Source organism: Limimaricola variabilis, assembly GCF_014195545.1.
GTDB classification, from domain to species: Bacteria; Pseudomonadota; Alphaproteobacteria; order Rhodobacterales; family Rhodobacteraceae; genus Limimaricola; species Limimaricola variabilis.
In genome coordinates this window covers 112099-166577 of the sequence record NZ_JACIBX010000007.1, presented here as the reverse complement: position 1 = coordinate 166577, position 54479 = coordinate 112099, and the positions used below count along the sequence as shown (strand labels likewise).

General features: G+C 69.1%; 56 protein-coding genes and 1 tRNA gene (2 of these 57 only partly in view). 28 read left to right on the top strand and 29 right to left on the bottom strand.

Annotation, left to right across the window (positions count from 1 at the left end):
- A protein-coding gene (locus tag FHS00_RS10885) for a dihydrodipicolinate synthase family protein (RefSeq protein ID WP_183473062.1) crosses the window boundary here: on the top strand, positions 1-874 show its 3' portion. It extends 5 nt beyond the left edge of the window; only the last 874 of its 879 coding nucleotides appear in the window; the start codon falls outside the window, past its left edge; the stop codon is at positions 872-874.
- Between the two features lie 3 nt (positions 875-877).
- Here FHS00_RS10885 and queE read toward each other — a convergent pair whose 3' ends face one another.
- The 10 genes from queE to pdxH form a co-directional block, all read right to left on the bottom strand.
- Positions 878-1597, bottom strand: a complete 720-nt coding sequence (gene queE, locus FHS00_RS10880) for a 7-carboxy-7-deazaguanine synthase QueE (RefSeq protein WP_183473059.1) — start codon at positions 1595-1597, stop codon at positions 878-880.
- Positions 1594-1950 carry a 6-pyruvoyl trahydropterin synthase family protein gene (locus FHS00_RS10875; protein WP_183473056.1) on the bottom strand — a complete coding sequence of 119 codons (357 nt, stop codon included), beginning with the start codon at positions 1948-1950 and terminating at the stop codon, positions 1594-1596. The genes queE and FHS00_RS10875 overlap by 4 nt, the downstream gene beginning before the upstream one ends.
- Positions 1950-2648, bottom strand: a complete 699-nt coding sequence (queC, locus tag FHS00_RS10870) for a 7-cyano-7-deazaguanine synthase QueC (RefSeq protein ID WP_183473053.1) — start codon at positions 2646-2648, stop codon at positions 1950-1952. Before queC ends, FHS00_RS10875 begins: the two co-directional genes overlap by 1 nt.
- 94 nt (positions 2649-2742) lie before the next feature.
- Positions 2743-4806, bottom strand: a complete 2064-nt coding sequence (locus FHS00_RS10865; RefSeq protein WP_183473037.1) for an NAD(+) synthase — start codon at positions 4804-4806, stop codon at positions 2743-2745.
- A gap of 69 nt (positions 4807-4875) precedes the next feature.
- Complete coding sequence (locus tag FHS00_RS10860) at positions 4876-5472, bottom strand: exopolysaccharide biosynthesis protein (RefSeq protein WP_183473034.1); 597 nt, start codon at positions 5470-5472, stop codon at positions 4876-4878.
- Between the two features lie 21 nt (positions 5473-5493).
- Positions 5494-7293, bottom strand: a complete 1800-nt coding sequence (locus FHS00_RS10855) for a hypothetical protein (RefSeq protein WP_183473031.1) — start codon at positions 7291-7293, stop codon at positions 5494-5496.
- 493 nt (positions 7294-7786) lie between these two features.
- A tRNA-Pro gene (locus FHS00_RS10850) sits at positions 7787-7863 on the bottom strand.
- A gap of 51 nt (positions 7864-7914) precedes the next feature.
- The gene (locus tag FHS00_RS10845) at positions 7915-8349 is read right to left on the bottom strand and encodes a DUF192 domain-containing protein (RefSeq protein WP_183473180.1); all 435 of its coding nucleotides are present in this window, start codon (positions 8347-8349) and stop codon (positions 7915-7917) included.
- Positions 8350-8390: 41 nt separating this feature from the next.
- Entirely contained in the window at positions 8391-8951 is a 561-nt protein-coding gene (locus FHS00_RS10840; protein WP_183473028.1) for a cold-shock protein, read from the bottom strand.
- A gap of 99 nt (positions 8952-9050) precedes the next feature.
- Positions 9051-9656 carry a pyridoxamine 5'-phosphate oxidase gene (gene pdxH / locus FHS00_RS10835; RefSeq protein WP_183473025.1) on the bottom strand — a complete coding sequence of 202 codons (606 nt, stop codon included), beginning with the start codon at positions 9654-9656 and terminating at the stop codon, positions 9051-9053.
- Positions 9657-9823: 167 nt separating this feature from the next.
- On the opposite strand from pdxH, the gene fabI reads away from it, so the two are divergent.
- The 6 genes from fabI to trpE all read left to right on the top strand — a co-directional run bounded on the left by fabI (position 9824) and on the right by trpE (position 16340).
- On the top strand, positions 9824-10630 hold the full coding sequence (fabI, locus tag FHS00_RS10830; RefSeq protein WP_183473022.1) for an enoyl-ACP reductase FabI: 807 nt from the start codon (positions 9824-9826) through the stop codon (positions 10628-10630).
- A 6-nt stretch (positions 10631-10636) separates the two neighbouring features.
- A complete protein-coding gene (gpt, locus tag FHS00_RS10825; protein WP_183473019.1) occupies positions 10637-11143 on the top strand; it encodes a xanthine phosphoribosyltransferase in 507 nt (168 codons plus the stop codon).
- Complete coding sequence (locus FHS00_RS10820; RefSeq protein ID WP_183473016.1) at positions 11115-11645, top strand: DUF2127 domain-containing protein; 531 nt, start codon at positions 11115-11117, stop codon at positions 11643-11645. The genes gpt and FHS00_RS10820 overlap by 29 nt, the downstream gene beginning before the upstream one ends.
- Positions 11646-11672: 27 nt before the next feature.
- The gene (locus FHS00_RS10815) at positions 11673-12848 is read left to right on the top strand and encodes an aminotransferase (protein WP_183473013.1); all 1176 of its coding nucleotides are present in this window, start codon (positions 11673-11675) and stop codon (positions 12846-12848) included.
- Positions 12849-12926: 78 nt separating this feature from the next.
- The gene (locus FHS00_RS10810) at positions 12927-14825 is read left to right on the top strand and encodes a peptidyl-prolyl cis-trans isomerase (protein WP_183473010.1); all 1899 of its coding nucleotides are present in this window, start codon (positions 12927-12929) and stop codon (positions 14823-14825) included.
- A gap of 6 nt (positions 14826-14831) precedes the next feature.
- Positions 14832-16340 (top strand): anthranilate synthase component I, encoded by a 1509-nt coding sequence (trpE, locus tag FHS00_RS10805; protein WP_183473007.1) that lies wholly within the window; start codon positions 14832-14834, stop codon positions 16338-16340.
- Positions 16341-16391: 51 nt separating this feature from the next.
- On the opposite strand, the gene FHS00_RS10800 is transcribed toward trpE, so the two are convergent.
- Together FHS00_RS10800 and FHS00_RS17910 are read right to left on the bottom strand one after the other, a co-directional pair.
- Positions 16392-16796, bottom strand: coding sequence for a DoxX family protein (locus FHS00_RS10800; RefSeq protein ID WP_183473005.1), 405 nt, complete (start codon positions 16794-16796; stop codon positions 16392-16394).
- 96 nt (positions 16797-16892) lie between these two features.
- Positions 16893-18581 (bottom strand): divergent polysaccharide deacetylase family protein, encoded by a 1689-nt coding sequence (locus tag FHS00_RS17910; RefSeq protein WP_183473002.1) that lies wholly within the window; start codon positions 18579-18581, stop codon positions 16893-16895.
- A 158-nt stretch (positions 18582-18739) separates the two neighbouring features.
- Here FHS00_RS17910 and FHS00_RS10790 point away from each other — a divergent pair, with 158 nt between their 5' ends.
- The 7 genes from FHS00_RS10790 (at position 18740) to lexA (ending at position 24237) form a co-directional block, all read left to right on the top strand.
- Positions 18740-19342, top strand: a complete 603-nt coding sequence (locus FHS00_RS10790; RefSeq protein ID WP_183473000.1) for an anthranilate synthase component II — start codon at positions 18740-18742, stop codon at positions 19340-19342.
- Positions 19339-20358 (top strand): anthranilate phosphoribosyltransferase, encoded by a 1020-nt coding sequence (gene trpD / locus FHS00_RS10785; protein ID WP_183472997.1) that lies wholly within the window; start codon positions 19339-19341, stop codon positions 20356-20358. The genes FHS00_RS10790 and trpD overlap by 4 nt, the downstream gene beginning before the upstream one ends.
- Entirely contained in the window at positions 20355-21002 is a 648-nt protein-coding gene (locus FHS00_RS10780; RefSeq protein WP_183472994.1) for a uracil-DNA glycosylase, read from the top strand. The genes trpD and FHS00_RS10780 overlap by 4 nt, the downstream gene beginning before the upstream one ends.
- A gap of 39 nt (positions 21003-21041) precedes the next feature.
- A complete protein-coding gene (gene trpC, locus FHS00_RS10775; RefSeq protein WP_183472991.1) occupies positions 21042-21848 on the top strand; it encodes an indole-3-glycerol phosphate synthase TrpC in 807 nt (268 codons plus the stop codon).
- Positions 21848-22318, top strand: a complete 471-nt coding sequence (moaC, locus tag FHS00_RS10770; protein ID WP_183472988.1) for a cyclic pyranopterin monophosphate synthase MoaC — start codon at positions 21848-21850, stop codon at positions 22316-22318. Before trpC ends, moaC begins: the two co-directional genes overlap by 1 nt.
- On the top strand, positions 22315-23487 hold the full coding sequence (locus tag FHS00_RS10765; protein WP_183472985.1) for a molybdopterin-binding protein: 1173 nt from the start codon (positions 22315-22317) through the stop codon (positions 23485-23487). Before moaC ends, FHS00_RS10765 begins: the two co-directional genes overlap by 4 nt.
- A gap of 69 nt (positions 23488-23556) precedes the next feature.
- Positions 23557-24237, top strand: a complete 681-nt coding sequence (gene lexA / locus FHS00_RS10760; RefSeq protein ID WP_183472982.1) for a transcriptional repressor LexA — start codon at positions 23557-23559, stop codon at positions 24235-24237.
- On the opposite strand, the gene FHS00_RS10755 is transcribed toward lexA, so the two are convergent.
- The gene (locus FHS00_RS10755; protein WP_183472979.1) at positions 24231-26273 is read right to left on the bottom strand and encodes a ComEC/Rec2 family competence protein; all 2043 of its coding nucleotides are present in this window, start codon (positions 26271-26273) and stop codon (positions 24231-24233) included. The genes lexA and FHS00_RS10755 overlap by 7 nt on opposite strands.
- Before the next feature lie 92 nt (positions 26274-26365).
- Here FHS00_RS10755 and gltX point away from each other — a divergent pair, with 92 nt between their 5' ends.
- The 3 genes from gltX (at position 26366) to FHS00_RS10740 (ending at position 30236) form a co-directional block, all read left to right on the top strand.
- Entirely contained in the window at positions 26366-27772 is a 1407-nt protein-coding gene (gene gltX / locus FHS00_RS10750) for a glutamate--tRNA ligase (RefSeq protein ID WP_183472977.1), read from the top strand.
- Between the two features lie 101 nt (positions 27773-27873).
- Complete coding sequence (locus FHS00_RS10745) at positions 27874-29169, top strand: citrate synthase (RefSeq protein WP_183472974.1); 1296 nt, start codon at positions 27874-27876, stop codon at positions 29167-29169.
- A gap of 458 nt (positions 29170-29627) precedes the next feature.
- On the top strand, positions 29628-30236 hold the full coding sequence (locus FHS00_RS10740) for a hypothetical protein (RefSeq protein ID WP_183472956.1): 609 nt from the start codon (positions 29628-29630) through the stop codon (positions 30234-30236).
- Positions 30237-30240: 4 nt separating this feature from the next.
- On the opposite strand, the gene FHS00_RS10735 is transcribed toward FHS00_RS10740, so the two are convergent.
- The 8 genes from FHS00_RS10735 to FHS00_RS10700 all read right to left on the bottom strand — a co-directional run bounded on the left by FHS00_RS10735 (position 30241) and on the right by FHS00_RS10700 (position 37121).
- The gene (locus FHS00_RS10735) at positions 30241-31017 is read right to left on the bottom strand and encodes an enoyl-CoA hydratase-related protein (RefSeq protein WP_183472953.1); all 777 of its coding nucleotides are present in this window, start codon (positions 31015-31017) and stop codon (positions 30241-30243) included.
- Between the two features lie 70 nt (positions 31018-31087).
- Positions 31088-31531 carry a cytochrome c-type biogenesis protein gene (locus FHS00_RS10730; RefSeq protein WP_183472950.1) on the bottom strand — a complete coding sequence of 148 codons (444 nt, stop codon included), beginning with the start codon at positions 31529-31531 and terminating at the stop codon, positions 31088-31090.
- Entirely contained in the window at positions 31528-33498 is a 1971-nt protein-coding gene (locus tag FHS00_RS10725; protein WP_183472946.1) for a heme lyase CcmF/NrfE family subunit, read from the bottom strand. The genes FHS00_RS10730 and FHS00_RS10725 overlap by 4 nt, the downstream gene beginning before the upstream one ends.
- A 79-nt stretch (positions 33499-33577) precedes the next feature.
- Positions 33578-34132, bottom strand: a complete 555-nt coding sequence (locus FHS00_RS10720) for a holin family protein (RefSeq protein ID WP_183472944.1) — start codon at positions 34130-34132, stop codon at positions 33578-33580.
- Positions 34123-34734 carry a holin-associated N-acetylmuramidase gene (locus FHS00_RS10715; RefSeq protein WP_183472943.1) on the bottom strand — a complete coding sequence of 204 codons (612 nt, stop codon included), beginning with the start codon at positions 34732-34734 and terminating at the stop codon, positions 34123-34125. Before FHS00_RS10715 ends, FHS00_RS10720 begins: the two co-directional genes overlap by 10 nt.
- Positions 34735-34779: 45 nt before the next feature.
- Positions 34780-35238 (bottom strand): cytochrome c maturation protein CcmE, encoded by a 459-nt coding sequence (ccmE, locus tag FHS00_RS10710; protein ID WP_183472941.1) that lies wholly within the window; start codon positions 35236-35238, stop codon positions 34780-34782.
- Positions 35238-36266, bottom strand: a complete 1029-nt coding sequence (gene argC, locus FHS00_RS10705) for an N-acetyl-gamma-glutamyl-phosphate reductase (protein ID WP_183472939.1) — start codon at positions 36264-36266, stop codon at positions 35238-35240. Before argC ends, ccmE begins: the two co-directional genes overlap by 1 nt.
- 42 nt (positions 36267-36308) lie before the next feature.
- Positions 36309-37121, bottom strand: a complete 813-nt coding sequence (locus tag FHS00_RS10700; protein WP_183472937.1) for a glutamate racemase — start codon at positions 37119-37121, stop codon at positions 36309-36311.
- A gap of 310 nt (positions 37122-37431) precedes the next feature.
- Here FHS00_RS10700 and FHS00_RS10695 point away from each other — a divergent pair, with 310 nt between their 5' ends.
- The 5 genes from FHS00_RS10695 (at position 37432) to FHS00_RS10675 (ending at position 42260) form a co-directional block, all read left to right on the top strand.
- Positions 37432-38337 carry a LysR family transcriptional regulator gene (locus FHS00_RS10695; RefSeq protein ID WP_183472935.1) on the top strand — a complete coding sequence of 302 codons (906 nt, stop codon included), beginning with the start codon at positions 37432-37434 and terminating at the stop codon, positions 38335-38337.
- A gap of 299 nt (positions 38338-38636) precedes the next feature.
- Entirely contained in the window at positions 38637-40826 is a 2190-nt protein-coding gene (gene purL / locus FHS00_RS10690) for a phosphoribosylformylglycinamidine synthase subunit PurL (RefSeq protein WP_183472932.1), read from the top strand.
- Between the two features lie 92 nt (positions 40827-40918).
- On the top strand, positions 40919-41161 hold the full coding sequence (locus tag FHS00_RS10685; protein ID WP_183472930.1) for a BolA/IbaG family iron-sulfur metabolism protein: 243 nt from the start codon (positions 40919-40921) through the stop codon (positions 41159-41161).
- Between the two features lie 78 nt (positions 41162-41239).
- A complete protein-coding gene (gene grxD / locus FHS00_RS10680; RefSeq protein WP_183472927.1) occupies positions 41240-41614 on the top strand; it encodes a Grx4 family monothiol glutaredoxin in 375 nt (124 codons plus the stop codon).
- 127 nt (positions 41615-41741) lie between these two features.
- Positions 41742-42260, top strand: coding sequence for a GNAT family N-acetyltransferase (locus FHS00_RS10675; protein WP_183472924.1), 519 nt, complete (start codon positions 41742-41744; stop codon positions 42258-42260).
- A 79-nt stretch (positions 42261-42339) separates the two neighbouring features.
- On the opposite strand, the gene FHS00_RS10670 is transcribed toward FHS00_RS10675, so the two are convergent.
- Together FHS00_RS10670 and FHS00_RS10665 are read right to left on the bottom strand one after the other, a co-directional pair.
- On the bottom strand, positions 42340-42747 hold the full coding sequence (locus FHS00_RS10670; RefSeq protein ID WP_183472921.1) for a cell division protein ZapA: 408 nt from the start codon (positions 42745-42747) through the stop codon (positions 42340-42342).
- Positions 42747-43211 (bottom strand): hypothetical protein, encoded by a 465-nt coding sequence (locus FHS00_RS10665; protein WP_183472918.1) that lies wholly within the window; start codon positions 43209-43211, stop codon positions 42747-42749. Before FHS00_RS10665 ends, FHS00_RS10670 begins: the two co-directional genes overlap by 1 nt.
- A 226-nt stretch (positions 43212-43437) precedes the next feature.
- Between FHS00_RS10665 and tkt the strand changes: the two genes are divergently transcribed.
- Complete coding sequence (gene tkt / locus FHS00_RS10660; protein ID WP_183472915.1) at positions 43438-45453, top strand: transketolase; 2016 nt, start codon at positions 43438-43440, stop codon at positions 45451-45453.
- Between the two features lie 341 nt (positions 45454-45794).
- Here the strand turns inward: tkt and FHS00_RS10655 are convergent, their stop codons facing one another.
- A complete protein-coding gene (locus FHS00_RS10655) occupies positions 45795-46223 on the bottom strand; it encodes a DoxX family protein (RefSeq protein ID WP_183472912.1) in 429 nt (142 codons plus the stop codon).
- Between FHS00_RS10655 and FHS00_RS10650 the strand changes: the two genes are divergently transcribed.
- The 3 genes from FHS00_RS10650 (at position 46222) to FHS00_RS10640 (ending at position 48258) form a co-directional block, all read left to right on the top strand.
- Positions 46222-46365, top strand: a complete 144-nt coding sequence (locus FHS00_RS10650; protein WP_183472909.1) for a hypothetical protein — start codon at positions 46222-46224, stop codon at positions 46363-46365. The genes FHS00_RS10655 and FHS00_RS10650 overlap by 2 nt on opposite strands.
- Before the next feature lie 123 nt (positions 46366-46488).
- Positions 46489-47490: a type I glyceraldehyde-3-phosphate dehydrogenase gene (gene gap / locus FHS00_RS10645; RefSeq protein WP_183472906.1), complete on the top strand. Its 1002-nt coding sequence runs from the start codon at positions 46489-46491 to the stop codon at positions 47488-47490.
- 240 nt (positions 47491-47730) lie between these two features.
- Positions 47731-48258: a GNAT family N-acetyltransferase gene (locus FHS00_RS10640; protein ID WP_183472888.1), complete on the top strand. Its 528-nt coding sequence runs from the start codon at positions 47731-47733 to the stop codon at positions 48256-48258.
- Positions 48259-48406: 148 nt separating this feature from the next.
- On the opposite strand, the gene FHS00_RS10635 is transcribed toward FHS00_RS10640, so the two are convergent.
- From FHS00_RS10635 to FHS00_RS10615, 5 genes are all read right to left on the bottom strand, one after another.
- Positions 48407-49372, bottom strand: coding sequence for an extensin-like domain-containing protein (locus FHS00_RS10635; RefSeq protein ID WP_183472885.1), 966 nt, complete (start codon positions 49370-49372; stop codon positions 48407-48409).
- Positions 49369-50676 (bottom strand): L,D-transpeptidase family protein, encoded by a 1308-nt coding sequence (locus FHS00_RS10630; RefSeq protein ID WP_183472882.1) that lies wholly within the window; start codon positions 50674-50676, stop codon positions 49369-49371. The genes FHS00_RS10635 and FHS00_RS10630 overlap by 4 nt, the downstream gene beginning before the upstream one ends.
- A gap of 60 nt (positions 50677-50736) precedes the next feature.
- Positions 50737-51231 carry a pantetheine-phosphate adenylyltransferase gene (gene coaD / locus FHS00_RS10625; protein WP_183472879.1) on the bottom strand — a complete coding sequence of 165 codons (495 nt, stop codon included), beginning with the start codon at positions 51229-51231 and terminating at the stop codon, positions 50737-50739.
- A gap of 77 nt (positions 51232-51308) precedes the next feature.
- Positions 51309-51743 carry a CBS domain-containing protein gene (locus tag FHS00_RS10620; RefSeq protein ID WP_183472875.1) on the bottom strand — a complete coding sequence of 145 codons (435 nt, stop codon included), beginning with the start codon at positions 51741-51743 and terminating at the stop codon, positions 51309-51311.
- Between the two features lie 44 nt (positions 51744-51787).
- The gene (locus FHS00_RS10615; protein WP_183472873.1) at positions 51788-52693 is read right to left on the bottom strand and encodes a LysR family transcriptional regulator; all 906 of its coding nucleotides are present in this window, start codon (positions 52691-52693) and stop codon (positions 51788-51790) included.
- Between the two features lie 114 nt (positions 52694-52807).
- Here FHS00_RS10615 and FHS00_RS10610 point away from each other — a divergent pair, with 114 nt between their 5' ends.
- A complete protein-coding gene (locus FHS00_RS10610; protein WP_183472870.1) occupies positions 52808-54307 on the top strand; it encodes a CoA-acylating methylmalonate-semialdehyde dehydrogenase in 1500 nt (499 codons plus the stop codon).
- 82 nt (positions 54308-54389) lie between these two features.
- Positions 54390-54479 carry the 5' end (the start) of a cupredoxin domain-containing protein gene (locus FHS00_RS10605; protein WP_183472867.1) on the top strand. The gene runs 276 nt beyond the window's last position, so the window shows 90 of its 366 coding nt (coding positions 1-90); the start codon lies at positions 54390-54392; its stop codon lies off the right edge, out of view.

The following is a 54479-nucleotide window of genomic DNA, read 5'->3' as shown; positions in this document are numbered from 1 at the left end:
CGACACGCCGTTCCAAGGGCTTATGGCCTTTCCGATCACGCCGACCGATGCGGCGGGCCGGGTGCTCGAGGCGCCGCTGGCGGTGATGCTCGACCGGCTGCGCATGGCGGGGGTCGGCTCGGTCGGGCTGCTCGGCAGCACCGGCGGCTACGCCTATCTGACGCCCGAGACGCGGAGCCGGGTGCTCGCCGTGGCGACCGAGGTGTTGGGCGGCGCGGTGCCACTGGTGGTGAATGTCGGCGCGATCCGGACCGACACGGCCATGGCGCTGGCGCGCGAGGCCGAGGCGGCGGGGGCGCAGGGCCTCCTGATGGCGCCGGTCTCCTACACGCCGCTGACCGAAGCGGAGGTGCAGGTTCATTATGCCTCCGTGGCCGGTACGATCGGGCTGCCGCTTTGCGTCTACAACACGCCTGCGACCACGGGCTTCACCTTCGGCGACGCGCTGTTGGCGCGGCTGGCTGAGGTGCCCAATGTCGCGGCGGTCAAGATGCCGCCGCCCCCGGGTGCCGTGGCAGAGGATCTCGCGCGGCTGCGCGCGGCGCTGCCCGAGGGCTTTGCCATCGGCTACAGCGGCGACTGGATCGGGGCCGAGGCGCTGGCGGCAGGAGCGGATGCGTGGTTCGCGGTGGCGGCCGGGCTGCTGCCCGGCCCGGTGATGGAGCTTGCCGCCGCCGCGCAGGCCGGACGGACAAGGGCCGAGGACCGCTTCGCGCCGCTCTGGGCGCTGTTTCGCGAATATGGCAGCTTCCGCGTCATGTTCGGCATCGCCCGGCTGATGGGGCTGGCGGATTGCGACCCGCCGCGCCCCGTCCTGCCCATCCCCGAGGCCGCCCTGCCCCGGCTGGAAGCGGCGCTCGGCGCCATCGGCTGAGCCTCAGACGCCGCGCTTGTTGCCCCAGATCAGCACGTGCAGCTGCGGCAGCACGCGCGCCTCGAACCAGCCATCTGCGAGCGTCCGGCTCACCAGCCAGTCCATGCGGTCGGTGATGCCGTCCATGTCGATCTCGGCATCCTCGGCCTCGGGCGGCGGCGGGGTGTGGTTGCCGGGCTGCAGGTAGACCGGGAGCTGCGGGTAACGACCGGCCACGTCGCGGGCCCAGAGGTAATCGGTCTCGTCGAACACGACGATCTTCAGGATCGCCTCGGCGTCGCCCGCCGCCGCGAGACACTCGTCGAAGCGTGCCCAGTCGGGCGTCTCGCCCGATGAGGGCGGCTTGGGCGACAGCACCAGTGGCTCCAGCCGCGAAAACCAGTCCCGCGCCACCGAACCTTGGGTTTCCAGCGCGAAGCGGTAGCCCAGGCTGCGCCCCCGCTCGATCAGCGGGCCGCAATCCTGGATCGCCGGGTTGCCGCCCGAGACCGTCACCGTCAGCGGCCGCCCGCCGGACAGCTCGGCGATCCGGTCCCAGACGGCCTCGGTCTCCATCGCCGCCCAGGTGTGGCGGTATTCGCTCTCCACCGCGTGCAGGCTGTCGCACCACGAGCAGCGGTAGTCGCAGCCGCCCAGGCGGACGAACACCGTCGCCTGGCCGATCAGCGCGCCTTCGCCCTGAATGGTCGGGCCGAAGATCTCGGAGACGCGCAGCACGCTCACGGCCGGTATTCCGCCCAGGTCTTGGGCGTCTCCGACACGCGTACCGCGCTGACCTGCGCCCAGCGCGCATGCGCCCAGTCGAAGATCTCGCGCGCCAGCACCTCGGAGGTCACGCCGTCATGGCCGAACACCTCGTTGAGGTGCCGATGGTCGAGCGTGTCGTCGATCCAGCGCTTGAGCGGGTCGAGCGCGCGGTAGTCGAGCACGAAGCCGTTCTCGTCGAGCTTCTCGGCCCGCAGCTCCACCTCAGCGATGTAGTTGTGCCCGTGCAGCCGCGCGCAGGGATGATCGCCCGGCAGGTTGCACAGCTGGTGAGAGGCGGAGAAGTGGAACTCCTTGGTGATCGTGTACATCACTTCGCCCCCCGCTCGACGGCCTCGACCCAGAAATCCGGATCGGCATATTCGGTCGGGTCCTCGACCCCGGCGAGGTGGAACGCCTCGCGGCGTTCGACGCAGGTGCCGCAGCGGCCGCAATGCAGGTCGCCGCCCTTGTAGCAGGACCACGTCTCGGCAAAGGGCGTGCCATGCTTCGCGCCCTCGGTGACGATCGCGGATTTCGGCGCGTGCACGAAGGGGGTGTAGAGGCGCACATCGGCATAGCCGTCGAGCGCCTGTTTCTGCATCGCATCGAAAGCTTTGATGAAGGCCGGGCGGCAATCGGGGTAGATGAAGTGGTCGCCGCCATGCACGGCGGTGGCCACCGCGTCGGCCTTCTGCGCCGCCGCCAGGCCAAAGGCCACGGCGAGCATGATGGCGTTGCGGTTCGGCACGACGGTCGTCTTCATGGTGTCCTCGGCATAATGCCCGTCGGGAACCTCGACATCGTCGGTCAGCGCCGAGCCCGACAGATGCGCGCCGATCGAGCGCATGTCGATCAGGTGGAACGGCACGCCGAGACGGTCGGCCGCGGCCCGCGCGAAGTCCAGCTCCTTGGAATGGCGCTGGCCGTAATCGAAGGAAATCAGTCCCGCGAGCTCGTGCTCGGCGGCGACCTTGTGGGCGAGCGACACGGAGTCGAGCCCGCCCGAGCAGATCACATAGGTTTTCATCTTATCCGTCCTTGTTTTGACCGGGTAGGCTGCGACCGGTGTCCGGACCATTCCGGGCGGCCCCGTCTAACGCATCCGGGCGGGACGGGAAAGATCAGCCTTCGGGCACGTTTTCGCGAAGCTCCTCCAGCCAAACCGCGGCGCTGGCATCCGACGGCGCGCGCCAGTCACCACGCGGGCTGAGCGAGCCTCCGGCCGAGACCTTGGGCCCGTTGGGCATGGCCGAGCGCTTGAACTGCGCGAAGCCGAAGAAGCGGGAGACGAAGACCTCCAGCCATTTGCGGATCTCCGCGAGATCGTAGGCGCGGCGCTTTTCCTCCGGGAAACCGATCGGCCAGAGCCCCTTTTCGGCGTCGTGCCAGGCGTGCCAGGCGAGGAAGGCCACCTTGGAGGGCGGCAGCCCGTAACGCATGGTGTGGAACAGGAAGAAGTCGTGCAACGCGTAGGGCCCGATCCGGTCCTCGGTCGATTGCAGCTCCTCCTCCTCGGATTGCGGCACCAGCTCGGGTGAGATCTCGGTATCGAGGATCGCCTGCAGCACGTCGGTGGTGGCCGCGTCGTCGAACTGCCCGGACTGGATCGACCAGCGGATCAGGTACTGGATCAGCGTCTTGGGCACGCCGGAATTGACGTTGTAATGGCTCATCTGGTCGCCGACGCCATAGGTGCACCAGCCCAGCGCCAGCTCGCTCAGATCCCCCGTCCCCACGACGATGCCGCCATTCTGGTTCGCGAGCCGGAACAGGTAGTCGGTGCGCAGGCCCGCCTGCACGTTCTCGAAGGTGATGTCATAGACCGGATCGCCCCCCGAAAACGGGTGATCCATGTCCTTGAGCATCTGCCGTGCGGCGGGCCGGATGTCGATCTCGGCCGCCTCGATGCCCATCGCGCGCATCAGCTTCCACGCGTTGGACTTGGTGGCGTCGCCGGTGGCGAAGCCGGGCATGGTGTAGCCGAGGATCGTCTCGCGCGACAGGCCCATCCGGTCGCAGGCCTTGGCCGCCACGATCAGCGCGTGGGTGCTGTCGAGCCCGCCCGAGATGCCGATGACCAGCTTCGGGTTGCCGATCGATTCCATCCGGCGGCGCAGCCCCTCGACCTGGATGTTGAAGGCCTCGTAGCAGTCGAGATCGAGATGGCTCTCGCGATTGGGCACGTAGGGATAGCGACGGATCGGACGCAAGAGCCCGGCATCCTCGAAATGCGGCTGATGGTCGAACCGGATGCGGCGGAAGACCGGCGCCTGGCCCTTGCCGGCATCGTCGAAGGTGCCGGTGCGCATCCGCTCGTTGAGCAGGCGCTGCGTGTCGACATCGGCCATGCACAGCTCGGGCTCGACGTCGAAGCGGCCTGATTGCGCGAGAAGATCGCCCATCTCGTAGACCGCGCCCTGCCCGTCCCAGCTCAGATCGGTGGTGCTCTCGCCCGGTCCCGCCGCCGAGTAGGCATAGGCCGCGAAGCTGCGCATGCCGTGGCTGCGGCACAGCACGTGGCGGTCGTCGGATTTGCCGATCACGATGTTCGAGGCCGATAGGTTGGTGAGGATCAGCGCGCCCTCGGTCGCCGCTTGGCTCGAGGGCGGCACCGGGGCCCAGAAATCCTCGCAGATCTCGGTGTGGAAGATCAGCCCCGGCAGATCCTCGGCCTCGAAGATCAGGTCGGTGCCGAAGGGCACCTCTTTCTCGCCGAGCCGCATCGTCCGCCCGGTGACGCCGCGCCCCTCGGCGAACCAGCGCTTTTCATAGAATTCGCGGTAGTTTGGCAGGAAGCTCTTTGGCACCACGCCGAGCAGGCGCCCGCGCGAAATCACCGCCGCGCAATTGTAGAGCCGCCCCTCGTGCCGCAGCGGCGCGCCCACCAACAGCACCGGCGAGAGTTTCGCGCTCGCCTCGACCACGGCCTCCAGCGCTGTCTCCACCGCGTCGTTCAGCGCGGTCTGCATGTGCAAGTCGTCGATCGCGTAGGAGGAGATGCACAGCTCGGGAAACACCACCAGATCGGCGCGAGCGTCATGCGCGCGCCGCGCTTCGGCGATCACCGCGTCGCGGTTGAAGGCGACATCGGCGGGCCGCACCCGCGGCGTTGCGGTGGCGACCCGTACGAAACCGTGGCGGTGCAGGGAATGGAAGGCGCCGGGGCCCTTGCGGTTGCGCGTCACGTCGAAATCTCCTGCGTTGCGGGCGGGGTGACAATGCCGCCCCCGGGCCGGATGCGCCAGCCCGAGGATTCAGCCGCCGTCCCCGCCGATCATGCCAAATCCCACGCCGACCGCGACGAGGCTCAGCACGAAGCCAAGCGCCATCAGCAGCCCGTCGCGCAGCGTCATCGCGAGGCCGAAGGCCGCGATGGCCGCCATCGGCGCGGTCGAGGCGAAGGGGACGAGTTCCAGCGGCGGCACCGTCAGGCAGAGCAACAGCACCGCGATCCCGGCGATCCGGGCGACCTTGTCGGTGGTCAGTGCCTCAAGCCGGCCATGGAACCAGCGGTCGAGCCAGCGGCCCACCCCGCGCAGCTTGTCGGCCGACTTGGCGAGCTTGTCGCCAGAGACCGATCGCCTTTCGAGGAAACCGGGCAACCACATCTCGTCCCGGCCCATGACGATCTGCACGGCGAAGAGCGCGATGATCAGCGCCAGCAGCGTGGGCACACCGGGAACGCCGCCAATGGGCGAGATCTCGATCAGCGCCGGGACGAAGAGGAACGGCCCGAAGCCGCGATCGCCCAGCGCCCCGGTCACGTCGCCGACCGTGGCGCGGTCATCGTCCCGGCCCTCCTGCTCCAGTCGGTCGAGAATATCCTCGACGGCGTGTGACTGCGCGCCCATATAGCTGCTCCCGTCGCGACTCTACGGGTCTGCAACACCTCCAGGGCGAAGCCGTTCCATCCCGCGCACTCCCGTGCGCGATGGTGCTGCGGCGTCCTGCCCGGACCAAGGTTCGGCCAGCAGCCGGGCCCGCAGATCGCGGGCATGGCGGCGGGCATCGGGGCGCGACCGCCCTGCCGCGTCGAGCAGTTCGAGCACCTCGCTCGGCGCCGTGCCGGGGCGGATGCCCTCGGGCAGCATGGCGAGGATCTCGCGCAGCCGCGTGGCGATCTCGCTCCGCGCGTCGAGGCGCTGGGGCAGCAGCGCGGCGATCCCGGCGCGGCGCGCGGCGCGGATGGCGCTATGCACCCTCGCCTCGGTTTCCGTCCCGTCGAAGGCCAGCGGCGCCCGTACCGGCCCGGACAGCACCGATGCCAGCGCCGCCGCCATGGCCAACCGGGGGCGCGGGCCGACGGTCTCGGCGCAGTCGAAATGCGCCGCCGCTTCCGGGGAAAGCCCCGGCGCGCCGCGCAGTGTCCCCGCTCCAAAGACGTGCCGGTTCGCCGCGTCGATCCGCGCGGCGTCGAAGCCGAGCCGCTCCAGAAGGCCCATCCCGTGATCCGACAGCGTCTCGGGATCGATGCCGAGCTGGTCGCGGCAGAAATCCGGTCCGAGACGCCAGGGGGTGACGACCGCGCGCAGGTCGCGCGCCTCGGCCAGCGCCGCCTCGATCCGGGCAATCCGGTCGCCGTCGATACCGCAGGCGCGCAGCGCCGCATGATCGATGCCCGGCGCCGCCGCGAGGGTCCCGTGCCCGGTGGCGTGACGGATCGCCGCGGCGATCCGGTCGGGGTCGTGGCCCTGCGCCGCGAGGCCCGCCTCGAGTTCGGGCACGGGACAGCCGATATGGCCCTCCGGCCGCTCGGCGTCGAGCCGCAGCGATGAGACCGGCGCGAGCGGATCGTCCCCCAGCCCGAGAATCGCGGCCAACGACCCCAGCGGCGCGACCATCAGCATTGGCGCCTTGCCGGTCGCCTCGGGCGCATCCTTCCGCACCGCCGCGAGCGCACGCGCCCGCAGCAGGGCCGGCTGAGCGCCAGCCGGGACGCGATCTGGTACTTGCCGGATGATTGGCGCGGCCCCGGCATCGAGACCCAGCTCAGCCGCCGCGGCCCACCGCGCGGCCTCGGCCAGCGCCGCCATCGCCATCGCCGCCGCGCGGCCCTCGGGCGTCGCGTAGCCGAGCCCGAGCCGCATCAGCGCGCCCCCCAGCCCGGCCAGGATCATCGCCCCCGGCCGGCGCCCCGGCCCTGCCGCGACGATAAGCGCCAGTGTCCAGGTCCGCACTGCCCGCTCCAGCGCGTCGACCGACACCGCGCCCCCTTCTACGAAGCAGCGCAGATCGAGCGCGACGCAGGGACCGCTGGCATCCGGCGCGCCGAACTCCAGAGCCAGCGGCGCACCTGCGACCACCGCCTGGACGAGCGGCATAGGGACTGGCTCAGCCCCCTTGAGGTCCACGGGCAGTGGCAGCGCCGCCTCGGGGGTCCGGCGTCCGGTCCAGAGTGCCGAGTCGACCGCGACCTGCCGCGACAGGATCATGCCCCGGATGTCCGCAGCCCATTCTTCGGCGGCCGCGATCCCCTGCACCCGTGCCCGCGCCTCGAGCCGCGTGGTCAGCGCCTCGGTCGCCGCGACCGGATCTGCACCACCCGGCACCTGCTGCCCGAAGGCGCGCGCCGCGCGTTCGGGCCAGCCGGCAAACCCCACCCCCACGCCCCGCGCGTCGGGACCGATCGCATGATCCGGTCCGGGCTGGGTCTGGTGGCGCTCGAATCGCATGTCTCGGTCTCGTCTCGCTCGGTGATGCGACGGGCTGAGGCGCCGCGGTCGGACGAACCTGTGCAGCATGGCGGATGGGGTCAACGCGCGGTCGGAGCCCGCTCGGCGAATTACGGAGCGATGATTTTCAGCGCCGGATTCGCCCACCGCAGTTCACGGATCTCCCACAGGGTTTTCCACAGGCGCTCGACCATGGCGGCAGATGCGCGATGCCCATGCGACGCTGGGTGATGGGCAGGTGCTCGGGCGCCGGAAACGGGTCTTTTCCACGCCCGGCGAAAATCATCCACAGGGGGTGACAAACCGCCCCGGAACTTGTCCACGAGGGGGCGTGGCAACACGGCCACAGGGGCGATTTCGGGGTATCCGGGCAAGGTGTAGGGCATGCCCCCGGGGCAGGCATGGCGGCGTTGCCCGCGACCCAAGGCGGGATTCGGCCTGCAGCCGCGCGCCACAGGCTGCGGCAGCAGCAGGAATGTCGATGTTGGAAGATTGGTCGGGGCGGCAGGATTCGAACCTGCGACCCTCTGTTCCCAAAACAGATGCGCTACCAGGCTGCGCTACGCCCCGGACCGACGCCCTTCTAGGCCGCGCCGGCCGCGGGCGCAAGCGCCGGCTGGCTCAATCGCAGGGATCTGCCGCCGGAACCTCTTCGCTGCCGATATCCGGATGGCGCAGCGTGTCGCCCGGCGCGATGCCGAGCCGTGCCGCCATGCCGCCATTGATCTCCAGCACGTACTGGATGTCGTCGCCGCCCGGGATCGGCGTCTCGTCGAGCGGCGTGGCGCGGGCATGGATGCTGGCAATCGTGCCATCCGCCTCAGCAAAGATCATGTCGAGCGGAATCAGCGTGTTTCGCATCCAGAACGATACCGGCTGCGGCGTTTCATAGACAAAGAGCATGCCCGCCATGCGCGGCATCTCGGGCACGTTCATCAACCCCTGCGCCCGCTCGGCCGCCTCGTCGGCCACCGCGACCTTGAAGCTGGCTTGCCCCCAGTCGCCGCGCACCGTCAGCCGATCCGGCGCGCAGGCGGCGCTGCCGGCCGCGACCATGCCGGGCGCGAGGGCGATCCCGAGCGCCAGCGCGGCAAGCCTCACTGCGCATCCTCCTGCGGTGCGCGGCGCAGCACGGCATCCCAGGGCAGGATTTCTGTCGCCATGCGGCCCCGCTTGCCCTGAATCACCCGTAAGGCCACCGCCTCGCCGGGCTGCAATTCGGCCAGGCCGGAGCTGCGCAGCACTTCGACATGCAGGAAGATGTCGTCATCGGTGCCAAAGATGTTGGCGAAGCCGAACCCCTTAGCCTTGTCGAACCATTTGATCCGCGCGGGCTCCAGCGGGCGGCTGGCGAGATACTCGGGATCGAACTCGGCAAAGTCGGCCAGCGGCACCGCGGGGGCGTCCGCCGGCGGCTCGAGCGACAGCACCACCGCCGCCTGGATGCCGCGATCGGTCCGCTGCGCGAGGATCCGGATACGAGCGCCGTCGGCGACCGAGTTCTGGCCGAAATTGCGCAGAACATTGGCATGCAGGAGGATGTCGGATCCGCCATCATCGGGTACGATGAAACCAAAGCCCTTGGCCGGATCGAACCATTTGACGTGGCCCGCGAGTTCTATGCGATCCTCCGCCTGCCTATCCAGCATGTCGTTCATCTCCGCCTCCAGCGGCCGTTGCGCGGCCCTATCGATTTTTGCGCCTGTGCAGCACAGTCGGGCCGCCACGACAAGCGTCGATTTTCACCCCGCATGAAATCAGGGCCCCAAACGTAACACGTCGAACGGATCGGCCAGCGAGGCTCGCGACCATTTGTAGCGGTCGTGAAGCCTGTGCGCGCCATCTGCCCAGAATTCGATCTCGAGCGGCCTGATCCTGTAGCCGCCCCAGAAGGGCGGCCGCTCCGGATCCGGCCCCAATTCGGCCGACATGCGCGCGACCTCGGCCTCGAGCGCCGCGCGAGAAGCCACCGGCCGGCTTTGCGGTGACGCCCATGCGCCGATCCGGCTTTCGAGCGGGCGGCTGGCGAAATAGGCGTCGGCCTGGGCGCCATCCTCGCGCTCGACGAGGCCCCGCACGCGGATCTGTCGCCGCAGCGACTTCCAGTGCATCACGAAGGCCGCCTGCCGCGCCTGATCGAGCTGGCGTGCCTTGGCGCTTTCGTAATTGGTATAGAAGACGAAGCCATCGGCTTCGATTTCCTTGAGCAGGACGATTCTGACATCGGGCATGCCGTCCGCGTCGACCGTCGCCAATGCAATGGCGTTCGGGTCGGACGGCTCCAGCCGCGCGGCCTCATCCAACCAGTGCCGGGTGATCTCGAACGGATCCTCCCCGGCGAAAATACCGCCACGCTCATTCATCGTACCGACCCGTCAACTCGTATCGCACCATTATAGCCTATTTCCCGTTTTCAGCCTCATTGTTTCGCGGTCGCCGTTCTGACGTCGCGTCGGCCCCGGCCTTGATGCCTAGGGGCGCATCGCCTACACCGGATCGAAACGGCGCCGGATCGGCAAGAGGGACATTCATGACATCGCAGTTGATGGCGGGAAAGCGCGGGCTCATCATGGGGCTCGCCAACGACAAGTCGATCGCGTGGGGCATCGCCAAAGCCTGCGCCAATGCCGGCGCTGAGCTCGCATTCTCCTACCAGGGCGAGGCTTTGAAGAAGCGGGTCGACCCGCTCGCCGCCGAAGTCGGCTCCGATATCGTGTTGCCCTGCGACGTCGGCGACGAGGACAGCATCGACGCGCTGTTCGACGCGCTCGGGAAACATTGGGACAAATTCGACTTCATCGTTCACGCGATCGGATTCTCCGACAAGTCCGAACTGCGCGGTCGCTACGTCGATACGTCCAAGCAGAACTTCCTGATGTCGATGGACATTTCGGTGTGGTCCTTCACCTCGGTGGTGAAGCGTGCGGCGCCGATGATGCGCGATGGCGGCTCGGCGCTGACGCTGACCTATTACGGCGCCGAGAAGGTCATGCCGCATTACAACGTGATGGGCGTGGCCAAGGCGGCGCTCGAGGCGAGCGTGCGCTACCTGGCCGAGGATCTGGGCCGCGACGCGATCCGGGTCAACGCGATCTCGGCCGGCACGATCAAGACGCTGGCGGCCTCCGGCATCGGCGATTTCCGTTACATCATGAAGTGGAACGAGTACAATTCGCCCCTGCGCCGCACCGTCACCCAAGACGAGGTCGGCAATTCCGCGCTATACCTGCTCTCCGATCTGGGACGGGCGGTGACCGGCGAGGTTCATCATGTCGACGCTGGCTACCACGTGATCGGCATGAAGAACCCCGACGCGCCCGACATCACGAAAGGCTGAATAGAGATGACCGACCGACTGCCGCATGAAAAGGGCTTCCATGTCAGCTGGGACCAGCTGCACCGTGACAGCCGCGCGCTCGCATGGCGGCTCGACGGGCGCGGCCCCGAGGCCGAGGGCGCCTGGAAGGCGGTTGTGGCGATCACCCGCGGCGGCATGGCGCCGGCGATGATCGTCAGCCGCGAGCTGGGCATCCGCACCGTCGACACGATCTCGGTCAAGTCCTACGAGCATCAGAACCAGTCCGGCGCCAAGGTGCTCAAGGCGCCGGATGCCGAGATGATGGGCGACGGCACCGGTATCCTGGTGGTCGACGACCTCGTCGATACCGGCCGCACCCTCGAACTGGTGCGGCAGATGTACCCCAACGCGCATTTCGCCACCGTCTATGCCAAGCCGATGGGAAACAAGCAGGTCGACACCTATGTCACCGAGGTGAGCCAGGACACCTGGATCTTCTTCCCCTGGGACATGGCCCTGCAATATGTCGAGCCCTATCGCGGCAAGGACTGAGAGGACGGCGTCGCCACGGCGGCGACTGATCCATCGCCTGTTCGAGGCGAGCCTTCTGTTCAAGGGCCTGTTCGCAGGCTTCGAGACCCTCGCCGGGCTGACGCTTCTCGTCACGCCCGGCGCTGCGATTCTGGGGCTGCTCGATCGGGTCACCGCGCCGGAACTGGCGCAGGATCCACGTGATCTGCTGGCGCGGACCCTGCTTGATGCGAGCCAGAAGCTGTCGATCGAGACCCAGCATTTCTACGCGCTCTATCTCCTCACCCATGGCGGTGTGAAACTGGTGATGGTGTTGCTGCTGGCACGCGGAATGCACTGGGCCTACCCTGTCGCGATGGGTGTGCTGGCGCTGTTCATTGCCTACCAGATCCATCTGTTCGTGCTCGCCCCTTCAGCAACACTGGTGGCACTGAGCCTGTTCGACGTGGCGATGATCTGGCTGGTCCACGCCGAGTGGCGCGGCGCACGGGCCCGGATTGCACAGCCTTCGACCCAGGGCTAGCGTGCCCCCGAACCCGAGGGAGGCCCCATGAGCAGCACGCGCACCGCATCGACCTTTTCACCGCCCGTGATGGAGGCGCGGCGCTGGATCGAGGGGGTGACGTTCCCGCCCGAGCGGCCGCTGATCAATGTCAGCCAGGCGGCGCCGGTCGATCCCCCGCCCGCGCCGCTGCGCGAGGCGATGGCGCGGATCGTCATGGAGGATGCGAGCGCGCATCTCTACGGCCCGGTGCTGGGCCTGCCCGAGCTGCGCGCGGCGGTGGCGGCGCGCTGGTCGCGCGACTATCGCGGCGCGGTGGCGCCCGGACAGGTGGCGATCACCTTGGGCTGCAACCAGGCCTATTGCGCGGCCATCGCGGCGCTGTGCGGCGAAGGCACGGAAGTGATCCTGCCGAGCCCGTGGTATTTCAACCATCGCATGTGGAACGACATGTCCGGCGCCGCGACCGTGCCGCTCGAGACCGGGCCCGACCTGTTGCCCGACCCGGAGCGCGCGGCTGCGCTGATCAACCCGGCCACCCGGGCCATCGTGCTGGTCAGCCCCAACAACCCCGGCGGCGTCGAATATCCCGCCGCCCTGCTCGCCGCGTTCCGCGACCTGTGCCGCGCGCGCGGCCTCGCCCTCATCCTCGACGAGACCTATCGCGACTTCGACAGCCGCGAGGGCCCGGCGCATGACCTGTTCACCGATCCCGATTGGTCCGAGGTGCTGGTGCAGCTCTACTCCTTCTCCAAGTCCTATCGCCTGACCGGCCACCGGATCGGCGCGGTCACCGCCTCCCATGCGCGGATCGCGCAGATGGAGCGGTTCCTCGACACGGTGACGATCTGCCCCACTAGCCTCGGCCAGAAGGCGGCGCTGTGGGGCATGGAGAACCTCGACGACTGGCTGGCCGGCGAGCGGGAGGAGATCCTGTCGCGTCGTCGTGCGATGGAGGCGAGCTTCGAGCGGCTGGCGGCCCGGGGCTGGCATCTGATGGGCTGCGGCGCCTATTTCGGCTGGATCGGGCACCCGTTCGAAGAGCCCTCCGATGCGCTGGCCCGGCGGTTGGTGCGCGAGGCGGGCGTGCTGCTGCTGCCCGGCACGATGTTCACGCCCGAGGGGGCCGAGGCTGGGAAGAGACAGCTGCGCATCGCCTTCGCCAATGTCGATGCGGCAGGGATCGCCGGGCTCGAGGAACGTCTGGCGGCGCTGCCCGGCTGAGCCAGCGGCTTGCACGGCCCCGCCCGCTTGCCTATGCATCCCCGGACGCCGCACCCGGCGCGCATCAAGGAGACCGCAATGGCATCGAGCAAGGGCAACCGCGTATTCGTCTGGATCATCCTGATCCTGCTCTTCGTGGGCCTGATCGGCTTCGGTGCGACCGGGCTCACCGGCAACGCCACGCGGCTCGGCACGGTGGGCGACAAGGAGCTCGACATCCAGGCCTATGCCAGCGCCCTGCAGAACCGGATGCGCAGTCTCGAGAGCCAGACCGGTTCGGCCTTCGGCATCGCCCAGGCCCGCGAGATCGGGCTCGACCGCGCGGTGCTGGGTCAGCTGGTGACCGAGCGCGTGCTCGACGCCGAAGCCGATGCGCTCGGCCTGTCGGTCGGCGACGCGGCGGTGCGCGAGCAGGTTCTGGCGATCCCGGCCTTCCAGGGGCTGTCGGGCGGCTTCGACCGCAACGCCTACCGCGACGCGCTGTCGCGCAATGGTCTGTCCGTGGCCGATTTCGAGGAGAGCCTGCGCGAGGCCGAGGCCCGGGCGCTGCTGCAGCAGGCGGTGGTCGGCGGCGTGCCCGCCCCCGAGACCCAGGTCGAGGCGATGATCGACTTCCTGATGGCGCGGCGCGACGTCACCTGGGCGCCGGTGACGCTCGGCGCGGCCCGCCCGGCACCGGTCGATGACGGCCGCCCGCGGGTGATCCTGCCCGAGATCCTGCTCGACGCCGAGGTCCCCACCCCCGACGAGGCCGAGATCCAGGCCCGCTACGAAGCGGCGCCCGAGGCCTACACCGCGCCCGAGATGCGCAAGATCAGCTATGCCTGGCTGCGCCCCGAGGACGTGGCCGAAGGGATCGAGGTGGATGACGAGGAGGTGCGCGCCCTCTACGACCAGCGCATCGACGAATACGTGCAGGAGGAGCGCCGTCTCGTCGAGCGCCTCGTCTACCCGAACGAGACCGCCGCCGCTGAGGCGCTGGCCCGGGTCGAGGCCGGCGAGGCCAGTTTCGAGGATCTGGTCGAGGCGCGCGGGCTGAGCCTGTCCGCCGTCGATCTGGGCGATGTGGCCGCCGATGATCTCGGCGCCGCCGCCGAGCCGGTCTTCGCCGCGCAGGCGGGCGACCTGGTCGGCCCGGTCGAGACCACGCTCGGCCCGGCCCTGTTCCGCGTCAACGCCGTCCTCGCCGCCGAGGAGGTCCCCTTCGAGGCCGTCGAGGCCGACCTGCGTGCCGAGCTGGCCCAGGCGCTGGCACGCCGCGAGATCGAGCGCCGGAGCGACGACATCACCGACCTGCTCGCCGGTGGCGCGACGCTCGAGGATCTGGCCGAGCGGACCGGCATGGAGCTGGGCACGATCGACTGGTCCGAGAACGTGACCGAGGGCATCGCCGCCTACGCCCCCTTCCGCGAGGCCGCCGCGGCCGCGCAGGAAGGCGACTTCCCCGAGCTTCTGGGCTTCGAGGATGGCGGCGTCTTCGCGATCCGTCTCGACGAGGTGACGCCGCCGGCGCTGCGGCCGCTCGACGAGGTGCGCGACCAGGTCATCGCCGATGTCGAGGCCGAGACCCGTGCCCGGCTGCGCGCCGAGCGGGCCGAGGATCTGGCCGCCCGCATCACCGCCGGTGAAAGCTTCGAAGCGGCGGGCCTCGCCCCGCGCACGGCCAAGAACCTCACCCGCCGCGACTTCGTCGAAGGCACCTCGCCCGAGTTCATCCGCGAGATCTTCGCGATGGAAGAAGGCGAGACCCGCGCGATCGCGGGCGAAGGCTTCGCCGCCGTAGTCCGTCTCGACGCCGCGAACGCCCCCGACATGCAGGACCCCGCCGTCGCCGCCGAGCGGCAGGCGCTCGAGGCGCGGCTCGGCACCGGGCTGGCGCAGGACATCTACGCCGCCTATGCCAACGCGGTGCAGTCGCGCACCGAGATCCGCATCGACGAATCCGCCGTGCAGGCGGTCCATTCCTCCTTCAGGTAAGCCGCCATGCTCAGCCCCGATTTCGAGACGTTCCGCCAAGGCTTCGAGCAGGGTGCCAACCAGGTCGTCTGGACCCGCCTTGCCGCCGATCTCGACACGCCGGTGTCGCTGATGCTCAAGCTCGCCAATGCCGGCAAGCACGCCTTCATCCTCGAAAGCGTCACCGGCGGCGAGGTGCGGGGCCGTTACTCGATCGTCGGCATGAACCCCGACCTGATCTGGGACTGCCGGGGCGAAGGCAGCCGCGTCAACCGCGCCGCGCGCTACGACGACGACGCCTACGAGGATCTGCAGGGTCATCCGCTCGACACGCTGCGCGCGATCCTCGCCGAGAGCCGGATCGACCTGCCCGAGGACCTGCCCGCCGGCTCGGCCGGGCTGTTCGGCTATCTCGGCTACGACATGATCCGGCTGGTGGAGCGGCTGCCCCATGTGAACCCCGACCCGCTCGGCCTGCCCGACGCGGTGATGATGCGGCCGACCGTGGTCGCGGTGCTCGACGGGGTGAAGGGCGAGGTGATCCTCGTGGCGCCGGTCTGGCAGGGCCAGGGTCAGTCGGCCCGCGCGGCCTATGCCCAGGCGGCGGAGCGGGTGACCGAGGCGCGTCGTGCGCTCGACCGGCCGATGCCGCAGGAGGCACGCGCGCTGCAGGCCGCCGCGCCGCTGGCCGAGCCGGTGTCGAACTTCACCCATGAGGGCTATCTCGCCGCCGTGGCGAAGGCCAAGGAATACATCGGCGCGGGCGACATCTTCCAGGTGGTGCCGGCGCAGCGCTGGACGCAGGACTTTCCCGAGCCGCCCTTTGCGCTCTACCGCTCGCTGCGGCGCACCAACCCCTCGCCCTTCATGTTCTACTTCAATTTCGGCGGCTATCAGGTGGTCGGCGCCAGCCCCGAGATCCTCGTGCGGGTGATGGGCGGCGAGGTGACAATCCGCCCGATCGCCGGCACCCGGCCGCGCGGCGCCACCCCCGAGGAGGACCGCGCCAACGAGGAAAGCCTGCTGGCGGACGCCAAGGAGCTGTCCGAGCATCTGATGCTGCTGGATCTGGGCCGCAACGATGTCGGCCGGGTGGCCCGACCGGGTACGGTGAAGCCGACGGAGCAGTTCATCATCGAACGCTATTCCCACGTGATGCACATCGTGTCGAACGTCGTGGGCGAGCTGCGCGAGGATCAGGACGCGCTGTCGGCCCTGCTCGCGGGGCTGCCGGCGGGCACGGTCTCGGGTGCGCCCAAGGTGCGGGCGATGCAGATCATCGACGAGCTGGAGCCCGAGAAGCGCGGCATCTATGGCGGCGGCCTGGGCTATTTCAGCGCGAATGGCGACATGGACATGTGCATCGCGCTCAGGACCGCCATCGTCCAGAACGGCAAGCTCTACATCCAGGCCGGCGGCGGCGTGGTCCATGACAGCGACCCCGAGGCGGAGTACATGGAGACAGTGCACAAGTCGAACGCGCTCAGGCGCGCCGCGGCGGACGCCGCGATGTTCCGGCCCGAGGGCAATGGCTGACGAGAAAAGGGCGGGGACATCCCCGCCCTTTCCGCATCCGGCGCCCCTGCTTCAGCGGCGGCGCATCAGCGCATCAAGGCTCCACGGCCCCGGACCCGCGACGAAGATGTAGAGGAAGACGAAGCAGTACAGGATCGCCGCGTCGCCGCCGTTGAGCGTCGGGAAGAGGTTGCCCGGCGCGTGGAACATCCAGTAGGCGACCGCCATCATTCCCGACAGCACGAAGGCCACGGGGCGGGTGAACAGCCCGACAAGCAGCAGCAGGCCGCCCACCAGCTCGAGCAGGCCACCGATGCCGAACAGCGACAGGAGCGGCGGCTGCTGCTCGGTCGGCGGGAAGGCGAACAGCTTCTGGCTGCCATGCAGCGTGAAGATCAGCGCGCTGGTGATGCGCAGCACGCTGAGCATTTCGGGAGCACGAGCGGCGATGCCGGTCGAGGCGGGTTGCGTGGTCATTCGGGCGATCCATCCGTTGGGTTGCGTTGCCCTCACGTCTGGGCAGCCGCAGCGCCGCGGTCAAATCACCGATCCTGTGCGCCCTTGAACAACGCCCTATTTGACCGGCCCGGCCAGCTGCAACTGCAGCAGCGCGCTGACCGGCGACGGCGCCACCCCTTCCCGGTCGACCCGATTGCCCCAGAGCGTCAGCGCGGTGATGCTCTCGGGGTTGAGCGGCGCCAGCAGCGTCACCGCGCCCTGCTGGCGGGCGCGGAAGGCGGCCTGATCGAGAAAGCGCCGGATCACCCGGTCGTCCTGCCCGACCTCGCCGAGATCACGATAGACCTCGAGCGCCGGGACGCCGCGCGCCTCGGCCTGCCGCATCGGCGTCGCCAGCCCCCGGGGCAGCGCCACCAGCCCGCGCCCGTCGCGCGCCAGACGGTCCAGCGCCTGCGCGGTCACGTCCGCATCCGAAAGCAGCCCCGCATCGCCGAGATCGAGCAATGCCACCGCTTCGGGCAGCGTGTTGAAAGCGGACTCGAAGGTGACCTCGACATCGGAGGGCGCGGCGCCCTGCGGCAGGCGGGCGATGGCGGCGATCTCGTAGCCCGCGTCCCGCCAGCGCGCGGCCCGCGCGGCGGCGTCGGGCGCCTCGGCGTCGATGCCGATCGTCACCGGAAAGGGAATGGTCGAGGCGGCGGCCACCGCGTTGTCGAGCGCCCCGGTGTCGAGCAGCACGATCGACATCCGCGGCTCACCGGCATCGGCCAGATCGGGCGCGGCAAAGCGCATCAGGGCCGGCGCGTCGTCTGGCAGCGGCGCTGCCTCGGCGGGGGCTTCCTCGTCGTCGAGGCCGGGCCGGCGCACCGGCACCGCGTCGCCGCCCGACAGCCCGGCGGCGCGGCCGGGCAGCGGACGGGCTGCGTCTTCACCCGCCTCGCCCGGTGCCGGCAGCACGGTGATCGTTCCCGACATGTCGGGCAGCGCCTCCGGCCGCTCGGGCGGCGCGGGCATGGCGAGGGGCGGGCTGGCGGGCGGCTCGGCGAGCGCGGCGATCTCGGGCGCTTCGCTGTCCTCCGAGGCTTCCACCTCTTGGGCCTCTTCCGTCGAAGGCTCGGGTCGGGCGTCGACCACCTGGCGCGGCGCCTCGCTGGGCGGCGGCGGCGGGTCGGTGACGACAGTGATGTCGGCCTCCCCGGCCGGAACCTCGATCACCCGCGAGGGCGGGCCGGGCAGCACCGGCTGATCCCCCTCGGGCGCGGGGCCCGGCGCGGCCGCGGTGTCGGGGGCGGGTTGCGGGGCGGAGCCGGCGTCGGGCGCGGCGCCGGGCCGGTCCTCGGCCTCGGTCTCGGCTTCGGGCACGGCGCCGCGCCCGGCCGGCACGTCGGCGCGCGGCGTCAGCGGCAGGGCCTCGCGGCGCGGGGCCAGCGCAGGTGCGTCCGGCGCCTCGGCCAGAACCTCGCCCCCGACCGGCGCTTCGGGCGCCTCGGCGCTGACCGGCGGCGGCGGCCCCTCGGCCAGCTCGGCGGCAGGCGCGTCGTCGGCTTCGTCCTGTGCGGGTGTCACGGGAACGACCTCGACCTCGCCGGAGACGATGATCGTGTCGTCGGGCTGTCCGCCCGGCCCTTCTGCGGCGGCGCGGGCCGCCTCGTCGGTCGTCTCAACTTCGCGTTCGTCAGCCGCCTCGCCGAAAGGACGCGCGATCTCGCGCGCCGGCGGGTCGCCGATGAGCGAGGCCACGGCCAGCGCCCCCGCCGATACCAACAGACCCCAGATTCCGCCGATGATGAATCCAGATCCCACGTTTCCCGCCCCGCTGCGCCGCTGCTTCCGGCGTCGCCTAGTCCCGGACCTTGACGTTTCCCGCCTCTCGGCCCCATTTATGGCGCGACCTTACCAAGGGACCACCGCCGAACGGTAGCCCCGAATTTCAACGGCGGCGCGAGCGGCCCGGAGGGACAATGCTTCTCCTGATCGACAATTACGACAGCTTCACTTGGAACCTCGTGCATTATCTGGGCGAGCTGGGCGCGGATGTCGTGGTCAAGCGCAACGACGAGATCAGCGTCGATCAGGCGATGGCGCTGCGGCCAGAGGGCATCGTGCTCTCGCCCGGCCCCTGCGATCCCGATCAGGCCGGGATCTGCCTCGACCTCACCCGCGCCGCTGCCGACAGCGCGACGCCGCTCCTTGGCGTCTGCCTCGGGCATCAGACCATCGGTCAGGCCTTTGGCGGCCAGGTCGTGCGCTGCCACGAGATCGTGCACGGCAAGACCGCCGATATGCTGCATGAGGGCAAGGGCGTCTTCGCCGGGCTGCCCTCGCCCTTCAAGGCGACGCGCTACCATTCGCTGGTGGTCGACCGCGACAGCCTGCCCGACAGCCTCGAGATCACCGCGACCATCACCGACGGCACGATCATGGGGCTGCGGCACCGCGAATTGCCGATCGAGGGGGTGCAGTTCCACCCGGAGAGCATCGCCTCCGAGCATGGCCACCAGATGCTCAGGAATTTCCTGGAGCGGCTGCCCGGCCACGCTCCCGGCGCCCCGGTGGCGGCATGAGCGACCGGCTCAAGCCGCTGATCGCCGCCGCGCTCGAGGGCCCGCTCTCCACAGAGCAGGCCGAGGCCGCCTTCGGCATCCTGTTCGACGGTGACGCCACGCCCGCGCAGATGGCCGCCTTTCTCGTCACGCTCAGGATGCGCGGCGAGACCGTGCCAGAGATTGCCGCCGCCGCCCGCGTGATGCGCGCGCGCTGCCTCAAGGTCGCGGCCCCCGAGGGCGCGATCGACATCGTCGGCACCGGTGGCGACGGCAAGAACACCCTGAATATCTCGACCGCGACCGCCTTCGTCGTCGCCGGCGCGGGCGTGCCGGTGGCCAAGCATGGCAACCGCAACCTGTCGTCGAAATCCGGCACCGCCGATGCGCTGGGCCAGATGGGCGTGCAGGTGATGGTCGGCGCCGAGGTGGTGGAGCGCGCGCTGGCCGAGGCCGGGATCGGCTTCATGATGGCGCCGATGCACCACCCGGCGATGAAGCATGTCGGCCCGATCCGCGCCGAGATCGGCATCCGCACCCTGTTCAACATCCTCGGGCCGCTCACCAACCCCGCCGGGGTGAAGCGCCAGCTCACCGGCGCCTATGATCCGCGCCTGATCCGGCCGATGGCCGAGGTGCTCGGCCGTCTCGGCTCCGAGCGGGCCTGGCTCGTGCATGGCGGCGACGGCACCGACGAACTGTCGATCTGCGGCCCCTCCCGGGTCGCGGCGCTCGAGGCTGGACAGGTCGAGGAGTTCGAGATCAGCCCCTCGGATGCGGGGCTGCAGGAACACCCGTTCGAGGCGATCATCGGCGGCACGCCCGAGGAGAACGGCCGCGCGCTGGCCGCGCTGCTCGACGGGGCGCCGGGCGCCTATCGCGACGCGGTCCGGCTCAACGCCGCCGCCGCGCTGGTTGTGGCGGGTCGCGCTTCCGATCTGCGCAGCGGCGCCGATCTCGCCGCCGAAAGCATCGATTCGGGCGCCGCGCGTCGCGCCATCGACCGGCTCGCCGCGATCACCTCCGGGCAGGCGTGAGCGCGCCGCCCGAGGGCTGGGCAGACCTGCCGTTCTTTTCGGCGCAATGGCCCGCCCTGCGCGATCGTCTCGATGCCCTGCCCGCCGTGCTGCCCGCCCCTGAGGCGCGGTTCCGCGCGCTGGAGCTGACGCCGCCCGACGCCGTGCGCGTGGTGATCCTGGGCCAGGACCCCTACCCGACGCCGGGCCATGCGACCGGCCTCGCCTTTTCGGTCCCCGCCGAGCTGGCCAAGCTGCCGCCTTCCCTGCGCAACATCTTCAAGGAGATGCGCGAGGATCTGGGCTGCGCGCCCGCCACCGGCGACCTGACGCATTGGGCGCGCCAGGGCGTGCTGCTCTTGAACACCGCCCTCTCGGTCGAGCCGGGTGGCGCCGGCGGCCATGCCCGGTTGGGCTGGGACGTGCTGGTGGCACAGGTCCTCGAACGCGCCGCCGCGACACCTTGCGTCTTTCTCTTGTGGGGCGCGCATGCCCAGAAGGTGGCCGCGCCCTTCATCGGCCCGGATCACCTGGTGATCGAAACCGCCCATCCTTCGCCGCTGGCCGCGCGGCGTGGCTTCTTCGGCTCGCGCCCCTTCGGCCGGGTCAACGATTGGCTCGCCGCGCGCGGCGAGCGCCCGATCGACTGGTGCGGCCCCGCCTGAACGCTTTCCAAGCCCCTTTTTGCCCGGTAGAACGACGACATGGACATTCTCGACAAGATCAAGGCCTACAAGCTCGAGGAGGTGGCGCAGCGCAAGGCCGCGCTGCCGCTCGCCGATATCGAGGCACGCGCCGCCCAGGCGCCGGCACCGCGCGGCTTCGCCGACCGGCTGGCCGAGGCCGCGCGCGAGGGCTACGGCCTGATCGCCGAAGTGAAGAAGGCCAGCCCCTCCAAGGGGCTGATCCGCGCCGATTTCGACCCGCCCGCGCTTGCCGCCGCCTACGAGGCCGGCGGTGCGGCCTGTCTCTCGGTGCTGACCGACGGACCCTCCTTCCAGGGCGCGGACGAGTTTCTCGTGCAGGCGCGCGAGGCGACCTCGCTGCCGGTGCTGCGCAAGGATTTCCTCTATGATCCGTGGCAGGTGGCCGAGAGCCGCTCGCTGGGCGCCGACTGCATCCTGATCATCATGGCGAGCGTGTCGGACGCGCAGGCGCGCGAGCTCGAGGACGCGGCGACGCGCTGGGGCATGGACGCGCTGATCGAGGTGCATGACCGCGCCGAGCTCGACCGCGCGGCCGAGCTGTCGTCGCGGATGATCGGCATCAACAACCGCAACCTGCAGACCTTCGAGACCTCGCTCGACGTGACCCGCAAACTGGCCAAGCACGTGCCGGTCGACCGGATGATCGTCGGCGAGAGCGGGCTGTCGACGCCGGCCGATCTCGCCGAGATGGCGCGCTACGGCGTGCGCAGCTTCCTGATCGGCGAAAGCCTGATGCGGCAGGACGACGTGACCGCGGCGACGCGCAGCCTTTTGGCGAGCCCGCTGACCGCGCCGGGGGCCTGATGCCGCTCACGCATTTCGACGCCGCCGGCCGCGCCCACATGGTCGATGTCACCGACAAGTCGGTCACCGACCGCATGGCGGTGGCCGAGGGTCACGTGACCATGACCGCCGAGACGCTCGCCCTCGTGCAGGCGGGCCGCGCCGGCAAGGGCGACGTGCTGGGCACCGCCCGGCTGGCCGGGATCATGGCCGCCAAGCGGACGGCCGACCTGATTCCGCTATGCCACCCGCTGCCACTGTCGAAGGTGACGCTCGACCTCGAGGCCGACGAGGCCCTGCCGGGCGTGCGGATCACCGCGACGGTGCGCACCACCGGCCGCACCGGCGTCGAGATGGAGGCGCTGACGGCGGTTTCCGTGGCCGGTCTGACGATCTACGACATGCTCAAGGCCGCGCAGAAGGACATGGTCATCGGCGGCGTCCGCCTGACCCTCAAGGAGGGCGGCAAGTCGGGACGCTGGCAGGCGTGATCCCCGTCTCCGAGGCCCTCGACCGGCTCTTTGCCCTCGTCACGCCGCTCGACACGCAGGAGGTCGGTCTGACCGCCGCCTCGGGCCGCGTGCTGCGCGCTCCGGTGATCGCGACGCGCGACCAGCCGCCCTTCGCGGCCTCGGCGATGGACGGCTATGCCATCCGCGACGCCGACTGCGCGCCCGGCGCGCGGCTGACGGTGATCGGCGAGGCAGCGGCCGGGCATGGCTTTGCCGGCCGCGTCGGGCCGGGCGAGACGGTGCGCATCTTTACTGGCGCTCCGGTGCCTGCGGGCGCGGACCGCGTCGTGATCCAGGAGGACACGACGCGCGACGGCGACGAGGTGACGCTGTCGCCCGGCATCTCCGAGAACCGCAACATCCGCGCCGCCGGTGTCGATTTCCGCGCCGGCGACGCCTTGTCGGCGCCGCGCCTGTTGCGGCCCGCCGACATAGCGTTGGCCGCGTCGATGAACGCCGACAGGCTCACCGTCTCGCGTTGGCCCGAAGTGGCGATCATCGCCACGGGCGACGAGCTGGTGGCGCCGGGCGGCGCACCGCGCGCCGACCAGATCATCGCATCGAACGCCTACGGGCTGCACGGCATCGTGGCACAGGCCGGCGGCGCGCCGCGGCTGCTGCCGATCGCCGGCGACAGCATGGCCGCGCTGGCGCAGGCGTTCGAGCTGGCGCGCGGCGCCGATATCGTGGTGACCATCGGCGGCGCGTCGGTCGGCGATCACGACCTCGTCGGCGAGGCCGCCTCGGAGGCCGGGATGGAGCGGGCCTTCTGGAAGGTGGCGATCCGCCCGGGCAAGCCGCTGATGGCCGGGCGTTTCGGCGATGCGCTGCTTCTCGGGCTGCCGGGCAACCCGGTCTCCTCGATGGTCTGCGCGCATGTCTTTCTCGTTCCACTAATTAGGGCGCTTTCAGGCCTGCCCCCTGCCCCGGCGCCGCGCCACCGCGCCCGGTTGGCCGCGCCGCTGGCGGCGAACGGCCCCCGCGAGCACTACCTGCGTGCCGCGACCGGGCCGGACGGCGTGACCGCCTTCTCCAAGCAGGACAGCTCGCTTCTGTCGGTGCTGTCGGATGCGGACTGCCTGATCGTGCAGCCGCCGCACGACCCTGCCCGCGATACGGGTGACGTGGTGGAAGTGATCGCGCTGTGAGGGCTTGACACAAAACGGGAACGTGCATAGAACGGAGCCCCAACCGTCCGCGCGCAAAAAGGGGCAACCATGCTGACCCGCAAACAGTCCGACCTGCTGGAATTCATCCACCGGCGGATCAAGGCCGACGGCGTTCCGCCCTCCTTCGACGAGATGAAGGACGCGCTCGACCTGCGCTCTAAATCGGGCATCCACCGGCTGATCACCGCGCTCGAGGAGCGCGGCTTCATCCGCCGGCTCGCCCACCGCGCCCGCGCGCTGGAAATCATCAAGCTGCCCGAGGCGATGGAGAACCGCTTCGCCGCCGAAGGGCTCTCGACTGAGGCCGATCCGAAGCCATCGGACATGCCGCCCGAAATCGCGGCGATGGCGATGAACCTTCCGGTGATGGGCAGGATCGCCGCCGGTGTGCCGATCTCCGCGATCAGCGAGATCAGCCACGAGGTCGCGGTTCCCGGCTCGATGCTGGGACAGGGCAACCATTACGCGCTCGAGGTGCACGGCGATTCGATGATCCAGGCCGGCATCAACGATGGCGACCTCGTGGTGATCCGCGAGACCGCCTCGGCCGACAATGGCGACATCGTCGTCGCGCTGATCGAGGATCAGGAAGCGACGCTCAAGCGGTTCCGCCGCAACGGTCGGCGCATCGCGCTCGAAGCCGCCAACCCGGCCTATGAAACCCGCATCTACAGCGATGATCAGGTGCGCGTGCAGGGCCGCCTCGTCGGGCTGATCCGCAACTACTGAGTCCAGAGCCTGCGCCCGGCCCGTTCGGCCACGGTCTCGATCCGGGGGCCGTCCGGGCCGCGCCACAGGGCGATCGCACCGGTGTCGCGCAGCCGCGTGGCATCGAAGCGCAGGCAGGGGCGCGGGGCTGGATCGGGCTGGTTGGTGATCAGTATGTCGGCGCCGCCGCAGCCTTGGAGCTTTGCCAAGGCCGTCCTTCCCGTGACCTGCACGATCTCGGTCCCTTGAAAGCTTATCCGCAATAGCCGGTCATGGCGGGGCAATGCGCGCGGGTCATGCGCCTCGGACTGGCTGCGCCCGTCACCGTCGTTTTCCAGCCAGACCCCGGCCGCGAAACCGTCGCCCGTCGGCTTCGACAGCGCTCGCCCCTCCGGCGTCATCAGCCCGAGCAGCGCGCCGCTGTCGCTGATCAGCAGGTCGGGCCGCTCCGCCCGCGCCCACAGCCCGGCGGCCAGTGCCAGCGGCAGCAGCGCCGCCACCCGTCCCCGCCCCTGCCACAGCGTGCCCCATAGCCCACCGAACGCCACCAGCGCCACGACGGCCCCCGGCGGGGCGATCACCGCCGAGCTGGCGCCGTCGAATTCGGCGATCCGCGCGCTCACCCACAAGATCCAGCGCGAGCCCCAGTCGATCATCCAGACCGCCGGCTGGTCGAGCCCGAGCGGTCCCGTCACGGCGAGGATCACCGCCCCCGGCATCACCAGCCCGCCCATCGCCGGCACGGCGAGGAGATTGGCCAGCAGGCCGTAATGCGCCACGCGGTTGAAATGCGCGGCGGCGAAGGGCGCGGTGGCGCTGCCCGCCACCAGCGAGGTCAGCGACAACAGCGCCACCGGCATCCAGAGCCGCGCCAGCCCACGTGGACGGTGCCAGGCGGAAGGTAGCCGCCCCATCGCGACGACCAGCGCCAGAACAGCGGCAAATGACATCTGGAAGCCGGGGTTCAGCAGGGTCTCGGGCCGCAGCCCGAGCACGATCAGCGCCGCGATCGCCAACCCTCTCAGGCTCAGGGCCCGGCGGTCCGCCAGCACCGACCCCAGGCTGACCGCGACCATGATGAAGGCCCGCTCGGTCGCCACGTCGCGGCCCGCGAGGGCGAGGTAGAAGGCCGCGGCGGGCAGTGCCATGGCCGCGGCCACCTTGCGCCCATTGAGCCTCAGCGCGAGCGGCGGCAGCGCAGCGACCCCGGCCCGCACCAGCCAGAACACCAAGCCCGCCAGCATCGCCATGTGCATCCCCGAGATCGAAACGAGGTGATAGAGATTGGCCTCGCGCATCGCGTCATTGGCGGCGCGGCCCAGCCCGGACCTGTCACCGGTGCTCACCGCCGCCGCGAAGCCCCCCGCCTCGCCCCCGATCCGCGACCGGATCGCCGCGCTGAGCCGGACCCTGAGCCGGGCGAGCCATGCCCCCTTGGCCGGCGCATCGGAGGCCAGCAGCAGCGGCACCCGGGAATAGCCCACCGCGCCCAGCCCGAGAAACCAGGCGTGGCGGCGGAAATCGAAGCCGCCCGGCTCGGCCGGCCCCGGCGGCGGCGACAGATGCCCGGTGGTCATCACCCGCGTGCCCGGGGCCAGCGGGGCAAGGTGGTTGCCATGCAGCGACAGCCGGGCGCGATGCGGGACCCCGCGCACATCCTCGAGCCGGAGCCGGTCTAGTGTGATCCGGAGCCGGTCGCTCTGCGAGCGGTCGACATCGACGATCCGTCCCTCGATCGGCCCGTAATAGCGGTACCCCAGCACCGGCGCGGAAAGGCTGTTCGCCCGCGCACCAGCAAGCAGGAAGCCCACGCAGATGAGGAGCAGCGCCATGGCGAGTACACGCCCTGCCAGTCCGCGCGAAAGCATCCGCAGGGCTAGGCAGAGCGCCGCCAGTCCGGCCACACCGCCATAGATGGCGGCACCCGGCTCGCGCGACAGGGCGAACCAGATCCCGATGCCGGCACCGAGGCAAACCGGCGTCCAGCAGGCCAGATAGGCCCTCTGCCGCGCCAGCGCCGCCTCGATCCGGGGACCGGGCGCCGGGGCCGCGCCCATGGCCCACGCTTGTTTCCGAGCCCCGACCTGAGTATCCCCCATGCCAACAAGGCTGCGCGCCGCATGGTTAGCGAAAGGTAAATACCCCCCGCATGTCCCAGACCCCGGTCGTCACCCGCTTCGCCCCTTCGCCCACCGGCGCGCTGCATATCGGCGGCGCCCGCACCGCGCTGTTCAACTGGCTCTATGCCCGCGGCCGCAGCGGCAAGTTCCTTCTCCGGATCGAGGATACCGACCGCGCCCGGTCGACCGACGAGAACACCCGCGCGATCCTCGACGGGCTTAGCTGGCTCGGCCTCGACTGGGACGGTGAGCCGATCAGCCAGGCTGCCCGGGCCGAGCGCCACGCCGAGGTGGCCCGCCAGATGCTGGCCGATGGCACCGCCTACAAATGCTTTGCGACGCAGGCCGAGATTGAGGCCTTCCGCGAGGAGGCACGCGCGCTGGGCGGCTCGACGCTCTACCGCTCGCCTTGGCGCGACGCGAGCGAGGCCGACTACCCCGACGACGCGCCCTTCGTCATCCGCCTCAAGGCCCCGCGCGAGGGCGCGAGCACGATCCACGACGAGGTGCAGGGCGAGATCACCATTGGCAACGACCAGCTCGACGACATGGTGCTGCTCCGCTCGGACGGCTCGCCGGTCTACATGCTGGCCGTCGTGGTCGACGATCACGACATGGGCGTGACCCACGTGATCCGCGGCGACGACCACATGACCAACGCCCATCGTCAGGCGCTCATCTATCGCGCCATGGGTTGGGAGCTTCCGGTCTTCGCGCATGTGCCGCTGATCTTCGGTCCCGATGGCAAGAAGCTGTCCAAGCGCCATGGCGCGACCGGGGCGGCGGAGTACCAGCAGATGGGCTACCCCTCGGCCGGCATGCGCAACTACCTCACCCGGCTGGGCTGGAGCCACGGCGACGCCGAGTTCTTTACCGATGCCGAGGCGCGCGAGTGGTTCGACCTGAAGGGCATCGGCAAGTCGCCCGCCCGCTTCGACACCAAGAAGCTGGAGAATCTTTGCCGCCAGCACATCGCCATCTCCGACGATGCCGCGCTGCTGCATGAACTTGAGGCATTTCTCGCCGCGACCGGGCAGCTGCCCCTGACCGAAGGTCAGCGCGAGGGGCTGCTCAAGGCGATGCCTCACCTCAAGGATCGCGCGAAGATCTTCCCGGAACTCATTGAAAAAGCGCATTTTGTTCTGACGGAGCGCCCGATCGTCCCGGACGAGAAATCGGCCAAGAGCCTCGACGATGTATCCCGTGGTATACTGGCAGAATTGACGCCGCAGCTGCAAACTGCTAGCTGGGAGCGGGACGCGCTGGAGGGGGTCGTGACCGCTCTGGCCGAGACGCATGGTCTTGGCCTGGGCAAATTGGCAGGGCCGCTGCGCGCGGCTCTGGCGGGGCGCATGGTCAGCCCCAGCGTATTCGACATGATGCTGGTGCTCGGCCGCGACGAAAGCGTGGCGCGGATCGAGGACGCGGCCGCCTGATACTGGCCGGTCAGACACCATCCGCTATGTTGCACCGCGGCATCGAGAGATCAGAGTCGCGCGTCGCCTAGGGCGGCGGCGGGAACATGAAGGGGACCTGTATGGCCGAGACGACCAAGACCGCAAAGCTGACCATCGACGGCGAAAGCTACGATCTGGCGATGTACGCCCCGACCGGCGGACCCGAGGTGATCGACATCCGCAAGCTCTATGCGCAGGCGGGTGTCTTTACCTATGACCCGGGCTTCACCTCGACCGCGGCCTGCGACTCCACGATCACGTATATCGACGGCGAAGCCGGCGTGCTGCTGCATCGCGGCTACCCGATCGACCAGCTCGCCAAGGATTCGCATTACCTCGAGGTCTGCTACCTGCTGCTCTACGGCGAGCTGCCCTCGGCCGCGCAGCTCGAGGAGTTCGAGACGCTGGTGACGCGTCACACCATGATCCACGAGCAGATGCACAACTTCTTCCGCGGCTTCCGCCGCGACGCGCATCCGATGGCCACCATGGTCGGCGTGGTCGGCGCGATGTCGGCCTTCTACCACGACAGCACCGACATCAATGACGAGCACCAGCGCGAGGTCGCCTCGATCCGCCTGATCGCCAAGATGCCGACGATCGCGGCGATGGCCTACAAGTACTCGATCGGCCAGCCCTTCGTGTATCCGCGCAACGATCTCGACTACGCGTCGAACTTCCTGCGCATGTGCTTCTCGGTCCCGGCCGAGGAATACGAGGTGAACCCGATCCTCGCCCGCGCGATGGACCGGATCTTCACCCTGCACGCCGATCACGAGCAGAACGCCTCGACCTCGACCGTGCGTCTCGCCTCGTCGTCGGGCGCCAACCCCTTTGCCTGCATCGCCGCCGGCATCGCCTGCCTCTGGGGCCCCGCCCATGGCGGCGCCAACCAGGCCTGCCTCGAGATGCTGCGCGAGATCGGCACCCCGGACCGGATCCCCGAGTTCATCGCCCGCGCGAAGGACAAGAACGACCCGTTCCGCCTGATGGGCTTCGGCCACCGGGTCTACAAGAACTTCGACCCGCGCGCGAAGGTGATGAAGGAGAGCGCCGACGAGGTGCTCGAACTGTTGGGCATCGAGAACAACCCGACGCTGCAGGTCGCCAAGGAGCTCGAGCGCGTGGCGCTGGAGGATCCCTACTTCGCCGAGAAGAAGCTCTACCCGAACGTCGATTTCTATTCGGGCATCATCCTCGACGCGATGGGCTTCCCGACCTCGATGTTCACGCCGATCTTCGCGCTCGCGCGCACCGTCGGCTGGGTGTCGCAGTGGAAGGAGCAGCTCGCCGATCCGCAGCTCAAGATCGGCCGTCCGCGCCAGCTCTATCTGGGCGCCACACAGCGCGATTATGTCGATATCGAGAACCGCTGATCTCAGCGCGTCTCGGCCCCCTCAGGGGCGCGAAGGGCCCGGCAGCGATGCCGGGCCCTTTTTTCGTGGGCGAGGACCGCGAGTCGGCGTCATTTGACCGCGCCGACCGCCCAGATTTCGCCGCATTCGACGCGCAATCGTGCCGCGCCTCGGCCCGAGGAACCAATCCCCTCAAGAGCCGCGCATTGTCCAAAGGCGCGCCTAACCGATCGGATAGGTAAGGGAAAATTCCTGTCTCAAAAGAGAGCGGCATTTATTCAGTAAATCTAATGCTTCAATTCTTTCGTATAGGTCACCTCAACCAAAGAGACCTATCCGTTAGGCTAAGTCATTGAAGAAATAGGCTATTTCACCGGAAGTCGGACCGCCTGCCACCCCGGCGCCCCAATCTGCTGCAATACAGGATGCAGTCAGATCGACGAGTGCGGTTCTCAGGTTCGAGCGAAAGGATGTCTGTCATGTCGGCTCATATCGAAGTGCGGTTCACCCCCAGCCCCGAAAGCGCCGAAGCAAGCTTCGGTCGGGATGTCCCGGTGCGTCTGGCGCTGCACGAGACCGCGGATGGCGCCATCACCATCGATATCCGGATCGACGACGAGGCGGGCCACGGCCTCGGCCTCGGGGCGCTGGTCTTCGATTTCGCCGATCACGAGATCCTGGGCGGCCTGCACATGGACGGCCCCCGGCTGCGCGGTCGCAACGTCTCCTCCGGCCGGGTGCGGGCGGCAGGCGACGATGCGCGCGGCTATGATTGCGGCGTGCGCTTCGAGCGTGACACGCGGCACGGCATGCCCGCGCCCCGCGCCACGGCGCTGCAGCTGGCGCATGACAGCCTGTGCCTGACGATCGACGATCTCGCCGGCCGCGATTTCGCGCTGCATCTGGTGCCGACGGCGGCGAACCGGGCCTCCGGCCACGGCCTCGTCATCGAGGGTCGCCTGCCCGGCCGCCCGGCCCGCCAGACGCGCGATGCCGGCGCCACGGATGGCTCGGTCTTCGGTGGGGTGTTCGAGCAGATCCTGCCGCTGATGGGCCGGCGCGCCGCCCAGATGGGCGACGCGGCCTGAAGGCCTAGCGCCCCTCGAAACGCGGGGCGCGTTTTTCCACGAAGGCCACGACCCCTTCCTTGAAGTCGCGGCTGCGGCCGCAGATGCCTTGCAGCTGCGCTTCGCGCGCGAGCTGCGCTTCGAAACCGCTCTCGGCGCTGTCGCGCATCGCTGCGCGTAGCTGCCGGTAGGCCAGCGTCGGCCCCTGCGCCAGCTGCGCCGCGCGGGCGCGCCAGCGCTCCTCGAAATCGGCCTCCGGCGCGGCTTCGTAGATCATTCCCCAATCGGCCGCCTGACGGGCCGGGATGCGATCGGCGAAGAGCATCGCCCCCATCGCCCGCGCGTTGCCGATCTGGCGCGGCAGGGTCCAGGTACCGCCGGCATCGGGGATCAGGCCGATCCGGGTGAAGGCCTGGGTGAAATGTGCCTCTTCCGAGGCGATCACCACGTCGCAGGCCAGCGCCAGGTTGGCGCCCGCGCCCGCCGCCGCGCCACCCACGGCGGCGATGCTGGGCACTTCGAGGTCGCGCAGGGCCAGCAGCATCGGCACGTATTCGTCGCGCAGCACCCGCTCGAGATCGGTGGCGTTGGCGCTGCCCGCATCGCCGAGATCCTGGCCCGAGCAGAAAGCCCGTCCGGCCCCGGTGATCACCAACACCCGCGCGGCGGCGTCGAGATTGCGCAGCGCGTGGGTGATTTCGGCCCGCATCTGGGTGTTGAGCGCGTTCATCACCGATGGCCGGTCGAGCGTCAGCACCGCCACGCCCTCCTCCACCGTCAAGCTGATCGTCTGGTAGTCCATGCAAGCTCTCCCCCCAAGGTTGCGGCCGAGCCTACAGCGCGCGGCGCATCGCGAAAGGGGGAACCAAGCGTCAGCGGTCGAGCAGGTCCCGCAGCCGCGCCTCTTCCTCCTCCGACAGCCGGTCCTCGGGTCCGGAGGCCCGGCGCCGGATCGAGATGAAGGCGACGCCACCAGCGAGCACCAGCAGCGCGGGCGCGGCCAGCCACAGGATCAGGTTGGCGCCCGAGGTGTCGGGCTTGAGCAGCACGTATTCGCCGTAGCGGTCGACCACGGCGCGCACCACTTCCGTGTCGCTGTCGCCCGCCAGCAGCCGCTCGCGGACATAGAGCCGCAGGTCGCGGCTGACGCCCGCATTGCTCTCGTCGATGCTCTCGTTGCGGCAGACCGGGCAGCGCAGCCCGGCGCTGATATCGCGCGCCCGGGCCTCGAGCGCCGGATCGTCGAGCACCTCGTCCGGCTCGACCGCGAAGGCAGGCGCCGCGATCAGCGCGAGGATGAGCGCCAGCCGCTTCATTCCGCCGCCACAGGCGCCGGGGCGCGGCGCGCGCCGGCCGCCACCCGCATCCTGCGATCGGTGAGCGAGACCACCCCGCCCAGCGCCATCAGGATGCCGCCGAGCCAGATCCAGGCCGCCATCGGCTTGAGATGGCTGCGCACGGCCCAGCCGCCGCCGTCCTGCGGATCGCCGATCACCAGATAGACGTCGCGCCACAGCCCGCCATCGATTCCCGCCTCGGTGGTCGGCATCCCGGCCACCGGGTAGAACCGCTTCTCGGGGTAGAGCGTGGCGACCTCGCGGCCATTCGCCTGCACACTCATCTCGGCCATGGTGGTGAGGTAGTTCGGCCCCTCGGTCTCGCGCACCGCCTGCAGCGTGATCTCGTAGCGACCGAGCGTCCAGCTGTCGCCGATCTCGGCCACGCGGATGTCCTCGCGCTGCCAGGCCAGCAGGCCACTGATCCCGATGATGGTGACGCCGAGGCCGCCATGCGCCAGGGCCCGGCCCCAATCGGCCCGCGGCAGCCGGCGCATCCGGCCGAGCCGCGCCGCGACGGCGCCGCGCCCCGCGCGGGCCCAGAGATCGACCATAGCCCCGCCCAGCACCCAACCGCCTAGCGCCAGCCCGAGCGGGCCGAAGGCCGAACGACCCGATCCCAGCGCGTAGCCCAGCAGCAGCAACGCCGCCGCCAGCGCCAGCGCCGGCATCAGCTGGCGCATCAGCCGGCCACCCTGGGACCGCTTCCAAGCCATCAGCGTGCCCAGCGGCAGCAGCAGCGCCAGCGCCACGAAGAACGGCGTGAAGGCGGCGTCGAAGAAGGGCGGGCCGACCGAAAGCACGCGGCCGAAGGCCATCTCGGCCACCAGTGGCCAAACGGTGCCGACGAAGACCACCAGCGCCGAGACCGCGAGCAGCACGTTGTTGGCCACCAGCGCGCTCTCGCGGCTGACCAGCCCGAACACGCCCTTGGCCTGCATCGCATGGGCGCGCGCCGCGTAGAGCGTCAACGCGCCGCCGGTGAAGACGGCGAGAATGGCGAGGATGAACACCCCGCGCTCGGGGTCGTTTGCAAAGGCGTGCACGCTGGTCAGCACGCCCGAGCGGACGATGAATGTGCCCAAGAGCGAGAAGCTGAAGGCGAGGATGGCGAGCAGCACGGTCCAGCTCTTCAGCGCCTCGCGCTTCTCGGTGACGATCGCCGAGTGCAGCAGCGCGGCGGCAAAGAGCCACGGCATGAAGCTCGCATTCTCGACCGGGTCCCAGAACCAGAAGCCGCCCCAGCCCAGCTCATAATAGGCCCACCAGGAGCCCAGCGCGATGCCGATGGTCAGGAACAGCCAGGCCGCCAGCGTCCAGGGCCGGACCCAGCGCGCCCAGGCGGCGTCGACGCGCCCCTCGATCAGTGCCGCGACCGCGAAGGAGAAGGACATCGAGAGCCCGACATAGCCGAGGTAGAGAAACGGCGGGTGGAAGGCGAGGCCCGGATCCTGCAACAGCGGGTTCAGATCCTGCCCGTCGAAGGGCGGCACCGCGACCCGCAGGAACGGGTTCGAGGTGAAGAGCAGAAAGGCGTAGAAGGCCACGCCGATCGAGGCCTGCACCGCCAATACGCGGGCGCGCAGCTTCTCGGGCAGGTCGCCGCCGAACCAGGCCGCGCAGGCGCCGAAGCCCGCGAGGATCAGGAGCCACAGGAGCAGCGACCCCTCGTGGTTCCCCCAGACGCCGCTGACCTTGTAGAGCATCGGCTTCAGGGAGTGCGAGTTCGCCACCACCAGCGCCACCGAGAAGTCCGAGGTGACGAAGGCCGCCGTCAGCGCCGCGAAGGCGAAGCCGGTGAGCAGGAACTGTGCGGTGGCGGCGGGCTCGGCCACGGCCATCCAGCCGCGCCAGTTCTTCTGCGCCCCGATCAGCGGCACCACCATCTGCACGATGGCGGTGACGAAGGCCAGAATCAGCGCGAAATGTCCAAGTTCGATCAGCATGGCCCAAGTTCTAACCGATCCGCGCGCACCGGGCCATGGCGCAGCGCGCTGGCAGATCGTCGCGGCCCCTCTCGGGCGATCACCCTCGCGTGCGCTGCCAGTCCTCGAGCGCGGCGTTGGGCCAGACCGGCCCGCCACTGCTCTGACCGCGCGCCGCGCCTTTCGGAACCGCGGGGTCGGGCTCGGGCACGCGCGCCCGCATCCGGGCCAGCGCCACCAGCATCTCGCGCTCGAAGCCCTGCCCATGCGCCTGCATCCGCGCGCCGAAATAGAAGCTGACGATCGCCCCCATCAGCCACCACAGCGGCTCGGGCACCAGCGCCAGCCCCTCCATGCGCGCCGCGAACCATGCCGGGTCGGTCATCGCCGCCACGATCAGGCCGAGCGTGCCGAAGGCCATCAGCGGGCGAGGCAGCCGGTTGAGCCCGTCGATGAAGCGGTCCCAGCCGCCGCGCCGCTCGCGCACCATCTCGGCGGCGAATTGCGACAGCACGTCGGCCCGGTGATCGGCATCGCGCGCCGCGCGTCCCTCGACATTCTCGCGGAAAGCCTCGACCGTTTCGACCACCATGTTGCGCCACGCGCCGAACAGGGTCGAGGCGCCCCCCCCGATCAGTCCGGTGTTCATCCCCATGCCGAGACCCTCGCCCGATGCTGTGCCGCGCTCAGATGGTGGCGCGGCGATATGAATTCCTCGGCCCGCCTGATCCAGCCGCCCTTGCCGCCGTCACGCCGCCGCGCGAACTTGCGGCTCGCCGGGCGGCGGTCGGCCAGGGCGTAGTAGTAGTTGCGCCGGGCGATGCCGTAGGCGTCTGCCAGATGTTCGGGCGCGGCGGCATGGGCCTGCCGCGCGGCGGCGATGGTCTGGGGGCCGATGATGCCGTCGATCGCTACCGGGATGCGCATCGCCACCAGCAGGCGCTGCAGGATCTTCACCGCGTTGGCGCCGGAATTGACATACATGTCGAAGACCGATGGCTGCAGGCTCGCGGGCAGCGCGTCGATGCGCGGGCGGCGATAGTAATGCTCCACGAAGATCCCGGCGGCCTGACCGGGCGAGAGGAGTTTCAGATCGGCCTTGGTGACGACGCCGTCGCCGTCGAGATCCATGCCGAGACGCCGCAGCGTGCCGATGGTCACGCCATGTTTCGTGGCGCCGCCCGGATCATCCGGATCGTCGATATAGCCGCCTTCGCGCGCGACGATCTCCGCCGCGATCTCTTCCACGCTTTTCATTCCGCCCCCTTCCGTGACCCCGGACGGGAGAATGCCGCGGCAAGGTTAATTCGACGGTGCGGCTGCGTCCGGTGCCTTGTAGACGCCCTGCTCCTCCAGCGCGTCGATCACTTCCTTGGGCATGTAGCTCTCGTCATGCTTGGCGAGGATCTCGATTGCCTCGAAGCGCTCGCCGGTCCAGCGGCCCTGGCCGACCATGCCCTGCCCCTCCTCGAAGAGGTCGGGCAGGATGCCGGTATAGGCGACCGGCACCGAGGCCGCGCCATCGGTGACCGAGAAGGTCACCGTCTCGCCCTGCCCGCGCTTGAGCGTGCCCTCCTCGACCAGCCCGCCGAGGCGGAACACCTCCTCGGGGCCCGGCGGCTCGGCCAGAAGCTGCGCCGGCGAGCGGAAGAAGTTGATCCCGTCGCGCATCGCGAAGCCGATGATCCCGGTGGCCAGCACCAGCGCCACCGCCGCCAGCGCCAGCACCTGGATGCGGCGGGTCTTCTTGAGGCCGCGCATCAGGGAAAGACCGGGGCGAGCATCAGCCCCTCGGTCTCGGGCAGGCCCAGCATCAGGTTGGCGTTCTGCAACGCCTGGCCCGAGGAGCCCTTGCACAGGTTGTCGAGGGTCGAGACCACCAGCGTGCGGCCCGACACCCGGTCGCCCGCCACGCCCAGATGGCAGAAATTCGAGCCCTGCACGTGGCTCATCCCCGGCAGCTTGCCGAAGGGCAGCACCCGCAGGAAGGGCTCGCTGGCATAGCGCGTCTGCAGCGCCTCGTGCACCGCCTGCGGGTCGCCCTTCACGTAGCAGGAGGCAAGGATGCCGCGGTTCACCGGCACGAGATGCGGGGTGAAGAGGATGCGCACGTCGCGCCCGGCGATCTGGCTGAACTCCTGGTCGAACTCGCCCAGATGCCGGTGCGTGCCGCCGGCCGAATAGGCCAGCACGTCCTCGGAGCGTTCCGCGAAGAGCATGTTCTCCTTGAGCGAGCGACCCGCCCCCGAGACGCCGTTCTTGAGGTCGCAGACGATGTCGTCGAGGTCGATCAGGCTCTTCTCGATGAGCGGCCGCAGCGCGAACTGCACGGTGGCGGCGTTGCAGCCGGTCCCGGCGACGAGGCGGGCATCGCGGATCTCTTCGCGGTAGAACTCGGTCAGGCCGTAGACGGCCTCGGCCTGCAGATCCATCGCGGCGTGCGGCTTGCCGTACCACTTCTCGTATTCGCCGTCGTTCCGCAGCCGGAAATCGGCCGAGAGGTCGACGATCTTCAGATCCTTGGGCAGCTCCGCGATCACCGCCTGGCTCATCGCGTGCGGCAGCGCGCAGAAGGCGATGTCGATGGCGGAGAAGTCGATCTCGTCGATGGTGCAGAGCTTCGGCAGATCCAGATGGCCGAGATGCGGAAAGACCTCGCCCATCGCCATGCCGGCCTTGCGATCGCCAGACAGCGCGGCGATCTCCAGCCCCGGATGGGTGGCGATCAGGCGGACCAGCTCGGCCCCGGTATATCCGGAAGCCCCGAGGATGGCGGCGGAATGGGTCATGTCTGGCTCCTCGTCGGAAAGGCGGCGGTCACGGCGTCCGGTTCAGGCCGGGGTGAACTCGATCTTGCGGCGCAGGAACTGCGTGGCGCGGTTCGAGACGGCCTTGGGGTTGCCGGTGGTCAGGAACAGGCTCTCGGTGCCCGAACCGATCATCTCGGGGCGGCGCTGCAGGTAGTCCGCGAGGCTCTCGGCGACCAGGCTGGCCTGGCTGAACACCTTGACCTGCGGGCCCAGCGCGTCCTGGAAGATCTCTTCCATCAGCGGGTAATGGGTGCAGCCCAGCACCGCGGCGTCGGGCTCGGGCATCTTGCGCTTGAGCGCGTCGACATGGCTGCGCACCAGCGCCTCGGCGAGGATCATGTCGCCCTCCTCGATCGCGTCGACCACGCCGCCGCAGGCCTGCGCCTCGACATCGACGCCGATGGCGCGGAAGGCCAGCTCGCGCTGGAAGGCGCGCGAGCGTACAGTGGCCGGGGTGGCGAACAGCGCGACATGCTTCACGCCGACCTCGCGCGGCGGCGAGTTGTCGCCCCACTGCCGCTCGGTCAGCGCCTCGATCAGCGGCACGAACACGCCCAGCACCCGCTTGCCCTTGGGCACCCAGCCCTCCTGCATGCGCCGCAGCGCGGCCGCCGAGGCGGTGTTGCAGGCGAGGATGACGAGATCGCAGCCGGCGTCGAACAGGCGCTCGGTGGCGGCGGTGGTAAGGTCGAAGATGTCGTCGGCGGTCCGCACGCCATAGGGCGCATGGGCGTTGTCGCCGAAATAGACCAGCGGCAGGTCCGGCAGCCGCCGCTCGACCGCGCCCAGCACCGTGAGCCCGCCCAAGCCACTATCGAAGATCCCGACCGCCATCGCGCAACCCCGCTTTTCGCCACGTCTTTTGCCCCGGTCGGCGCCGGAGCATCGTTCCTCGGGACATAAGGGGGATCGGGCGGGAAATCCATCTATGGTTTGGCCCGCCGCGGCGCGGCGTGCCGCCGCCGGCCCCTCAGGGCGGGGGAACGGTGCGTAAAACGGCAAAAAAATCGGCAAAAACCGGGATTTGCCGTTATGCTGTGCGAGAGTTCGCGGATGAGGTCGCGGAAATGCAATGCGGGCGCTTTGCAAGCGCCGCGTCGGGTCGTAGATGGCGCGACGCAGGACGAAATGACAGGACGGTGCGATGGATTGGGACAAGCTGCGGATATTCCACGCGGTGGCGGATGCGGGCAGCCTGACCCATGCCGGCGATTCGCTGCATCTGAGCCAGTCGGCGGTGAGCCGGCAGATCCGCGCGCTCGAGGAACAGCTCAACACCACGCTGTTCCACCGCCACGCGCGCGGGCTGATCCTCACCGAGCAGGGCGAGCTTCTGTTCGAGGCGACCCGCTCGATGACCAAGCGGCTCGACGCCGCCGCCGCGCGCATCCGCGACAGCGAGGAGGAGGTGTTCGGCGAGATCAAGATCACCACGCCGATCGGCTTCGGTACGCTGTGGCTCGCGCCGCGCCTGCCCAAGCTCTATGAGCGCTATCCCGATCTGAAGATCGACCTGATCCTCGAGGAGCGGGTGCTCGACCTGCCGATGCGCGAGGCCGACGTGGCGATCCGGATGAAGGAGCCGTCGCAGGCCGACCTGATCCGCAAGCGGCTCATGAACGTGCGCATGCGGCTCTATGCGACGCAGGATTACCTCGACAAGGCCGGGCCGCTCGACCGGGTCGAGGATTTCGAGAACCACCGGCTGATCTGCCAGAACCCGTCCTCGGCGCAGGTCTCGGCCGGCGCGGCGATGGTGCAGGAGTTGCTGACAAACAACATCCCCTCGCTGCTCACCGTGAACAACTATTTCGGGGTGCTGCAGGCGGTGCTGAACGATCTCGGCGTCGGCGTGCTGCCGGACTACCTGCCCGACCACTTCCCCTCGCTCGAACGGGTGCTGCCGGACATCGAATCCGGCGAAGTGCCGGTCTTCCTCGCCTATCCCGAGGAGCTGCGCCAATCGAAGCGCGTCGCCGCCTTCCGCGATTTCGTGCAGGAAGAAGTCCTCGCCCATCGCCGCAAGCTTCGCGAACAGCGCGCGGATTAAGCACGCGACCACCGATCTGCCTCTTTTTCAGCCATGCGCGGGGCGCATGGCGGCCTTGCCGCGCCGGCAGGGGTTTTGAACTTGATCGTTCACATCCCGCTATATATTTCAGCGTTCGAAGCCGATGGCGCCTCACGGTGCGTCGCTTCATACCTCCCTGTTGGACTTGCCGGGCCTGTGTGCCCGGCTTTTTTTTGGCCATGGCCTGGCTGCGGCTCATCGACCGGCCCGGCCGAAACCCGCTTTCCCCTGCGGCGGGCTGATTGTATGACGCGCGCGACCAGCAGGAGAGCGCCCGCATGTCCGACCCCCAGATCACCGACGACCTCATCGCCGCGCACGGGCTCAAGCCCGACGAATACGCGCGCATCCTCGAGATCATCGGCCGCGAGCCGAGCTTCACCGAACTCGGCATCTTCTCGGCGATGTGGAACGAGCACTGCTCCTACAAGTCGTCGAAGAAATGGCTGCGGACGCTGCCGACCTCCGGTCCGCAGGTGATCTGCGGCCCCGGCGAGAACGCCGGCGTGGTCGATATCGGCGACGGCCAGGCCGTGGTCTTCAAGATGGAGAGCCACAACCACCCCTCCTATATCGAGCCCTACCAGGGTGCTGCGACCGGCGTCGGCGGCATCCTGCGTGACGTGTTCACCATGGGCGCGCGCCCCATCGCGGCGATGAACGCGCTGAGCTTCGGCAGCCTCGACCACCCCAAGACCCGCAGCCTGGTGTCGGGCGTGGTCTCCGGCGTCGGCGGCTACGGCAACTGCTTCGGCGTGCCCAATGTCGGCGGCGAGGTGCGCTTCCACCCGAGCTATAACGGCAACTGCCTGGTCAACGCCTTTGCCGCCGGCCTCGCCGACGCGGATGCGATCTTCTACTCGGCAGCGAGCGGCGTCGGCATGCCCGTCGTCTATCTCGGCGCGAAAACGGGGCGCGACGGCGTCGGCGGCGCGACCATGGCCTCGGCCGAGTTCGACGACACGATCGAGGAGAAGCGCCCGACCGTTCAGGTCGGCGATCCCTTCACCGAGAAGCGCCTGATGGAGGCCTGCCTCGAGCTGATGGCGTCGGGCGCGGTGATTTCCATTCAGGACATGGGCGCCGCCGGTCTGACCTGCTCGGCCGTCGAGATGGGCGACAAGGGCGATCTCGGCATCCGCCTCGACCTCGACCGCGTGCCCTGCCGCGAGAAGGCGATGACCGCCTACGAGATGATGCTGTCGGAGAGCCAGGAGCGGATGCTCATGGTGCTGCGCCCCGAGAAGGAGACCGTCGCGCGGGCGATCTTCGACAAGTGGGACCTCGACTTCGCCATCGTCGGCGAGACGATCCCAGAGGACCGCTTCCTGATCATCCACGAAGGCGAGACCAAGGCCGACCTGCCGCTCAAGGCGCTGTCGGGCACGGCGCCGGAATACGACCGCCCTTGGGTCGAGACCCCGGCCGCCGCGCCGCTGGGCCCGGTGGAGGAGGTCGACCCGATCGCGGGTCTGCGCGCGCTGATCGGCTCGCCCAACCACGCCCGCAAGTCCTGGGTCTGGGAGCAGTACGACCACATGGTGATGGGCGACACCGCGCGCGCGCCGGGCGCCGGTTCGGGGCTGGTGCGGGTGCACGGCACCGACAAGACCCTCGCCTTCACCAGCGACGTCAACCCGCGCTACGTCAAGGCCAACCCCTATGAGGGCGGCAAGCAGGCGGTGGCCGAGGCCTGGCGCAACCTGGTCGCCACGGGGGCCAAGCCGCTCGCCGCGACCGACAACCTGAACTTCGGCAACCCCGAGAAGCCCGAGATCATGGGCCAGCTGGTCGGCGCGATCAAAGGCATAGGCGAGGCCTGCGCGGCGCTCGACTTCCCGATCGTGTCGGGCAACGTCTCGCTCTACAACGAGACCGACGGCACCGGCATCCTGCCGACGCCCACCATCGGCGGCGTCGGTCTGATCGAGACTTCCGACCGGGCAATCGGCACGCAGCCCGCCGAAGGCGACGTGGCGTTGGTCCTCGGCACGACCGAGGGCCATCTCGGCCGTTCGGCGCTGCTGTGGGAGATGTCGGGCCGCGACGAGGGCGACGCCCCCGCCGTCGATCTCGCCGCCGAGAAGGCGCATGGCCTGTTCGTTCGTGACAACCACGCGCTGATCCGCGCCTGCACCGACCTCTCCGAGGGCGGGCTGGCGCTGGCCGCCTTCGAGATGGCCGAGGGTGCGGGTCTCGGCGTCGAGATCGGCGTCACAGGCACGGCGGCGCTGTTCGGCGAGGATCAGGGCCGCTACCTGATCGCCGCCGACGAGGAGAGCGCCGCGGCGCTCGAGGCGGCGGCGGGCTCCGCCGGCATTCCGCTGGCGCGGGTCGGCCGTTTCGGCGGCGCCACGGTCAGCCTCGGCGGCGCCACCGCGCCGCTGGCGGAGCTGTCGGAGCTCTATCGCACCGCCTTCGAGACCGCGCTGCACATTCCCGACGCCGAGGCCGAGCTCGCGGTCTGACCGCGCGGCCTCCGGCTGCCCCGGCGGCGGGCTTGCGTGCCGCCGGGGCGCTGCCTACATCTGAGACGACACGAAGCAAGCGAGGACGACCCATGGCGATGAGCGCGCAGGAAATCGAGGATCTGCTCCGCGAGACCTTTCCCGAGGCCAAGATCGCCATCACCGACCTTGCCGGCGACGGCAATCACTACGCCGCCGAGATCATCGACGAGAGCTTCCGCGGCAAGAACCGGGTGCAGCAGCAGCGCGCCGTCTACGCCGCTTTGAAGGGCCGGATGGACGGCCCCTCGGGCGATCTGCACGCGCTGGCGCTGACCACCAAGGCGCCCGACTGACCCCCACCTTGTGCCGCGTCGCCGCGGCCGCCCCATTTCGCGCCGCGCCAGCGGTGCCCCCATTCCCAGGAGACGACGATGGCCGAGACCGCCGACGCCCAGACCCAGATCCGCGAGACCGTCACCGCCAATGACGTGGTGCTGTTCATGAAGGGCACCAAGACCATGCCGCAATGCGGCTTTTCCAGCCGCGTCGCGGGCGTGCTGAACTTCATGGGCGTGGAGTACCAGGACGTGAACGTGCTGGCCGACGACGCGATCCGTCAGGGCATCAAGGACTACTCCGACTGGCCGACCATCCCGCAGCTCTACGTGAAGGGCGAATTCGTCGGTGGTTGTGACATCATCACCGAGATGACCCTGTCGGGCGAGCTCGACCAGCTCTTCGCGCAGAACGGCGTGGCTTTCGACAAGGACGCCGCCGAGAAGATCCGCGAAGCCAACAAGGGCTGAGCCGGATACCGACGCGAAAGGGCCGCGCACCCCACCGGGTGCGCGGCCTTTTTCATGCCCCGTCGGGAGTGGTTGTCAGACGCCAGCTCGATGGGACCGCATGAATGCGCTTACGGGATTTCTTCGCATGACAGAGGATCGAGGCGCCGCAGTTCGCTTCACGGCGCTGAATATCGCGGAGCACCTGGATCAGGTTGCCGCCTTTTATATGCAGGCGCCTGACTACTGGGTCCTCGCAGAAGGAGGACGTCCGGACGCCCACGAAAAGGCGGAGGAATTCTTCACCGCCGGCGCGCCGGGATGCGACATCGATCGCTCCCGGTTTCTGGGGCTGTTCCTGGGCGGCCGGCTCTCGGGGCTGGCCGAGCTGCATTACGGCTTCCCCACGGACAGCGATGCCTATCTAGGCCTGATGATCATCGGTCCATGGGCCCAAGGGGTCGGGCACGGAACCGCGCTCCTGTCAGAGATCGAACGGCTCGCGCGCTCGGACGGGGCGACCAAGCTGTATGTGGGCGTGCTGGAGGCAAATCCACGGGGGCGCGCGTTTTGGGAGCGTGTGGGGTTTACTGCGACCGGGGTCACCAAGGAGGACAATGCACACGGCCTCGGCCATGTGCTTCATCGCCTCGTGAAGCCTCTCTGAAATCGGGAGCGCGGCCAAAGCCGCCTCGGTCGTAACGCAGCCGCCGAAGTTTCGACGGCCGCGCTGCAAATGGCTGAGGTCAGACCCCGGCCTTCTCCACCCGCTCGGCCAGAGCCTCGGCGCGTGCGGTCATCTCGGCCAGCATCTCGACGAGACCGTGCGGGATCACCGGCACCTCGACCCTGACCTTTTCGGGCTCGGCCCGGGCCTTGGCCAGCGCCGCCTCGGTCTGGCTCAGCCGCCGCTCGACCTGGCGCACATAGGTCTCCGCCTGGCTCAGCTTGTCCTCGAGCCCGGCGGTGCGGTCGGCCAGCATCAGCCCTGCCATCAGCAGCATCTTGGACTCGGGCATCCGGCCCGCCTGGTTCGCGAGGCCGGTCGCTTCCTCGTCGAGCAGCTTGGCCGCGGATTCCAGATAGGGCTCCTCGCCCGGCTGGCAGGCGACGGTGAAACCCCGCCCGCCGATGGTGATCTCGACCTGCGGCATCACTCGCGCTCCTCGACCAGGGGTTTCAATTCGGCGATCACCGCGTCCAGCTCGGCCAGTTCGGCGTCGCGCTCGGCCCGGAGCGCGCCCAGCTCCGCAGCCATGGCGCGGTCGATCAGATCGGGGTCGGCCAGCTCGGCCTCCATCGCCTCGCGCAGCTCGCTCGCGACCTCGCGCAGCTCGGCATTGGAGCGGCGCAGCGCCTGCAGCTGGCCGTCGAGATCGGCCATTTGGGCGTTCTGCGCCTCGATCCGCGCTTCGAAGGCGGCCAGGCGGCTGTCCTGCTCCTCGCGCAGCGCCTTGAGGCGGCCCTCGAGCTCGGCATTGGCCTGCTGCTGCGCGTCGAGCGCGGCCCCGAGCTCCCCGTCATCGGCGCGCGGCGCGCTCTCGATGCGGTCGAGCCCTTGGGCGATCCGGTCCAGCGCCGCCGAAAGGCGGCTCTCCAAGTCGGTAATGTCGGTCATGCTGCCCCTGCCTGCCCCTGCCCCGCCGCCGAGACGACCGGCTCCGGCCGCCCGAATCGCGCAAGGCGTCGCAAAAACCTAGACCACGCCTGCGCGCCCCGCAAACCGCCCAGATCGACGGCCAAGCCCCCGTTCGCCCGCTTGAACTCGCCTCCGGCCCCTGTCAATACCGTCCGCGACAAGGGGGGCCGCGCCCGCGGCTTCGAGGCCAAACCGGAGGACACCCATGGACATCGCCGCCCTGCGCGACAAGCATCCCGAGCATTGGAGGAAGGCCGCGGCGATCCGCACCCTGACCCTCGACGCCGTTGCCGCCGCCAATTCCGGCCACTCGGGAATGCCGATGGGCATGGCCGACGTCGCCACCGTGCTGTTCGAAAAGCACCTGAAGTTCGACCCCAAGGCGCCGAAATGGGCGGATCGCGACCGCTTCATCCTTTCCGTCGGCCACGGCTCGATGCTGCTCTACTCGGTGCTGCACCTGACCGGCTACGAGGAAGTCCCGCTCGAGGAGATCAAGAACTTCCGCCAGTGGGGCTCGAAGACCGCCGGTCACCCCGAGAGCGAGTATCTCGACGCGGTCGAGACCACCACCGGCCCGCTCGGCCAAGGCATCGCCAACTCGGTCGGCTTCGCCATCGCCGAGGAGATGCTGCGCGCCAAATACGGCTCGAAGATCGTCGATCACTACACCTGGGTCATGGCCGGTGACGGCTGCCTGATGGAGGGCGTGAGCCAGGAGGCGATCGCGCTCGCGGGCATGCAGAAGCTGTCGAAGCTCGTCGTGTTCTTCGACGACAACGGCATCACCATCGACGGCAAGGTGTCGATCGCCGACATCACCGATCAGGTGAAGCGCTTCGAGGCCTCTGGCTGGCACGTCCAGTCGATCGACGGCCACGACCCGGAGGCGATCGATGCCGCGATCGAGGCCGCCAAGGCCGATCCGCGCCCCTCGATGATCGCCTGCAAGACGCATATCGCGCTGGGCTCCTCGGCGCAGGACACCGCCAAGGGCCACGGCGCGCTGACCGATGCGAAGCTGATCGCCGATACCAAGGCCGCCTATGGTTGGAAGCACGGTCCGTTCGAGATCCCGGCTGACGTCAAGGCGCAGTGGGAGGCGATGGGCGCGCGCGGTGCAAAGGCCCACGCCGAATGGCGCGAGCGCTTCGACGCGCTGTCCGAGCGCAAGCGGATGGAATTCGAGCGTGCCTTCGCCGCCGAGGCGCCCAAGGCGCTCTCCGCCAAGATCCGCGCCTTCAAGAAGGAGGCCGTGGAGAACGCCAAGGCCGTCGCGTCGCGCAAGTCCTCTGAGATGGTGCTCAACGTCGTCAACGGCGTGATGACCGAGACCGTCGGCGGCTCGGCCGACCTGACCGGCTCGAACAACACCCGTTCGGGCGACATGGAAGTGTTTTCGCCGGAGAACCGCTCGGGCCGCTACATCCATTACGGCATCCGCGAGCACGGCATGGCGGCGGCGATGAACGGCATCGCGCTGCATGGCGGCCTGCGCCCCTATGGCGGCACCTTCATGGCCTTCACCGACTACGCGCGTGGCGCGATGCGCCTCTCGGCGCTGATGCACCAGCCGGTGGTCTATGTGATGACCCACGACTCGATCGGTCTTGGCGAAGACGGCCCGACCCACCAGCCGGTCGAGCACCTGTCGATGCTGCGTGCGACGCCGAACACCTACGTGTTCCGCCCCGCCGACACGGTCGAGACCGCCGAGGCCTGGGAGATCGCGCTGTCGACCTCCGACCGTCCCTCGGTGCTGGCGCTGAGCCGCCAGAACCTCGCCCCGGTGCGCAACGAGCACAAGACCAAGAACCTGACCGAGCAAGGCGCCTACGTGCTGCGCGAGGCAGGCGAGAAGCGCCGCGCGATCATCATGGCTTCGGGCTCCGAGGTGGAGATCGCGGTCAAGGCGCGCGACATCCTCGAGGCCGAGGGCATCGGCACCCGCGTGGTCTCCGTGCCCTGCATGGAGCTCTTCGCCGCGCAGGACGAGGCCTATCGCAAGCGCGTGCTGCCGGCGGGTCCGGTGCGGGTCGCGGTCGAGGCCGGCGTGCGCCAGAGCTGGGATCGCCTGCTTCTGGGCGAGCGCGGCCGCGAGCCCAAGGCGGGCTTCGTCGGCATGGAGGGCTTCGGCGCCTCCGCCCCGGCCGAGACGCTCTACGAGAAGTTCGGCATCACCGCCGAGGCGGTGGCCGAGAAGGTGAAGTCGCTGCTCTGAACCCTCGCCGGGGGACGACAGCGCGAGGGGCGGCCCATATGGGCCGCCCCTTTTCGCATCGGCAATGAAGCATTTAAGCGGCTTGGGCCGCTCGGCCCGGTCGCTCGGTGAGGTGGGCTTGGCTCATGCCGGGCTTCGGTGACCCGTCGAACTCTCGCTCCGCTGATCCTTCGGACCGCAGGCGATGCACCTGCCCCGTCAGTCCTGCTCCGTTGCCAGCAGATTTCCGCCCATTCGCATGGAAATGGCGCGCCGGACAGCCGCTCGAGCGGATTCAGGAGAAGCCCCACCGGGACAACCGGCCCCGAATGGCGGCCGTGCGAGTCGCGTGGCGCGATCCATCAGTCGAGCCGGACAGAGATCCGACCGGCTCCCGCGACGGCCATCGCGAGGCAGCCGCCGGCGATCGCCCAGTTCTTGACGAAGATCGTCATCTGCCAGGGCTCGTCGGGGAGAAAGTGGAAGATCGAGGTCACCGCGCTGTAGAGCGCGAGGGACAGCGCGACCGGGCGCACGCCCACGCCGAAGGCCAGCGCCGCACCGGCGGCGGCGTTGTAGGCAAGGGCCGGCCAGACCAGCAGGCCCGGCAGGTGCCAGCCCATCAGCAGCCCGGCGACCGCGTCCGGGTCGAAGGCCTTTTGTGCGGCGCCACCAAGGAACAGCGCCGCCATAAGCAAGCGGCCGATCAGCAACAGCCAGTCGTCGAGGCGCAGTCGGGCTTCGGAGCGACGCTGCGCGCGGTGCATCTCGCGGTCTAGGCTCGCCAGCATGAGCACCCCCCTCGCGGTCATTCTGTTCGCCTCCATCCTAGCCGCCTTCGCCGCGGACCACTACTGGTTCGAAGGCCATGGCGCTCTGGCGGCGGGGCGGGCCGGCCTCGAGGCGATCCGCTGGCTGGCCTTCTGGCGCTGAGCGACCGTGAGCGCCACCGGTGGCGCCAACGGCCCCCGAAGCCGGCGATCTCCGGTTGACGCGGGCGCACAAATGCCGATCTTGGCGCCGAACCCAAGCCCGGCAATTCCCGAGGAGACCCCCATGGCTGTCAAGGTAGCAATCAACGGCTTCGGCCGCATCGGGCGCAACGTCCTGCGCGGCATCATCGAATCCGGCCGCACCGACATCGAGGTCGTCGCGATCAACGATCTCGGCCCGGTCGAGACCAATGCCCACCTGCTGCGCTACGACAGCGTGCATGGCCGTTTCCCGCACGAGGTGAAGACCACCGAGGACACGATCGATGTCGGCCGCGGCCCGATCCGCGTCACCGCGATCCGCGATCCCAAGGAACTGCCCTGGTCCGACGTCGACGTCGCGCTCGAGTGCACCGGCATCTTCGTGAGCCACGAGAAGGCCGCGATGCATCTCGAGAACGGCTCCAAGCGCGTGCTCGTCTCCGCCCCCTGCTCGGGCGCCGAGAAGACCATCGTCTACGGCGTCAACCACGAGACGCTGACTGCCGAAGACAAGGTCGTGTCGAACGCCTCCTGCACCACCAACTGCCTGTCGCCCGTCGCCAAGGTGCTCAACGATGCCATCGGCATCGAAAAGGGCTTCATGACGACGATCCACAGCTACACCGGCGACCAGCCGACGCTGGACACGATGCACAAGGATCTCTACCGCGCCCGCGCCGCGGCGCTGTCGATGATCCCGACCTCGACCGGTGCCGCGAAGGCCGTGGGCCTGGTGCTGCCCGAGCTCAACGGCAAGCTCGACGGCGTCGCGATCCGCGTGCCGACGCCGAACGTCTCGGTCGTCGACCTGACCTTCAACGCCGCGCGCGAGACCAGCGTCGAGGAGATCAACCAGCTGATCCGCGACGCCGCCAACGGCCCGCTCAAGGGCATCCTCGGCTTCACCGACGAGCAGCTGGTCAGCTCGGACTTCAACCACGACCCGCACTCCTCGGTGTTCCATACCGACCAGACCAAGGTCATGGACGGCACCATGTGCCGCATCCTGACCTGGTACGACAACGAGTGGGGCTTCTCCAACCGCATGGCCGACACCGCCGTGGCGATGGGCAAGCTGGGCTGATCGTCTACCTTCTCCGGAACGCGAAAGGCCGCCCCTCGGGGCGGCCTTTTGCACTTCGTGGTGCAGCCTTCGATGAAGCCCCTTGTGAGCTCAAAGGCACGGCGAGCAAAGGCTTCCGAAGAAATCTTCAGGAGTCGTATATGCTTGATGTCCGCTCAGCAGACGAAGCTGCCATTTGAAGATATGTACCGATCAATCAGCAACCCTGCGTGATTGGACAACTACGGGGAAAGAGGGATGATGATTGAGCGACCCTACACGTACAGAGTTTTGACAGCCGAGGATGGCGCGTCATGGGATGCCCTACGCAAGGAGGGGGTACGTGACTTCCCGCTCGGCTTCCTCGTCACCGCCGATGAGGCTGAGACCATGACTGCTGAGAAAGCTCGGTCCATCCTCGAAAACGGTACCACCAGGGGCGTATTCGACGCATCGTCCCTCGTCGGATATTGCGGCCTGCGAAGGGAGACACTTCAGCAGACATGCCACCGCGCTGAAATCGGGCCCTTCTATGTCACTTCGGCCCATCAGGGGTGCGGAGCAGCTCGGGTTTTGATGGATGGAGTGGTGAGCGAGGCGCGTACGCGCGGCATCGAACAACTCGAACTGTTCGTCGACGTCGAGAACACTCGAGCATTGGCGTTCTACAAGCGACATGGCTTCGAACCTATATCGGTCCATCCGGACGGAGTTCGGATCGGCGGCAAGTCTCGGGACGCACACTTTTGTATCCTGCGTATAGGACGCGTGATGAGCGCTGTCTCTTGAACCGACGTCGTTACTGAGCTGAAAAGCAGCAGCGGCTGCGATGGGTTCGGAGCAGACACTGCGCTCCGAACCTTGGTATGGTTCACCTGCACCACGAAATGCAAAGGGCTGGCCCTCGGGGCGGCCTTTTTCATTCAGAGGCATCGGGTTACTGGCAGAGCCGAAAATCGCCGCGCCGTTCCTTGACGTCGAGATGCAGGTGATCGGCATGGGCCGCGTCGCTGCCCGGCCCCAGCACGGTGGTGAAGTCGAGGCAAGCCGTGGCGCGCACCGTGTCTTGGAACGCCTCGGCCATGGTGCCGTCACGCTCGCGCGGCTGAACCCGCACCTCCGATCCATCGGCGAAGCCGAAGGACATCACGTCGACGGCGTTGCCGAAGGCATGCTCGGACAGCGTCTCCGGGTCGGAGGAGCGGCTGCGGCAGTTGTAGACAGTGCCCTGCCGGATCGCGCTCAGCCCGCCGCGCCCGAGCCGTTCGGCGGCGGGAATGGCAAAGCCCTCGACCCAGCGCGCCAGCGCCAGCGCGGTCTCGCAGCGCATCGGTGCGGGCGGCTCCAGAGCCACGTCGGGCAGTATCCGGGAGAGCGTCAGCGGATGCGCGATCCCGCAATCGGCGACCTCGGGATCCTCGACCGGCAGCCCCTCCTCGAAGCGCGCGCCCAGCGCCACAAGCTCGGCCCGGCAGGCGTCGCGCGCTGATTGCGGGGCAGCGAGCCGCTCGGGCATGGCCGGCACGCTGTCGCGCGCCCCGGCATTGGTGTCCGGCAGCTCGTCCTGCTCGTCGGTATCTGCGCCTTCTGCTTCGGCATCAGCAGCAGCTTCAGCGCCGCCTTCAGCTTCAGTTTCTGTTGCAGACTCAACCTCGGCTTCGGCTTCGGCTTCGGCTTCGGCTTCGGCTTCGGCTTCGGCCGGATCGCCGGTCGGCTCCGGCGTGTCGAGCCCCTCTTCCCCCTCGGGCCGGGCTTCCGGCGAGGGGACGCTGGTCGGCGCCTTTTCACCCTCGGTCGTCGCCAGCCCCTCGGGCCGGGCCTCCGGCGAGGGCGCCGTCTCGGGCGCCTGTTGGGCCGTGAGCGGCCCGGCGGTCAGCATCAGGGCCAGCGCCAGCCGTTTCATTCGACGAACTCGACCGTGACGCCGTCGGAAACCAGATGCGCCAGCTCCTCGGCATCCCAGTTGGTCATGCGCACGCAGCCATGGCTTGCCGCATTGAACAGCGAATCCGGGTCGGACGTGCCGTGCAGCCCGTAGGTCGGCTTGCTGAGATCGATCCAGACAGAACCGACCGGGCCGTTGGGACCGGGCGGCAGCGTCAGCACCTCGTCATTGTCGCCTTGCTGGAAGTTGAGGTCCGGATTGTAGGTGTAGGTCGGGTCCATCGCCACCGCGACCACTTCGACGGTCCCCGAGGGCGACGGTGTCTGGGCCGAGCCGATGGTGACCGGATAGTTGAGGATCATCTTCCCGTTCTCGTCGAAACCGGCGAGCCGGCTGGTCTGCTTGCGGACCTCGATCCGGGCCACCTTGGTCTCGAGCCTCGGACCGGGATCGACGACGGTGATCGTCTCGCCTGGCTGCAACGATGCGTTCGCGTTGAGGCTCTCGAGGAAGCCCTGATCCATGTGAAACCGCTCGGCCAGCTTCTCGGCGACGCTGGTGTAGCCCAGCCGGTCGAGCTCGGCGAGCTTGGCATAGTCGTCCGGCAGTGGCTCGCTGAGCCCCGAGGCGTCCTCCTCGGTGATGGTGTAGCTCTGCATCATCGGCGCCTGTTCCTGCGCGTTCAGCGCCTCCCAGACCTGGCTGTCGAGCTGCCCGTCCACCTCGAAGCCCTCGCGGGTTTCGAAGGCGGCGATGGCGCTCTCGCTCATGCCGCCCTTCCAGCCGTCGATGATGCCCGGCGAGATCGCCGCGCGGTCGAGCAGGATCTGAGTCTTCACGGTGAGCGCGGACTGCCCGTCGGGCAGCGGTCCGCCCTCATAGGTGACGGCCTCGATCGCCTCGGGCGTGGGCGGCGCGTCGCGCGGCGGGCCGGCATCGGCCGCGCTCTGGCCCGAACTGTCGGTGGTGTCCTCGGATGTCGAGGTGGGCGTGGAAGAGGCACCCTGCTGGGCCTCGACGGGCTGCGCGCCGCTCTGCTCCAGCATGCGCAGCGTCTCGGGCTGGGCGGCGGAGCCGGCGGGCGTGCCTGTCGTGCCTGCCTGCGCGCCCTGCCCCGCAGCGCCGTCCGGCGTGCTCGCCTGCCCATCCTGCGGGGCAGCGGCCTCCTGTTGCTGCGGCGCGTCTCCGCCTCGGGTCTCCTCGAGCGCCTCGCGGGTTTCGGCGGCAATATCGGCGCCGCTCTCCTGGCTGTCCTGCGCCAAGGCGCCGCTCGCGGCGAAGGCCAGGACGGAGAGGGAGATTGAAAGGGTCTGGCGGGTCATCGGGCGCTCCTCGGTCGTGTGCGCCCCAACGCCCGAAACCCCCGACGGGTCCCGCCTGTGCTAGAGACCGAGCCGCAGCTTCAGCGCCTCCTCGACGCCCGAAGGCACGAAGGAGGAGACGTCACCGCCGAGGCGGGCGATCTCCTTGACCAGCTTCGACGCGATCGCCTGGTGCCGCGCTTCAGCCATCAGGAATACCGTCTCCACCGACTTGTCGAGCATGCGGTTCATGCCGACCATCTGGTACTCATACTCGAAATCGGCGACCGCCCGCAGGCCGCGGATGATCATCTGCGCGCCGACATCGTTGGCCGCGTCGATCAGCAGGTTCTCGAACGGGTGCACCACGATTTCCGAGCCGCAGGCCGCGGCGATCGGCGCGGTTTCAGCCTCGATCATCGCCACCCGCTCGTCGAGCGAGAACAAGGGCCCCTTGTCGCGGTTGATCGCCACCCCGATCACCAGCCGGTCGACCAGCGTGCAGGCCCGGCGGATGATGTCGGTATGGCCCAGCGTGACCGGGTCGAATGTCCCGGGATAAAGTCCGATGCGCATGGCGCCTCCCCGCCGCAGTTGCGCGCGCAGACGACATCACGACGGCGCGAGATGCAAGCCCCCGCGCCGCATCGGGCTCAATGCCCCATGATCATCCCCTCGAGTGCATCTTTTTCCATCGACAGCTCGGAGAGACGGGCCTTGACCACGTCGCCGATCGAGATCAGCCCGATCATCTCGTCGCCCTCGACCACGGGGATGTGCCGGAACCGGCCCTCGGTCATGCGCTGCAGCACGAGGTCGGCCACCTCGTCGCGGTGGCAGGTCACCGGGTTGGCGGTCATCAACGCCTCGACCTTCTCGTCGAGACAATCCGGACCGCGCCGGCCGATTTCGCGGACGATGTCGCGCTCGGAGATGATGCCTTGCGCGCGCTTGCCGTCCTGCGACACCACCAGCGCACCGATCCGCTTGTCCGACAATTGCCGCGCAGCCTCGGCCACGGTGATGTCGGGCGTCACGGTGGCGACCTCGTCGCTGGCCTTGGATTTCAGGATCTGTTGCACGAGCATGGCGCACTCCCTTTATCGCGCCCCCGATGGCCGGGGGCCATGTATCAACCGTCGCGCCCGCCGCGCGTTCCTGTCAAGCATTCCGCCTCCAGCCGGGCCACCTCGGCGCGAACCCCCGCGCTCAGCGCCTGCGCAAAGCGCGACAGCCGCGCGGAGCGGCGATCCACGGCATGGCGCACCAGCCAGAACGCGCGTGTCAGCGACAGCTCGTCGGTCAGGACCCGGCGCAGCTCGGGCGCGAAGGGCAGCGCGAAGTCGTGCACGATGCCGATGCCGGCATGGCGCAGCATCTGCAGCTGCACCGAGACCGAATTCGAGGCGAGCGACACGCCCTGCGCCCCGAGATCGCCCAGATAATCCAGCTCGCGGTCGAAGATCATGTCGGGGATGTAGCCGACCAGCGGCCGCTTCCCGAGCGCGGCGAGGCTCTCGGGTGGCGGAGCGTCGGCGCGCTGGGCGAGGCTGAGACGGTAGTCGGTGATCTTCTGCACCGTCAGCCGTCCGGCCTCCGGAGGGCTCACCGTGACCGCCATGTCCGCCTCGCGTTTCGACAGGTTGACCACGCGTGGCAGGGCGAGGATCTGCAGCTCGAGATCCGGGTTCTCGGCCTGGATCGCCGCGCAGACCTGCGGCAGCACGAAATTGGCGCAGCCATCCGGCGCGCCGATGCGGATCTGGCCCGACAGGCCGCGCTCGGGCGCGCCGGCCTCGGCAGCACGGGCCAGCGCCGCCTCGGCCCGCCCCGCATGCTCGGCCAACCGCTCGCCGCGCGTCGTCAGCGCGTAGCCCTGCGGGCTTCGGACGAACAGCGCCGCCCCCAGCCGCTCCTCCAGCCGGGCGATCCGGCGCCCGACCGTCGCCGGGTCCATCCGGAGCTGCGGCGCCGCCCCCGACAGGCTCTCGGCGCGCGCCACCGCCAAGAAGACGCGGATGTCGTCCCAGTTCTCCAAGCAGGCCCCCTTTGCAAAAATGCAAAACCGTTTTGATATCCTGCCGCTTTCACCGGCATTTCCGCAAGGCTATCTTGTTTCCCAACCAGAGACCGTTCTTCGGGAGGACCGGACATGCAGGAACAGACCCATTACATCGGCGGCGAACACGTCAAGGGCGGCTCGGGCCGCTTCGCGGACGTCTTCAACCCTGCCACCGGCGAAGTGCAGGCGCAGCTGCCGCTGGCCAGCGCCGCCGAGATCGACCGTGCCGTGGAAATCGCGCAGGCCGCGCAGCCGGGCTGGGCCGCCACCAACCCGCAGCGCCGGGCCCGGGTGATGATGGAGTACGTGCGGCTTCTGAACCGCGACATGGACAAGCTGGCCGAGGCGCTGTCGCGCGAGCACGGCAAGACCATCCCCGACGCCAAGGGCGACGTGCAGCGCGGCCTCGAAGTGGTCGAGTTCTGCATCGGCGCGCCGCACCTGCTCAAGGGTGAGTACACCGACGGCGCCGGCCCCGGCATCGACATGTATTCGATGCGCCAGCCGCTCGGCGTCTCGGCGGGCATCACCCCGTTCAACTTCCCGGCCATGATCCCGATGTGGATGTTCGCCCCGGCCATCGCCTGCGGCAACGCCTTCATCCTCAAGCCCTCGGAGCGGGCCCCCTCGGTGCCGCTGATGCTGGCGGAGCTGATGGAGGAAGCCGGTCTGCCCAAGGGCATCCTGCAGGTCGTCAACGGCGACAAGGAAGCGGTGGACGCGATCCTCGAGCACGAGGGCATTGCCTCGATCGGCTTCGTGGGCTCCACCCCGATCGCCCAGTACATCTACGGCAAGGGCTGCGCGCATGGTAAGCGCGTGCAGTGTTTCGGCGGCGCCAAGAACCACATGATCATCATGCCCGACGCGGACATGGACAAGGCCGCCGATGCGCTGGTTGGCGCAGGCTACGGCGCTGCGGGCGAGCGCTGCATGGCGATCTCGGTCGCCGTTCCGGTGGGCGACGAGACCGCCGACCGGCTGATCGCCGCGCTCAAGCCGCGCATCGAGAGCCTGAAGGTCGGGCCCTACACCTCGGGCGACGACGTCGATTTCGGCCCCGTGGTGACCGCGGCCGCCAAGGAGAACATCCTCAAGCTGGTGCAGTCGGGCGTCGATGCCGGTGCCGAGCTTGTGGTCGACGGGCGCGATTTCCGCCTGCAGGGCTACGAGAATGGCTTCTTCGTGGGCGCGCATCTGTTCGACCGCGTGACGCCGGACATGGAGATCTATCGCAAGGAGATCTTCGGACCGGTGCTGTCGACCGTGCGCGCGGGCTCCTACGAGGAAGCGCTCAAGCTTGCCATGGATCACGAGATGGGCAACGGCACGGCGATCTTCACTCGCGACGGCGACGCCGCGCGCGACTTCGCCAACCGGGTCAATGTCGGCATGGTCGGCATCAACGTTCCGATCCCGGTGCCGCTGGCCTATCACAGCTTCGGCGGCTGGAAGAAGTCGGCCTTCGGCGACCTGAACCAGCACGGCACGGACAGCTTCAAGTTCTATACCCGGACCAAGACCGTCACCGCGCGCTGGCCCTCGGGCATCAAGGATGGCGGCGAGTTCAACTTCAAGCCGATGGACTGACGTAACGGCAAATTGGTTTGGCTGTGGGGCGGCATCGGTGCGATGCTGCCCCATGGTTTTTTGTACATATCGGAGGCTCGCCATGCCGTCCCGTCGTTCCCTTCTCGCCCAGATCCTCGCCGCACCCCTGCTCGCAGCCTCCGCCCGCGCCGGCGGCTCCGCGGCCGAGCCC

Excerpts from the sequence above, each read along its gene's own strand:
- fabI (WP_183473022.1), top strand. The coding sequence starts at position 9,824 with ATGACATCGCAGTTGATGGCGGGAAAGCGCGGGCTCATCATGGGGCTC.
- FHS00_RS10755 (WP_183472979.1), bottom strand. The coding sequence starts at position 26,273 with ATGGGCGCGGCCCCGGCGCCCGGTCCCCGGATCGAGGCGGCGCTGGCG.
- FHS00_RS10670 (WP_183472921.1), bottom strand. The coding sequence starts at position 42,747 with ATGCCGCAGGTCGAGATCACCATCGGCGGGCGGGGTTTCACCGTCGCC.
- FHS00_RS10720 (WP_183472944.1), bottom strand. The coding sequence starts at position 34,132 with ATGGGGATGAACACCGGACTGATCGGGGGGGGCGCCTCGACCCTGTTC.
- FHS00_RS10735 (WP_183472953.1), bottom strand. The coding sequence starts at position 31,017 with ATGGACTACCAGACGATCAGCTTGACGGTGGAGGAGGGCGTGGCGGTG.
- FHS00_RS10620 (WP_183472875.1), bottom strand. The coding sequence starts at position 51,743 with ATGCTCGTGCAACAGATCCTGAAATCCAAGGCCAGCGACGAGGTCGCC.
- FHS00_RS10815 (WP_183473013.1), top strand. The coding sequence starts at position 11,673 with ATGAGCAGCACGCGCACCGCATCGACCTTTTCACCGCCCGTGATGGAG.
- FHS00_RS10845 (WP_183473180.1), bottom strand. The coding sequence starts at position 8,349 with ATGGTCGCGGCCGGCAGCGCCGCCTGCGCGCCGGATCGGCTGACGGTG.
- FHS00_RS10860 (WP_183473034.1), bottom strand. The coding sequence starts at position 5,472 with ATGGGCGCGCAGTCACACGCCGTCGAGGATATTCTCGACCGACTGGAG.
- FHS00_RS10875 (WP_183473056.1), bottom strand. The coding sequence starts at position 1,950 with ATGTACACGATCACCAAGGAGTTCCACTTCTCCGCCTCTCACCAGCTG.
- FHS00_RS10635 (WP_183472885.1), bottom strand. The coding sequence starts at position 49,372 with ATGAAACGGCTGGCGCTGGCCCTGATGCTGACCGCCGGGCCGCTCACG.
- ccmE (WP_183472941.1), bottom strand. The coding sequence starts at position 35,238 with ATGCGCGGCCTCAAGAAGACCCGCCGCATCCAGGTGCTGGCGCTGGCG.
- FHS00_RS10675 (WP_183472924.1), top strand. The coding sequence starts at position 41,742 with ATGACAGAGGATCGAGGCGCCGCAGTTCGCTTCACGGCGCTGAATATC.
- gap (WP_183472906.1), top strand. The coding sequence starts at position 46,489 with ATGGCTGTCAAGGTAGCAATCAACGGCTTCGGCCGCATCGGGCGCAAC.
- FHS00_RS10800 (WP_183473005.1), bottom strand. The coding sequence starts at position 16,796 with ATGACCACGCAACCCGCCTCGACCGGCATCGCCGCTCGTGCTCCCGAA.
- queC (WP_183473053.1), bottom strand. The coding sequence starts at position 2,648 with ATGAAAACCTATGTGATCTGCTCGGGCGGGCTCGACTCCGTGTCGCTC.
- grxD (WP_183472927.1), top strand. The coding sequence starts at position 41,240 with ATGGCCGAGACCGCCGACGCCCAGACCCAGATCCGCGAGACCGTCACC.
- moaC (WP_183472988.1), top strand. The coding sequence starts at position 21,848 with ATGCCGCTCACGCATTTCGACGCCGCCGGCCGCGCCCACATGGTCGAT.
- lexA (WP_183472982.1), top strand. The coding sequence starts at position 23,557 with ATGCTGACCCGCAAACAGTCCGACCTGCTGGAATTCATCCACCGGCGG.
- FHS00_RS10715 (WP_183472943.1), bottom strand. The coding sequence starts at position 34,734 with ATGAAAAGCGTGGAAGAGATCGCGGCGGAGATCGTCGCGCGCGAAGGC.
- purL (WP_183472932.1), top strand. The coding sequence starts at position 38,637 with ATGTCCGACCCCCAGATCACCGACGACCTCATCGCCGCGCACGGGCTC.
- FHS00_RS10840 (WP_183473028.1), bottom strand. The coding sequence starts at position 8,951 with ATGAACGACATGCTGGATAGGCAGGCGGAGGATCGCATAGAACTCGCG.
- FHS00_RS10730 (WP_183472950.1), bottom strand. The coding sequence starts at position 31,531 with ATGAAGCGGCTGGCGCTCATCCTCGCGCTGATCGCGGCGCCTGCCTTC.
- FHS00_RS10855 (WP_183473031.1), bottom strand. The coding sequence starts at position 7,293 with ATGCGATTCGAGCGCCACCAGACCCAGCCCGGACCGGATCATGCGATC.
- FHS00_RS10685 (WP_183472930.1), top strand. The coding sequence starts at position 40,919 with ATGGCGATGAGCGCGCAGGAAATCGAGGATCTGCTCCGCGAGACCTTT.
- FHS00_RS10790 (WP_183473000.1), top strand. The coding sequence starts at position 18,740 with ATGCTTCTCCTGATCGACAATTACGACAGCTTCACTTGGAACCTCGTG.
- FHS00_RS10610 (WP_183472870.1), top strand. The coding sequence starts at position 52,808 with ATGCAGGAACAGACCCATTACATCGGCGGCGAACACGTCAAGGGCGGC.
- pdxH (WP_183473025.1), bottom strand. The coding sequence starts at position 9,656 with ATGAATGAGCGTGGCGGTATTTTCGCCGGGGAGGATCCGTTCGAGATC.
- FHS00_RS10695 (WP_183472935.1), top strand. The coding sequence starts at position 37,432 with ATGGATTGGGACAAGCTGCGGATATTCCACGCGGTGGCGGATGCGGGC.
- FHS00_RS10640 (WP_183472888.1), top strand. The coding sequence starts at position 47,731 with ATGATTGAGCGACCCTACACGTACAGAGTTTTGACAGCCGAGGATGGC.
- FHS00_RS10740 (WP_183472956.1), top strand. The coding sequence starts at position 29,628 with ATGTCGGCTCATATCGAAGTGCGGTTCACCCCCAGCCCCGAAAGCGCC.
- FHS00_RS10700 (WP_183472937.1), bottom strand. The coding sequence starts at position 37,121 with ATGGCGGTCGGGATCTTCGATAGTGGCTTGGGCGGGCTCACGGTGCTG.
- trpD (WP_183472997.1), top strand. The coding sequence starts at position 19,339 with ATGAGCGACCGGCTCAAGCCGCTGATCGCCGCCGCGCTCGAGGGCCCG.
- gltX (WP_183472977.1), top strand. The coding sequence starts at position 26,366 with ATGTCCCAGACCCCGGTCGTCACCCGCTTCGCCCCTTCGCCCACCGGC.
- argC (WP_183472939.1), bottom strand. The coding sequence starts at position 36,266 with ATGACCCATTCCGCCGCCATCCTCGGGGCTTCCGGATATACCGGGGCC.
- FHS00_RS10665 (WP_183472918.1), bottom strand. The coding sequence starts at position 43,211 with ATGACCGACATTACCGACTTGGAGAGCCGCCTTTCGGCGGCGCTGGAC.
- FHS00_RS10810 (WP_183473010.1), top strand. The coding sequence starts at position 12,927 with ATGGCATCGAGCAAGGGCAACCGCGTATTCGTCTGGATCATCCTGATC.
- FHS00_RS10745 (WP_183472974.1), top strand. The coding sequence starts at position 27,874 with ATGGCCGAGACGACCAAGACCGCAAAGCTGACCATCGACGGCGAAAGC.
- trpE (WP_183473007.1), top strand. The coding sequence starts at position 14,832 with ATGCTCAGCCCCGATTTCGAGACGTTCCGCCAAGGCTTCGAGCAGGGT.
- trpC (WP_183472991.1), top strand. The coding sequence starts at position 21,042 with ATGGACATTCTCGACAAGATCAAGGCCTACAAGCTCGAGGAGGTGGCG.
- tkt (WP_183472915.1), top strand. The coding sequence starts at position 43,438 with ATGGACATCGCCGCCCTGCGCGACAAGCATCCCGAGCATTGGAGGAAG.
- FHS00_RS10655 (WP_183472912.1), bottom strand. The coding sequence starts at position 46,223 with ATGCTGGCGAGCCTAGACCGCGAGATGCACCGCGCGCAGCGTCGCTCC.
- FHS00_RS10820 (WP_183473016.1), top strand. The coding sequence starts at position 11,115 with ATGTCGAGCCCTATCGCGGCAAGGACTGAGAGGACGGCGTCGCCACGG.
- FHS00_RS10725 (WP_183472946.1), bottom strand. The coding sequence starts at position 33,498 with ATGCTGATCGAACTTGGACATTTCGCGCTGATTCTGGCCTTCGTCACC.
- FHS00_RS10630 (WP_183472882.1), bottom strand. The coding sequence starts at position 50,676 with ATGACCCGCCAGACCCTTTCAATCTCCCTCTCCGTCCTGGCCTTCGCC.
- coaD (WP_183472879.1), bottom strand. The coding sequence starts at position 51,231 with ATGCGCATCGGACTTTATCCCGGGACATTCGACCCGGTCACGCTGGGC.
- FHS00_RS10650 (WP_183472909.1), top strand. The coding sequence starts at position 46,222 with ATGAGCACCCCCCTCGCGGTCATTCTGTTCGCCTCCATCCTAGCCGCC.
- gpt (WP_183473019.1), top strand. The coding sequence starts at position 10,637 with ATGACCGACCGACTGCCGCATGAAAAGGGCTTCCATGTCAGCTGGGAC.